This window comes from Idiomarina sp. D18, assembly GCF_057748155.1.
Genome location: NZ_CM173240.1, coordinates 1,210,162 through 1,265,905, shown reverse-complemented (window position 1 = coordinate 1,265,905; position 55,744 = coordinate 1,210,162). Strand labels below are relative to the sequence as shown.

The following is a 55,744-nucleotide window of genomic DNA, read 5'->3' as shown; positions in this document are numbered from 1 at the left end:
TATCATTAAACCGAATTAAGTGAAGTAGGATATCCATGCTAGATGCAAAATATTTCCGCGAGGAACTGCAACAAACCGCTGAGCGTTTAAAAACACGCGGCTTTGAGCTGAACATCGATGAGATTCAAGCACTCGAAGAACAGCGCAAATCGATCCAAGTAAAAACTGAGCAGTTGCAGGCTGAGCGTAACAGTCGCTCGAAAGCGATTGGTAAGGCAAAGCAGGCGGGTGAGGATATCCAGCCGTTATTAGACGCGGTGAGTGATTTAGGTTCACAGCTTGATGCAGCAAAAGAAGAGCTGCGTGAAGTACAAGACAAACTCGGCGCGTTGATTATGGGTGTGCCCAACTTGCCAGCTGAAGGCGTGCCTGAGGGTAAAGATGAATCGGAAAATCAAGAAATCAGCGTGTGGGGTGAGCCTCCGCAACTGGATTTTGAACCCAAAGATCATGTTGAATTGGCTGAAGCCTTGGCAAAAGGTATGGATTTTGAAGCCGCAGCTAAATTAACCGGCGCGCGCTTTGTCGTGATGCGTGGCAAGATTGCGCGTCTGCATCGTGCATTGACCCAGTTCATGTTGGATACGCATACAGAAGCCCATGGTTACGCTGAAACCTATGTACCTTATTTAGTAAATCATGACAGCCTTTATGGCACGGGGCAGTTACCTAAATTTGGTAAAGACCTGTTCCATATTCAGGGTGAGACAGAAGAGCAGATCCCACTGTCACTGATTCCAACCGCTGAAGTGCCACTCACTAATTTAGCGCGTGATGAGATTTTCGATGAAGCTGAATTGCCAGTAAAATTAACCGCGCATACACCATGCTTCCGCAGTGAAGCCGGTTCACACGGTCGTGATACGCGCGGTCTGATTCGTCAGCATCAGTTTGATAAAGTAGAGTTGGTTTGGCTCGCGCACCCAGAGCAGTCAATGGATGCGCTTGAGCAGCTCACCCAGCACGCTGAAACCATCTTACAAAAGCTTGGCTTAGCGTATCGTAAAGTGTTGTTGTGTACTGGTGACATGGGCTTTGGTGCAACTAAAACCTACGATCTTGAAGTTTGGTTACCGGCGCAAAATACCTATCGTGAGATTAGCTCATGCTCAAACATGGGTGATTTCCAAGCGCGTCGTATGCAAGCACGTTTCCGTCGTAAAGGCGCGAAGAAACCCGAGTTATTGCACACGTTAAATGGCTCAGGCCTGGCAGTAGGACGTACCTTGGTGGCATTACTCGAGAATTATCAACAAGCCGATGGTTCAATTGTGATTCCAGAAGTATTGCGCCCGTACATGGGTGGTATCGAGCGCATTGAGGCGTGATCGGTTAAATACACTTCGCGGGTTTGGGTAAGCCCGCAATGCGTGTTGCCTGTTTAGCAGGCCCTTTAGGAAACAGTCGGTAGAGATATCGGCTGTTTGCTTTTTCTTCGCCGAGTTTCTTCTTCATCGCTTTTACCAGCACACGCATGGCCGGGCTGGTGTCATATTCGCGATAAAAATCCTGCACAAAATGCACCACTTCCCAATGAGCAGGCGTCATCTCGATATTCTCAAGCTCAGCAAAATGCAGAGCGAGCGGCTCGCTCCAATCGTCAAGGTGAGCTAAATAGTTGTGTTTGTCGGTTTCGTACTGCTTACCGTTAAATTCAATCATACTACCAAATCCAATGTTGCGTATGCGTTATAAGCTCCACCCATTGAGCATCGCTAATCACCTCGACCCAATCGACCGGTGCTATAGCCATCTCATGCGCTGGGATGACTATTTTACACAATTGCAAAGCCTGGGGACACGTCGCGGGTAAGTCCTTTGCAGAATCAGCGGTCAGGAGGATCGCGGTATGCTCAGTGAGCAATGCGTGCTGTTGCTCAAGCCAACTAATGAGGGGGCGCGTTTGAAGCCAATGAGTGGAATTTAGTTGCATGTGATCACCTCCGCAAAATTAAGCAGTAAGGCGTTTAAATCGCGTTTGGCTGTCCACTCGAATTCAATATCATCGTTATCCAGTTGGGGCTCAAAATCGCTAGCTATCAAGATAGGCTCGGCATCGAGTAGTTCTAACATACCGTAGCGTTTATGAAGCTCAGACTGTAACGACATCCACGCATTATCCAGCATGATGAGTTGTACTGACTGATCTAAGCTGGCGAGCGATAAGACTAAATCGAGCGCTGAACGGGCGCATTCAAGTTCAGGGCTTAATTGAACAATGGCATAGTTCTTACTCATGATAAGGTCACCACTTTATCCGCCGTATTCATCCAATTTACCAACTGAGTGAGTCCCGCAGGTTCAAAGGCGGGGTTAAATTGCTCAATACCCTGACGTTCTGCAGCCGTATGACAGACCACCAAGTCGAAGTGATGCTGTCCTGCCAGCCCACACCAGCTTTGGCTGTACGGGTTGTTGGCCGCAGCGGCGCTGGCAAGGCTCACCGCATCGGCGTAGAAGAAAACGCCCGTCAGCGTATAGCCATCGTTAATTGCTTGTTCTGCAAAGCGCAGCGCCGCGCGATGTCGTGCATCGGCGTGCATACCTGCTTTGATAATGAGTGTCAGGTTCATGATGCTCAATGAGTCTATTGGTAAAAAAAAGCCCCGCAAAAGGCGGGGCTCAATTAAACACGCTATTGTGTGTGTTTAATCGTCGCCGTTAAATGCCATCAATAATGTTAGCAAGTTAACGAACAAGTTATAAAGCGAAACATACAAAGTTACCGTGGCTAAGATGTAGTTACGCTCGCCGCCGTGAATAATTTCACTGGTTTGATACATAATCAACATCGCCATCAATGGGATCATGATAGCCGACAGTGCTAATTGCAACGCAGGCATCTGGAAGAAGAAGTTAGCGAGCATCGCTACAACCACCATGATGATACCCGCAGTAATTAAACCGCCGAGCTTAGACATGTCTTTCTTAGTACTCAGTACATAACCTGATGTCGCAAAGAACGTCAATGCGGTGCCACCTAAAGCGGTTGCAACCATCTCGCCACCACCTGGCATTTGCAACGCCATATTAAGTAGTGGACCTAAGGTATAACCCAAGAACCCGGTAAGGGCGAAGGTCAAAACGATGCCCATGGCGCTGTCTTTGGTTTTATGAATACCAAACAGCAAACCAACATAAAGAATCAAGGTGATGAAAAAGCCTGGATAAGGCAAATTCATCATGGTGCTAATTGTTGCCGTCACAGCACTAAAAGCAAGTGTCATGGCAAGCAGTGCATAGGTGTTACGTAACACCTTATTCACTGAGCCGGCAACCTGCTGCTGACCGACATACATCTGACTACGATCGTTCATAGTTTTCTCCGTTGATTAACGCTAGTTTTTAAGACTCAAAATTTTTTAAAAAGTTTCTTTATAAATGATGCTTGTATACCCTTAGTATATGGGTACTGATACTACCTTTAAAGTAGTTTCTTAGGTAGGAAATTCGGTTTATTACCGCGAGTTAGCTCGAAAAGTGATCGCTTTGATTAAATCATCGCCAAACGAACCATATTTGACGACTTTATTTAAATTTTTACTTTACAAGCGCCGCGAAGGTCTTTAATATTCGCCTCGTCTTCAGGGGAAAGCCCCAAGGACAACGGAGAGGTGGCAGAGCTCGGTTGAATGCACCTGACTTGAAATCAGGCGTGGGTTCACACCCACCGGGGGTTCGAATCCCTCCCTCTCCGCCAAATTTCGAAAAGCCCGCTCATCGAGCGGGCTTTTTTCGTTTTAGCCTACTATTGTACTTCACATGCGTTGCTGAATATACTGAGGCAATAATAAGAGATGGAGTGCGCCTCATGGAAGCGAGCCAACCACCCGCGACCCACATTTTATGCAAAAACTGTGATACCCCCCTTCAAGGTGAGTATTGTCATCGTTGTGGTCAGCAGGATAAACGCTACTTACGCAGTATATTTGCCGTTGTCGGCGACTTAATGGGCGAATTGGGTCATTGGGACTCTCGGTTTTACCGAACGCTCAGCGGCTTATTTATGCGTCCAGGCTTCTTGTCACTTGAATTTGTCCGAGGACGGCATGCCTCATACGTGCCCCCGTTACGTATGTATTTCTTCATGTCGTTGATTTCGTTCATGGTAATGCGTGCGTTGGTCGACTTTACGCCACAAGTCAATCAAGACCTATCGCCTGAGCAACAAGCCGAAATTCAACAGCAGATTGATAAAGCCGACGCAGTTTTGGCGACACAGAAGGAACCCACTGCGGATATAACACCACCGGATGAAGAGCCGGCAACGCTCAATCTCGATTTAAAGGAGTTTCCGTTATTAGATGCCGAGGATGAAAAGTTGCTTGAGCAAAAGCTTAAGTTAATGCAACAGAATCCTGACGCATTTATTGAGCGGCTAGTGGGGAACGCGCCTCAAGCGATGTTGCTCATGCTCCCGTTCTGGGCACTATTGCTTAAACTGTGCTACCCCTTCAGTAAGCATTATTACATTGAGCACTTGGCTGTTGCGTTGCACACCCATGCCTTTTTGTTGTTGTCGTTTATGATGCTGACAATTACGGATTCCAGTGCGGCTTGGTTGAGTACACAATTCGACTATCCATGGATTGATGAGCTTGCCAGTTACGCCGAGAACATACTGCTGATGTGGATGGTGGCGTACCTGCTGTTTACCCAGAAACTGTTTTATCAGCAGTCATGGCCCATGACGCTCTTTAAGTTTTTCATTTGCTCTTTTATTTATGTCTTTTTAATAGCAGCCGCTTTCTTAGCACTGGTCGTGCTGGGCTTGCTGAGTAGTTAACCTAACGAGGTTTGTATGTTTTTTGAAACGTTAGCGCAGATTGTAAAAGATAAACATCAACAAAGTATTGAGTTACCTGAAGGGTGGGCGCAAGGGCGTGCATTTTTTGGTGGGTTTAGCGCCGGTATTGCCGCTGATTTTATTCTTAAGCAGTTTGATGCGGCTTATCACATGCGCGCATTTAACGTGTCTTTTGTAGCGCCAACGGCGCCCGGGAGTGCGGATTTATCGCTGACTATATTACGTCAGGGATCCTCGGTTGTGCAGGTCAGTGCGCAAATTATTCAAAATGGCGAAGTGACCTTATTTGCACTGGCAAGCTTAGGTAAAGCACGCCAGTCGCAGGTGTTTGAAGACCAAGAGCCTGCGCCTGAGTTTGCTGCCCCCGAACAAGGTATGGGGATTCCCGATTCGCCCGTAACGCCTGAATTTGCTAAACATTTCGACTATCGTATTTTACGCGGCGGTATGCCGTTTAGCGGTCAAGTCGAGCGTGAATTCGGCGGTTGGGTAAGGTTTAGAAACGAACAGCACGAAATGACTATTGCGGCTGTTCTAGGTTTAGTGGATGCGTGGCCACCGGCCGTACTGCCGCGTTTGAAAAAGCCCGCACCGGCTTCATCGCTCACTTGGACCATTGAGTTTCCTGATAAGCGGTTGTCAGAAAAGCAAACCACCGCATGGTGGCGTTACTTGGCGACGATTGAATATGCCGCCGATGGCTACGGGCATAGCCGTGCCGGATTATGGGATGAGCAGGGCGAATTGTTTGCGATTAGCCGCCAAACCTTTACGGTGTTTGCATGAGTGAAAAAGCAAGCGACGTCAAGCAACACCTGTTATCAACCCAGCCAGGTTTTGAACTGGTCCTGCTTGAGCAGGACCATGTTGAACCGTTAACCCCTTCAGACATGGCACCGATCGAGGCATTGCCTCGTATTGTGATGCGGCAAATGTTGAGCTTACAGGCATCTAAAACCATTATTTCACGCGTCGAAGCACGCGCGGCTGAGCAGGGCGTGCGAATTGCACAATTAAGTTACGATGACTTATTAGAATGTGGGTTAAGTCGTAATAAGGCGGTCGCGGTGGGGGCTATTGAAGCTTATTGGCAACAATCGCGCGAAAAAATGCAGCAGTGGCCGCTATTGGATTGTGATGATCTCTTACGGGAAGTTCAGCAGATAAAAGGCGTGGGTCCTTGGTCGGCATCGATCTTGGCGATGTTTCATTTTGCTCATGAGGATCTTTTTCCTATTCAGGATAGTTCACTACGAAAAGCTATTGCGTTGTTGAAAGAACGCGACGTCATCATTATTCCCGATCGAGCGACACCTTATAGATCCTATCTAGCCTGCTATTTGTGGCAATTACTCGATCAGAAACGGATTTAACTTCAAATCGAGACTTCACAGAAAATCGACTGAGTTTAGTTAACAAAATGTTCGATTTTCAACTTGATAAATCGCCATTTTTGCTCAAATTTATTCTCGCTTTAATCAGCAAAACCTATGTTCAATCAATTGTTGAGAGGAATTATGCAAAAATGGCGAAAATTATTTTAGCAATCAACAACCCTATTGTTAGCGCAGGGATGCGCACCGTAGTCGAACAAAACTTTTCTGATGAAGTCGAAACGGTCGAATCCATGCCGCAGTTGCGCTTAGCGGTAAATGAACACCCCAATTCAATCGTGGTGTTGGGCTGCTCCTTAGCAGGTGATGCGACAGTAGAAAATTGGCGTCGACTAAAACGCCGCCACGAAGACATCAAGCTCATTGTGTGGGGGAAATGCTATCAAGACGTGTTAGATTTTCAATGCGGCGTGCAAGAAGTCGACGGCTACTTGCTCGAGTCGGGCAGTAGCCAAGAATTGGTTACCGCGATATCGTCTTTGCGTCAGGGCTCCGTATTTGTGGCGGCACCGATTGCCGAATACTTAGCCAAAAACCCGTATGGCGATAAACGACGTAATATTGTTGAGCAACTGAGTGACCGAGAACTTCAAGTCATGCAAATGATCGGTCGTGGCGTGCGCGTAAGTGAAATCGCGGAGCATTTGTGCATCAGCAGTAAAACGATCAATACATTTAGGTATCGAATTTTTGCAAAGCTTAATATTAATAGTGATGTACAATTGTCCCATCTAGCATTACGAGCGGGACTCGTTGAACTATTAGAATTTGAAGGTGTATGAGCAACCAATTTGATGCAGAAAACTTTCTGAGACACCTGACTCATCAGCCCGGCGTTTATCGCATGTATGATGAGTCAGGCGATGTCATCTATGTCGGCAAAGCCAAAGACTTAAGAAAACGCGTATCGAGCTACTTCCGTGAGAAAGTCGATCGCGTGAAGACACAAGTCTTAGTTAAGCAAATTGCCGACATGGATGTCACGGTCACCAATACCGAAGCCGAAGCGCTTATTCTCGAGAATACCTATATCAAAAAATATCGCCCGCGTTATAACGTCTTACTACGCGACGATAAGTCCTATCCCTACATTATTATGACCGATCATACGCATCCGCGATTAGGTTTTCATCGCGGTGCGCGGCGCCAAAAGGGTGAGTATTTTGGTCCGTTTCCTAACGGAGCCGCGGTGCGCGAGAGTCTGCGACTGATGCAAAAGTTATTTCCTATTCGTCAGTGCGAGGATGCCTATTACCGAGCCCGCAGCCGTCCGTGTTTACAGTATCAGCTGAAAAGGTGCTTAGCGCCTTGCGTGAACGTCTGCACAGATGAGGAATACGATGAGCAAGTGCAACTGGCACGGCAGTTTCTCAACGGCAAGAACCAACAGGTCATTGATCAGCTTGTAACGCGCATGGAAAACGCCAGTGAGTCGCTCGACTTTGAGCGCGCGGCACGCTACCGCGATCAAATTGCCATGCTAAGACGTACCCAAGAACGTAACTCAGTGACGGGGGCGCAAGAGGAGCTCGACGTCATCGGTTTTGCGCGCGGTAACGGTGTAACCACCGTACAAATGCTGTTTATCCGTGATAATCACTTACAAGGTAGCCGCAGTTATTTTCCTAAAGTACCGGCGGATACATCGGATGAAGAAGTCCTTCAAGCCTTCTTATTGCAGTTCTACCTAAACCAAAGTTCTGGGCGCAAAACTCCCGCCGAAATTGTGCTACCCGATGAGATCAAACACGATCCTGTGCTAGGTGAGGTACTCGGCGAAGCCGTCGGTCGCAAAGTCCGTTTACTTCATAACGTGCGCGGAGAGCGCAAGCAATACCAGCAGCTCGCTAAGAAAAACGCCGTTAATGCGTTGGAAGGTAAACTGAATCAACAAAGCACCATGAATCGTCGAACATCAGCGCTTCAGCAAGTGCTTGAACTCGGGATCCCGATTCAGCGCATGGAATGTTTTGACATCAGTCATACTATGGGTCAGCAAACGGTCGCATCCTGCGTGGTGTTTGACCAAAACGGACCCAAGAAATCGGATTACAGACGCTATAATATTACCGGAATCACGCCTGGCGATGATTACGCCGCGATGGCGAAGGCACTGGCTAAGCGTTATGACAACGCCAAGGAAAACGGCAACATTCCTGATATTTTGTTTATCGACGGTGGTAAAGGACAACTGGCGCAAGCCGAGAACTACTTTGCCGATTGGGGTAAAGACGCGCCTATGCTGATAGGTGTCGCAAAAGGGGAGTCCCGTAAGCCCGGATTAGAGACATTGATCATGGCAGGAAGCCACGAAACGATTCCTTTGAATAAGGATGCCAGCGCATTGCATTTAATCCAGCATATACGCGATGAATCGCACCGATTCGCCATAACAGGGCACCGCCAGAAGCGTAATAAAGTCAAGCGAACGTCGAGTTTAGAAGAGATCGAGGGCATTGGCGCTAAGCGTCGGCAAAAGATTTTAAAAAATCTTGGTGGATTACAAGAGGTAAAAAACGCTAGTATTGACCAACTAGCCAATGTCCCGGGTATTAGTCGTGCACTGGCTGAAAAAATATATTACTCATTTCGATAGCGACAGCAGGGCGACCGTGCCACTGAGCTAAAAAAAGGATTGCGGATAATGAAGTGGAATATCCCAAATATTTTGACGAGTTTTAGGATTTTATTAATCCCGGTATTTTTGATTGTGTTTTATTTACCGTTTGAAGATGCTCGTTTTTGGTCGGCGTTTATTTTTTGGCTCGCCGCAATTACCGATGCGCTCGATGGCTGGATTGCTCGTCAATTTAATCAGTTTACTGAGTTTGGTGCATTTCTCGATCCCGTTGCCGATAAAGCAATGGTTATCGCAGCATTAGTCGTACTGGTTGAAGATTACAACGCGTGGTATATCACTGTACCGGCATTAACCATGATCTGTCGCGAGCTCATTGTGAGTGCACTACGTGAATGGATGGCGCAACGAGGCAATCGGGATAAAGTAGCGGTATCTAATTTAGGCAAATTAAAAACCATTGCACAAATGGTCGCGTTAATCGGTCTTTTGTGGGACGCAAATATCTGGACATTCTGGATTTCAATCGTTTTGTTCTTTACTGCATTTGTTCTTACATTATGGTCGATGTGGGAATATTTACGCGCTGCAGGGTCACAATTGACTAGAAATTGATAGGTTTGCGCTAAAAATAGCCAAACAGTCACAAAAATCACAAAAAGTCGTTGACGTATTTCATTTAAACAGTAGAATGCGACGGCAGATGGCGATGCGGGAATAGCTCAGTTGGTAGAGCACAACCTTGCCAAGGTTGGGGTCGCGAGTTCGAGTCTCGTTTCCCGCTCCAAACCATCGGCGGGTTGGCAGAATGGCTATGCAGCGGATTGCAAATCCGTGGATCTCGGTTCGACTCCGGGACCCGCCTCCATGACTTGGTTTACTTTTAGTGCCCGGGTGGTGGAATTGGTAGACACAAGGGATTTAAAATTCTTTGTGTGTAAGTCAAAAAATAGGTTTAAAGCCTTGATTTTATTGACTTAATTTTTTAAAATCTTTTCAGATATTGCTGTTATAGTGTGTTATATATAACAGTAAATCGGCAAGCTTTGCGGCCGTGGTGGAATTGGTAGACACAAGAGATTTAAAATCTCTCGCTTGTAAAAGCGTGACGGTTCAAGTCCGTCCGGCCGCACCATCTATTTTTTTACCTTTCTCGATATATCTATATCCTTATTGATTTTTACTTCTCTTTTAATTAAGGTTATCTAATTTTATTAAAAATCACACTAAGAAGTTAAATTTATGATCGATAAAAATAAATACCTTACAGATAGAGAAAAATACAGTTTAATTGTAGGTCGTGGTAATTTTTGGAACAAAATATTTTTCGATTTCTACATCGATACGGATTATTTAGATAAAGATATAATAAGAATTAATTATATTTCTGAAGATTATGAAACTGAAGAAGAACACGAAGAAGAATTTGAAATAGATCTTGAATCAGCGTACCAGTTCGATTTAGAAAGAGAAGTTTACGACGAAAACGAAGAGGAACATTGTCTTTTAACCTTTAAAATAAGACAATTCGAATGGGAAATTTATCTTCCATTACTTTATATGGAAGATTTTGAAAAGATGATTGAAAGACGAAATAACGATTTAAAAATGTTCGATATAGTCGAAATTGAAGAAAGAATTATAGATATGTCTATTGATGACACAATTGACGTTGTAGTTCATCTAAGTAATTTACCAGAAGATTATTTAACAATAGCAGATCGTTATATTTCATTAGAAGTTGATGAAAAGGTTAGTTCTTTGGTCGGTGAGTTTTATGTCGAAGAATATTTAGATATTCATAACAGCAAGAAATATAAAAACTTTATTGAACGTTCAAGAATGAAATATTTAATGTTTAAAGGCAGGGACGAACTGAGAGAAATTAGTACTATTATACGTGAATACAACCAGTTAAAAAAAGAAGATTTGATCGAACTTCTATTATCATATAAAAGATCTGATACAGATAGATTAATGTTTAAAGATTGGTTGATAATCAAACGTATTCATAAAATTTTAAAAAGAAGATCAGAATTGGATTATATAGATAAAAATCAGTATTCTAATTTTATAAATACGATAATCAGCAGAGCTTATAAAAAAATACCAGATAAGTATTAAAACGCCTTTTAAGGCGTTTTTTTATATCTGATAGGTAAACATACTAAAACAATAAAAAAAGCCCTTAAAGGGGCTTAAAAGGGCTTAAAATTGTTATTCTTCTTCTTTTAAACATTCTTCAATAAGATGTGAGTTAAAAATATAATCAAGTGGTGATATACAGATCTCACCTGTTATTTGATTCATTTTTAATAACATAAAAATCCACATCATTATACCTAAATATAAAGCTACCCCGCCCAAATTAAAATTATCGTTATCATTATTATTATTACTCATTATAATCCTCCTCATTTTCTGAAAAACTTGTTTGTATAGATTTTTTATTATCTTTATAAGAAATTTTGATCCAGTTATCTCTTTGTTCTCTTATATCTTCCCATTTTCCACGTCCGAAAAAGAAAGGGTTGGCAGCAAAAACACCTCGATCAACAGTTCTTATAATATCGGCCTTTTTAAGTTGAGTTAATTTATTATCTACAACTTGAATAGAACTTAATTTTAAAGTCTCTTTTAATTGTTTTTTAATAGATGAATTTAAAACTATTTGACCGTTATAATTAATATTCTTCAACAAAGCTACGATGAAATCAGTCAAAGAAACTGGTAATTCACTTAATAAAACAATATCTTTTATATATAGTTTTATATAATCTGGTTCTTTCATTACATAAGTATCTTTAAAGGTTTTATTTTCTTTTGAATTACCTTCTTCATCTGTTTTAGTTTCTGAGAATTCTTTTGATATTTTTTCTTTTTTAAATCTTTCAAACTTCCACTGATCTTCAGTATTTTTCATTTTGTTTAAGAAATTATTAATATTTCTTTTTGATTGTTTATTATTATTATTATTCATTTTAATACCTCATTTTTTGTTATATATTCATCTGTATATTAATTTTAAATAAAATCAATACCTAATTTTAAAAAATTAGGATTTTGTATTATTTAATTAAAAATATTAATTATGAAAATATATAAATACTAATCATAGAGGTTAGGATTAAAAATAAATACTAATCATAGAGATTAGGAAACCTAATCATAGAGGTTAGGAGTTCTAATCATAGAGATTAGGATTTAAAGATTAAAAAACAGTTAAAAAATATTGATTTTTAGCGGTTATATTCAAATTATAAAAAAATATTCTCTTCTTTTATTTTATAACAGTTAAATTTTAAAGAATTCTTATAGCGATCATTTTTATTAAAATGTTTTCTTGATTGTTAACGATATACTGAAAATATTGATCGCAGTTTTCTTTTTATTCTGGTTATAAAAATCAAAGATTTTTATTTTTATGGTGAAATCGAAAAATATTTATTTTGAAAAAAGAGCATTGCTATTTTTTAAAATATAAATATGAGCATCCAAATTTATTATATGAAAAATAGAAAATTAGCAGCAGCTAAATTTTATATTTTGAATGACTTAAAAATTAATTTTTTTATGCCGCTGGTCGGTATAAAAATAATTGGTTTTTAACAGCAAAGATTTTTAAGAAAGGAACTTTCTTAAACCCGCGACCTATCAGCTAAAACGTAGTTTTTGCGTTAAGATAGGTATTCGTGGGTTAACCTTTCTTAAAAGAAATGTATTTTAAAAACTTGATTTATTTTATTTCTATGTTAAAAAAAATATATAAACAAAAATAAAAAAGGAAAAAAAATGAATAATGAAATTAATGACGATAGAGCACTAGTAATTTTAGAAATGATTGTTGAAGCAGAGTTAACAAAAAATGAGATAAAAATATTTTATTTTATATTACAACATATTAAAACAATTCAAAAAAAAGATTTATTTCAAGATTATTTTATTATAAACAAGTCCGAAATGTCTAAAAAATTAGATACTAAAATGTACATTATAGAACGAACGTTAACGAAAGTTATTAAAACTGGATTTATGTATAAACTTGGTAAAAATAAATATTCCTTAATGCCTTTTTAAAAAAAATAAAAATTTAGAGAATGAATAATTTTGTTGCGATAAGAACTAAATATTATAAAAAAAATGCTTTTACTAAACTTTTAAAACATTGTAAAAGAATAGTTGATAAAACTTATAACGCTTTTGCTACTAAGTCGGTTAGAGGTGAATATACGAAAAATAATTTTTCTTTTGAATTTCGTAAACTTTCGGATTGTAGAAAAGAATATAAAGAGATAAATAAAAAAAGACCTAGGAAAGATTTTAATGAATGTTTTGAACATCTTTTAATTTTTAGCCGTGATCAATTTGAAAAAATTGAGCGATTAGCCGAAAAAAAAGGTAAATCAAAAGAATATATTGAAGAACTTTTTAAAAAATATATTGATGAATATTGTCAAGATATAAAAGAAAAATACGGCTTTGAGCCGCTTGGTTTTCATTTTCATATGGATGAAGGGTATGATGATGAAAATGGCAATTTTAAAAGAAATATTCACGCTCATGTTCACTTTTATAATTATGATTTTAAAAACAAATTATCACCTCTTAAAAAAATTCAAAAAAAAGTTTCAGACCCTGAAACAGGTAAAAAGGAGGTCAATCCTGCCTTTTCTGATTTTCAAACAATAGCCGCTAAAACATTTAAAAAATTAGGCTTTAAACGAGGTATATCAAAACAATCAACGGAAAAAGAACATTTAGATCGTGATGCATATATTGCCCAAAAACAAAAAGAGATTGAAAAAAACCAAATTTTAATTGCTAAAAAACAAGAGGAACAAAGAGAAAAACAAAAGAGAATTGAACAAGAGCAAGAAAGAAAACAAGAAGAACAAAAGCAAAAAGAACAAGATATTTTAAAAATAAATGAAAAAATAGAAAAAGAAAATAAAAAATTAAATGATCTAAAATATGATAATCATTTATTAAATCAAAAACATAAACTTTTAAAAGATGAATATAATAATTTACAAAATATTTTAAATCAACTTCATACTAAAATAAATAACTTTTTAAGTAATATGAAAGATTGGTTAAGTAAAACCTTTAAAAGTCGTATCGAGGCAGAAATTGATTATAGTAATAATGTTAAAAAATCAAAACAAGAACTAGAGGATTTAAAAAGAGAAGAAGAATATAAAGAATACCAAGAAAAAATAAATGAAGTTATAAATTTAACTAAAGAACCAAAAGAACAAAAATTAAGAATTTTAGACAAAAAGAAAAGCCCGAAAAAATAAATAAAAGTCAATGATTTATTTGATTTTTGTTGTATTTATGTTAATATGAAAATATAACAAAATGGGAGATTTATGAAAAGAAATTTTAAATTAAGAACAAAAGAAAAACCACTTGAACAAAGAAAAAAAGAACTATTAGAAAGAGTTAAAAAAAATAGTTCTAAATTAGAATTTGAACTTTATTTGAAAAGTAAAAAAGAAAATAAAGATCAATAAAAATTAAAACCTCACAATATAAAAAAGGAGGTAATAAAAAAGAAAAAATCGGAGTAAACTAATGAATACTATAATTAAAATAACATTAATAATTTTTTTATCAATAACAAATATAAATAATTTTGTTTTTGCTAATAACGATATTACAAGAACAAAAGGAAAAGGCTTAGGGGCTGATTATTACCCTATATATGTAGATAATCAACCCAGATTTATAAAAGCAGAAACCGCCCATAACTGCTATTTAGGATCTGCAGTTGATTTAGATTTACCAGGTTGCCAAGAATATACAGTTTATACACCTCCAAGTTGTAGTAATGACTTTTATTCTTGTGATAGTGGTGAGGTATTAGGTGAATTAAAAGAAAAAGATGATGTTGCAGTTTGGACTTGTCAAAATAAAAGAGGTGATAAAGAAATCTGCGACAAAATGAAAAATAATAATAATGAGCCTTTGGTTGATTTGTGTGGAAATGATTTATATTCTTGCGAAAATGGATCTAAATTAGAAAATAAAAATACTTTTAATAAGTCGTGGGTATGTAAAAAAACATATGATGAAATAAAAAGTAGAAAGTTTAATTGTCAAAATTATTATTTAGGTTATTGAAAATAAAAAAATATATGTAATATTTAAAAATAGGATATATTTTAAAACTTCCACCTTTTGTTAATTGTTAAATATATCCTAAAAAGGGCTTTTAAGCCCTTTTTTTTATTTGATAGGTGAATACATTAAAACAATAAAACCCCCCCTAAAAAAGACCTAAAAAAGCCTTTAAAATTATTATTATTATTATTAATTAAAAAAATAAAGGGCTATTAAGCCCTTATATTTTTATTCAGAAAAAAACAAAGTAAACTTTTCCGATTGCTTTTTTTAGAATTCTAAAACGTAAACTTAAAAAATTTGCAATCAATCAAATAAATTAATAGATTTCAACCGTTCTTTTTCAGTAAATACATTATCATAATTAGACGAAACGATATAATCAGAATAATGATCTTGTAGCATTTTAACACTCGTTCCGCAGTGTTGCGAAATCATAAACAATTTTTTACCTTCCTGTATTTTTCTGGTTATAAATGTATGTCTTAAATTGTAAATAACAAAATTTTCTAAATCGTGTTTTTTAAAAAAATCTGGATGTTCTTTTTTTAAGTTTCTTACTATATCTGAAAATTCTGGAAATTCTTGATCGTATTCTCTTAAAAATAAATAATCATTTTTACCTTTATTTTTTGTAAATTCTTTTATTGTATAAACTGCTAAATCTGGAATAATTATCTGTCTTGGTTTTGTTTTTGATACTGGTAAATAAATATAATTATTTTCGTTTTCTCTGTTTGATATATTTATATTACTCATTTTTAACCGTTTTAACTCTCCAACTCTTGCCCCTGTTGAATATAAAAGTTGAAACATAAAAATCAAAAGGTTTTTATTTTCTTTTCTAAGTTTGTTTTTTTCGTTGCTTTCTAACCTCATTAAAAAGGTTAAAAGTTCGTTATACTGTTTAAAAGTTAAAGGAAAACGTTTTTTTACGAATGGTTTAATTATTGGTTTTGGGTAGGTTGGTTTACCATCAATATATTCTTCATCCTCAGCATATTCGAAAATCTTGTTTAATGCTGTTCTTAAATAGGACAGTTGAGGTTTGGATCTTGGTATTTCAAAAATTTCTTTTAACTCTTTTCTTTTAAGTTTTCTAACATCATAATTTTCATAAAGATCAATTATTTCTTCAAGTCTTGTTTTTATTTTTGTCCAAGTTGTTTTTGGGTGTTTTGTTTCTTCTAAATGTTTAATAACTTGCTTAGCAATATATCCAACCGTTTTTTTATTGTCGTGTTGGATCGTTATCTGCCCAGATTTTTCAGCATTTAACAAAAAAATCTGCTCTTGAAGTTTTACCTTTGCTTCTTCTAAATCGTCCGTTTTAGTCGATTTTAAGCGTCTTTTACCGTCTGGACTATAATAGCCCATATAGATTTTTTTACTGCCTTGTTGGGTGTATAAAAAAGCTTTTTCGTTAGGGTGTTGATATAGTTTCACTGTTATAGACTCTGTTATAGTTTCAAAATGACCTTATAAGATATTGAAACAAAACAGGAAAAAATACAACCGATTAATTTAAAATCCCTCGCTGGTAACAGCGTGCCGGTTCAAGTCCGGCCCCGGGCACCAATTCCGATTGTTTCAAAGTCTATTAAATGCCGCGAGCCATTGATTATACTGGGCTTCAAGGCAAATCCTGATTACCTCTGTCTACATTAAATCGTTGCAAATCGATACTAAGTGGTGCTACTTTTGGTGCTATATCAATTCGGTTATGCGGATGTAGCACCATGGCAGACGACAAGCTAGTCATCGAAAAACATAAGCACGTCGAACACCTCAAACCCTCGGACCGTGATGAATGGTATCGGGTAGCAGGTGGCACCGGTTTAAGGCTTCTTGTAAGAAAGCAGGGCGGTAAGTATTGGCGTTTAAAGTACCGGTTTCGTAAAAAGCAGAAGACGCTGGCGCTGGGTGTATTTCCTGAAGTAACTCTCAAACAAGCAAAAGATGGAGTTATTAAAGCCAAAGCTATGTTGGCTGACGGCGTTGATCCTGGTGATACAAAATCAACGAATACGAATGATAACAGTTTACGTTTTTATGCTGCTAAATGGTTGGAATATCAATCCCAGGCAACGGCGCGGATCTGGTCTGAAGACCACAAGGCGAGAGTTTGGAAACGTCTTGAAAACGGCATCCTTAAAAAACTGGGTGACAAGCTAATTACTGACGTCCGTAAAGAGGATATCAGACGTTTAATTGAGAATGTTGAGGCGAAGGGTCACCATGAAACCGCCAAGAGAATAGCGGACGATACACAGCGTTTATTTGAATACGTCGTTGATCAATACTCACTCGAAGACGATGTCGACATTCGTTTACTGCGACCCGTCAAAGTTATTTCCAAACCGGTTGTTCACCGAGAAGCCCTGGATATTAATAACCTACCATTCTTTATGCAGGATCTTGCTCGTTATACTGAGACAGGTAGGGAGTTAACAGCACTGGCGATTGAGCTACTGATTCTGACCTTTGTTCGTTCAGGGGAGCTTAGAGGCGCTCGTTGGGATGAGTTTGACCTAGATAACAAGGTTTGGTCGATACCTGCAGAGCGGATGAAAATGAAGCGGCCACATGAGGTGCCGTTATCGACTCAGGCATTTGATGTCATTAAACGTATAAAACGTATTACTGGCCATTATGAGTTGCTATTTCCGTCTGAAACCAAGCCCGGTGAGCCAATGTCCGATAATACGATGCGACAGGCTATGTTCAAAATGGGCTACTTTCCGAAGGCGAAAGATACCAAAGACGGTAGAATCGCCAAAACCTACCTTAAGTACCAGGATAATGCTCATTACCCGGATGGACGCTTGAAAGAAAAGGCTGTGCCACATGGCTTTAGAACCACGGCATCGTCAACGCTGCATGAGAGTGACCAGAAGTTTCGTTCTGACGCTATTGAGCGTCAATTAGCACACGTTGAACCAAACAAGGTGAAGGGCGCTTATTCGCATAAAGCTGAGTATTGGGATGAACGGGTTGAAATGATGGAGTGGTGGGGGATCGTCGTGTCACAAGGTAGAAAATAAATCATCTAAGGCTGTTAGAACGTCTTTAGGGCTTTGTATTTCACCATAAAACACTGACTAAAGAGCATATTACTTCTCATGTTTGAAGAGAAAATCCAGTTGTTTACCTAGGAGCTGCAATAGTTCTGGTGAACCTTTGCCATTCAATTTAAGATTTGCACGCTTACCGATTTCCCCACTGAACTTATATCCATCTTTATCGCCGATAAACTTTAAGCTGTCTACAGTATGCCTTTTGCCATCGAGCATAATCCTATATGCTTCTGTGACATCACGGCTTCCCGATATCTCCAGTTTGGCTGACGCATAATCTGATGCTTTAATACCAGAAGAACGTATGTTGACTAATTCGAGGTTATCGACAACTTTTGTGAGTGCTCGTAACCAACTCTGGGGATCCACAGAAGGCTCGGAAACTATTAATCCAAAACCTGTAATCTCGCGCAAAGCATTGATAAATTTACGAAGAGAGCGAGGCGGAGTGACTATTCTGATGAACTTAGAATTGGCTTGAATTAAAAAGCGACACGTATAAAAATCAATCGATTCTGTCTCAATAGCAACTCCGAATGGATCTTCTACCATCTCTTTCTTAATAATTTTTTCGACGTACTTGCCAGATAGTTCGGTATTAGTCGATTTTGAAATAATGAAGCCTTCTTGTCGAGCATCAGCAAACTCGTTATCAAGCATTCTTTGAGCAAGTTCTTTAATGTCCAGAGGTAAATATGCTTGCAACCACTTGTATCTAACCATTTCACTCTCCAAATGCCAACTTCGCACTTTCAAGCGCTTGCTCCGAGGAAATCTGGAGTTGGCTTGTATACTTTCGTATTTCTAATGGTGTGGGGTGTCGTCTTGTAATATTATGTTGTCCGGTACGATCATTAAAGTTATAAACGCCTCTAATACAATACTTAAATTCATTACAAAGTGATGGGTTACCAAACTGAGCTTCAAATTCAACTTTTTTTCTCTCATTTACAGTGTCTTCCGCAGTCCAGACTATTCTGTAAATATAAAAACCGCGTTCATGTAGTTGCTGAAACTCTTTAGACTCAAGAACTCCGGCACCATCAAAAGCGGCTTTATTGATATACGAAGCTAATCTTGCATCGGTATCTTCATCTTCTCCCTCATCATCGTATTCATCTTCATCTTCATCCAAGGGGGCTTTATCGTTATTGAATATACTGACATTGGTGACTGTATCAAAGGTCAATCCATCGATATTCCTGATTAACGAGTCGAAAAAGCCGCTTCTAACCTCTACATCGTCAAGGCTTTCAAGTGATATATTAACCTCTTCTAACTCGTCACCTTGGTCATTTTTAACATTATCCTGTATTTTCGATTTCAATTTCTTGACTACTTCTTCAGCCTTTTTATCTGATGGCATTTTGAACGTGACTTCATCATCACCATGCTCGATCTCGATATCGCATGTCTTTAGCGTTCTCTGCCTCAATTCTGTCTTTGTGAAATCATAATCAATATAAGTTACTTTAAAGGTCGTTTTGCTACCCTCTTTAGTGACTTTTATCGAATCGTCCGAGTCAGATGTTAGGTCTGTCTTAAGAGTTTTGCATGCGCTATCAATCTGCTTTGCAGTTGTTTTACCACTAAGCTTTGAGTGCGTGACCTTACTTTTTCGATTTGAATTTTCGAGCAGCTGACCGATCCAAGTGAAGTCACTGTAACTTAATGTCATTGATGAAATTTTTTCTACTAGAGCATCTTTTGAAGAGTGCTCAGATACCAGTATGCCGCGACTTCGTAGTAGCTCTATGAGATGCTTTAGTGTTATCTTTTTGTGTTGCAAAGCATCATAAATATTTTTATCAGTAGGAATATAGATTGAGGGTCCGTTGAACTTAGTCATTTTCGCGCATACCTATTTCCATTGGATTAAACATCCTCGCAAACTGATCTATTTTTCTAACTTCAATTTTTGACATCTGTTTTTGCCGCCCCTCATCATCGCCCCACATCCTGAGGTATTCGTGTTTTGCTTTCTCAAAGTTCTGGGAAGCATTGTGATCCGACTCTGTAAATCTAATCCGGATACCCAAATCGCCACTGAACATTTGGTAATGAGACATAGCATCAATTAAGTAAATAAATTCCTCAACCGTATCCCCTTTGAGATTGTAATAGATCAGAAAACCTTCTGGCTGATCATTTGTTTTACGATGCTTTATTATGAGCCAGGGAGCAGTCAGCGATTGCAATGTGGCTGGTTTATCCCATTCGTCTCCACTACGTCTAGCTCTTATTAAGTCAGGATAAAAAAAAGTGTAACCTTCTTTACGGGGAAGCTCGTCTGAGGCTACTAAACTCTTGATGTCCTGAACTATATCATTGAGGCGTCTAATTAAATCAGGGCCCATTACGGTTATGAAATTATCCTCAGCAATTTTCACTGCTGAGAAATCGACCTGTTCTAAACGTGAACTAAAGTCTAAGTCATATTGATCATCGTGGTTATAAATAAAAAGTAGGCCTGACACTTGGCCAAAGGCTTCGTCGCTCATTAGAAACTTGTCTTGCCAACTTTGACTTACGTTGGCGCATTCTACTGAGAGAGCTAAACTAGTTAATGCTGTTTCTATACTTCCTTTCGTTATGCTTTTGGCTGCATAACTCTTTAAATCTGTATTGACGTATTGAGTATCGCCTGAGTAAGGATCGTCATAATAAAAAACGACATCAGAAGGATGCGTGTTCTTGGAGTGGTGATTAATTACACACTCCCAATTTTCATTGGTAGGCTTGGCTTTATGCCACTTAAACCACCCGAAAAGGTCTTTAGATACAATCTCCGCTAAGCGGCTTATGTTCTCAGTTTCACTCATACAAGCCGGTCCTCATACTAGCAATCGAAGCTATCGTTGCTGGGTTTTATTTTCAACTCAGTAAACCAAAAATATTTATATTTATGTGAGAGTTAAGTGACTTAAGTTAACAGTAATCCACACAGGTCTATAAGACAAGTGCGGTAATTTTAGCGGTAGCGAATTGGACTTCCCAGATTCTACTGAATCGGAGTCTTAGTTTGAAATTACGGTTAGAGTGCGCGGCCAAGCCAGTACTGAGGGCGTCGATTGTGATGTGCGATAGCAAGAACTTGAATACTGCCGTTGGATTGCCGATAAATTATCGATAAAGGAAAGCGACTAAGCGGGGCCTTTCGGACTCCTGGTCTTGCTTCAACTTGCCAAGCGTCAGGGTTGTCGATAATTAAGCTCACCAGACCAGAAAACTCTCTAATTAATGCCTGACCAAGTCCCTTAACCTTTGACTCATAGTAACCGACAGATTCGAGAAACTCTGATTCTGCTGCAGGGTGAAATGTATAGCTCATTTAATCAGAGCTTGAGCTTTTTTCAATACAACATCGCTTGGAACAGGATCTACTGCGCCTGAATCTAATTGTTCGGCCCGATCTGCAGCAACTGATAACCACTCAGATTTGAGTTCATCAGCCGAAGGAGAGTCGATACTTTCTACGAGCTTTTGAAGTAGATGTGCTCTATCCTCTGCAGACAGATGCATCGCTTCACTTTCAATTTTTTTAAGTTCCATTTCTGCAACTCCGTAACTTGAGCCTTCACTAATTTTGGCACGCTTTTGAACACGATACCAGCTGATAAAGCCCAAGTATAAGACGTATTTAAGGTGCACTGGCTCAAAATTTCAAACATACATCATGTTCGTGAAGCAAGGGAAGTCCTTGCTCCCAAGCTGGGTACCAAAATAACGTAACGGGAACACGCATATGCCCATATCACCATAGTTTTACTTGTTGTATTGCGCATAATTACTTAACGCCTAGGCTTTTTTGAGACTCGAGAGGTAACCTAGGACGCAAATCAAGAAAGTGTACTGTAATGTAAGTGCCTCCTCCCATAGCCTCTTCAATCCTCTTAGCCTCTTCCTTGAGCATGGTAAACAGCTCTTCCGCTCTGATCATTTTTCTATCAATAGGATGTTGCCATTGGCGATCTTTTGAAAGGGTCACAAGTAAAGCTCCTGACTTGCTGTGATCCGCAGCCATATATTTTTTAACAAGTTGATCTTTAATCGTAGCTAGCAAATCTTTTGCAGTGCGATAATCACCAAGTTTGAGTTCAATTACTGCTTCATGCTTTGAAATAACAGAACGTAACCTTATGTCGGTCTCTTTTTCGTCTGCGGTTACAGCCTCCATATCCACTGTGTAGAGTGAGTTTGATGCATTATCTAGTTCGCGAGCAATTTCGCGACGCATCTTTTTCTCATCTGATATCTCGGCCCAGTTTTCTCTCGGTGAAGCATCTCTCAGTAATAGTTCATCGAGGTCTGACAATCTATCCTTCATAATGGAAAACATGGCTTCATTTGTTGAAGCCGGCGCTTCACCTTTTCTATCGAGATCTACTGCTTGCTCCAGAGTAAAAACGTTCGCATCGACGTCTTGGGCCCAGTTCTCTTCTGCCACTGTAAGAATTCGATCCTTAAAATGAGCGCACAAGGGGTCTCTGGCCATTTCAAGTTTTGCCGCCAAGCCTTCTTCCCCTCTCGCGTTGAGTAACGCTTTAACAATATTGCCACGTGCTTGTTCGGCATAGTCTCTAGTATCTGGAGAATAGGACTCTTCATGGAATACATCGTCTTGGACACGAACATGCGTATAGGCAAGACGAAGTAGACATAGCAGTATTTGGGGAGTGAATTTTTCGCGGCTTAAATCAAGGGCGTCTTGACGTTCCCCAAATAGGCTTGCGAACCACCTAACGGCTTCGGAGCAATCGTCGGGCTCAATGTTCAGGACCTGGGCCGATAGTTTTTCTACGCCTATTTTCGGATTAACTTGCATGAGTGCCCACATCCAGACAAGACGTTCCTCAAACGTTAATTCTAGCGTTAGCCTTTGCTGTGCTATTTCTTGAATTCTCTCAAGTTCTGTAGAGTCTCCATTATGAAGCATTACGCGAATAACTTGCCGAAGTCTCTCGGTCATTTCGTGTAAACCATCAGAGCTATTCTTCCTATCGCCGTTTGAAGTCAACCACGACTCGAGCCTCGGTAAAAAAAGTTTGGCAACTCTGTTAGGTGCATAAACAATTCCATTAAGTAAATTAGAGTAGCCATGCGGCCCGGTTGGCTGGTCGAGCTCCCATGATAGTTGATGTCCAAGTACATGCTCCACTGCATCCGGATGCGCGCATACTAAAGATTCTATCCATTGCGGAAAGCCACTAAGTTCGATTGGGACGTACTTCGCGGCCAATTGGGCCTCGTCACTACTTAGCTTCGTTGCCCAATTGGGGTCCTCTGCTTCCGAATAGATTCCAGCCAGACCAAGCTGCCAAGTTATAAAGAATGTGTTGCGGTCTTTTTCTGGTCTTTCTCTTGATAAGGTAGGGCGATCGGCACGCCAAATTTTCATCAGGACACGGCGCAGTCTATCGGCTGTTTCTGAGTTAAAATACCTTTCTATGAAATAGCGATTCCAGCCGGACGATCGGCTGTCGTTTCCATCGTGACTCATAGCTCGCCACAAGTTCCAAGCTGTATTCCGGCTTTGCTTAGGAGAGAATGCGTCCTCGGGCTGACTGGCAACTTCTTGCCAAAACTGAACCCAAGTGTTGCGTTGTTGATTCTTTCGTTGTTCCTCTTGTTTCTTCAGTTCTTTCTGCTTTTCTTTCCACTGACGATATCTTCCATTGAATTTCGATGGCTTCAAACATTCATTTACTCTTTGCTCTAACTCGGATTTGTCCTCTATGAGAAGCCTAAGCTTTTGAACTTGCTCTTGGAAATTATCAAAACCCGATGATAAATGGATGGCTGCTTCTAAGAGCATCGCACGATCATTTTCATTGCGATTAGTTTCGCCAAGCGATTTTAATACCCAGCTTAGATCCCGGTCGGCGTTGAGTTGGACCGTTTGATTGTGAACTGTGATCCTCGCTAGCCGCTTCCATGGGTCTTTGACTTCGTGAATTGACTGAAGCAAAGCATCTTCTATCCAGAATAATCGACAATTGTCATCTCCACTCAATTTAGCAAGATGTTTACGAAGCAACTTGATTGGCTCTTCGTCGGTATAATCCAGGTCGTATAAACGTAACGAGAGGCAGCTAGCATGCAGCCATTTATCATTATGGCTGTAATTGAGGCCATGTACACAAGTGGCGGCTAACGCTTGACTGAGGTGTGAGCGTTCGCTCGATATTGGCAACCAGTCCTTTTGCCATTTTAGGCCTTCGGAGACCATGCGCACCAGACCATCGCGAAGTTTCTCAAAGATGGCAATATCCAAGGTCAAATCTGAGATTAAGCGGGGCAGTTGCCAACTCAATTCGCCCATAATTCGATTTTCTTTCTTCATCCATCGAAGAGATTGGCAAAGCTGTTTAACCGACATGTACCTAGGAAAAAGACATAGCAATGCACTGCGTGCTAATTGATCAGGCCAGCGATAGTTTGCATTCGCAATATCTGAAGATATTTCATAGAGCCTATCATCACCAATGTTGGAAAGAGCATCAAGAGCCATCAGTCTCTCAATATTAGGTGCTTCCGCATTTTGAGTAATACCGAACACAATATCGGCGCAGGATTTTATACTTCCAGCCTCTATTAGCTCGATTATAATTCTTCTTACATCCGGGTTTTCTACGCCGTAAAACCAAACTTGTTTGATTTCATCTGCAAGGTCTTTCGAAGCAAAACGATGGATCTGTATATCTGGAATTTGAAGGCCTTTCCATCCTCCACCGCCGTATCGAGCGACGTAAGCACGAAAAGCCTGGATTCGTTGTGTTTTCGTTAATGACTCAGGATCGCCTTCAACCATAAGCACCGCTGGCTCGTTGTCTCTCAAAAGTTCAAAGATCCCGTCTTCCTTGAGAGCTAACCATCCTGCGATTGCTCGCTTCGACGGACGGACGATAATCTTTCCTTTAGTTTCAGCGAAAATAACCCGCTTAAGAGCTTTAAGCGGAATTCTTCTTTCTTCCCGAAGATATACTAACCTAGTTGCGGCAAGATATTCTGCGACTGAACGATGATGAAAACGTACTCGACCATATGAAGCGAAACCGAATAACGGACGCTCAAGTAATGCTTTTCGCTCGTTTGGCTTCCAGTCGGATAGGATAACCGCAGGGTCTAACGCCGCTTCGCCTTCACCAGTATCAGACGCTGCACTGTGACGTATTGTTAATCGCCGCGTCATTTGAGCTGCTAATGCAATTCGGCTAGCGCCTTGAATAGCCCGATCCACCGATAATTCAGCTGGTTCACACCTACCCCCGTTTGGAAGAAGTTTTACTCTAATGTTTGAAGCTACCTGCTCACGGTGGGTTCTGATGCGCTTATGTTCCTTCCAATCCACACATAACTCAATCAGATCTTGAGGCCTCCTTGCAAATTCTTGAGCATTCCGGCGCCGTAAATCCTCAAGAAGACGCTCCGGCTCATGCACACCTTGATTTTGAGAAAACTGTACAATCTGTTTATCCGATAGTGGCATTAAAGCCACAGTTCGCCAATCCACTGGATCGTTATCACTTTTAGTGCCAGATTGCCCTTGGTGCTCTCGCATTGCGATTTTTGCAAACATTTCCTCGTGAGCTTCAGAGGATGGGATTTGAGGTACAGGAAGTGTGTTTTTTACTAGTTGTTCGTCAAATGGGACTGGCCTTGTCGTGATGATGATCCTCGTACGGTGAAGATTAGTTCCGATACATTTTCTAAGCTTTTTAAGTGCTTGCTCAAATGAGCCCAAAGTTAACTTTAGCTCATCAAACGAATCAAGAAAAAATGTTGCAAACTCAGATTGCGAAGTAAGCCAAGAATCAAGTCGCGCTTCCTCTTCCATATCTAGTAGATCGCGAACGCTTTGGGTTGCCAAACTAGCTAATTCAATAAAAAACGCAGGTTCTCCAGAAGCCCATAAACGTTTCGACTGTTCACGGCACTCATAAGTTTTTCCCGCGCCTGCCTCAGAAATTATTAATATTCGTTTTGATTGCAGCAAATCATTCCATGTTGTTCCTCGCGACCAACCTAGACTGATCAGGAAAGGCTGCTTGTCCGCTTCAGTAATACTATCTTTGGAGATATCGTTGAAAGTTCGATTTATCATTGTTTTGAATGCTACTTTGGACTTGTAAAAGCTGTATTTGTCTGCAACCTATTGTCTACTCTACTCTACCTCTGCCTTGACTACATTTGCTGCTATGAAAGCCAAAAAGTTTCAGACGTTCAAGTTTCTTACCGCTGCACGCATGTACCAGGCTAAAACTATTCAGGTATACATCATGTTACGGAAGTTAGCCTTTAAGCTAACTTTGGGCTTGTTCCCAAATTATCAAAATGGGAACAAGCAAGACCACTAAAAACGGGTTCTTTACCCCTTTATACCCCCTTGAGTACTCAAAATCACGTTTTTCAGCAAAAAAGGAACTAGATCATGGCTGAAGTACAAGCGGTTAAAGATCTGGATACCGTAAAGCTAATCAGCTACCTTCTCAAACGAACTTACGGACAGCAAATTGCTGACGTTTGGGATGTTGGCCTGAACCTGGCGTTGCGGATCTCAGATTTACTATCCATCAAGTTTGAAAATATCGAGCACGACAGGCTGTTGCTAGTTGAAGGCAAAACGTCGAAGCTAGCGACAATTAAACTCAATGAAAAGGCGAGGTCTATCATTGCCCGGATTAAAGAAGAACACCCAGACCATATTTACTTATTTCAATCCTATCGAAACCAAAGGTCTAAAGGTTTGGACGAGGCCCCAATTAGCCGCCGTTACGTGTCGCGGGCGTTCGCAGCGATAGGGGAGGAAGTTGGTATTAAACTGGGGACTCACTCAATGCGAAAGACCCGTGGTTATCATCTTTACAAGAACACTAACGACATTGCCAGGGTTATGAAGATGTTAAGGCATAGCTCTGAGGCTGTGACCTTACGTTATATCGGAATTACCCAGGAGGATGTTGACCGGGATTTTGCTGAGTTAGAGTTGTAAGCTAACTGGAGTGGTGTAAATTAGCCTACACCACTCTGGTTTTTTCCGCTCTGAATAAGTTAGATTTTTTAGCCTAATAGCTGAGTTAAAAAATCGGATAATGGTATAAAAGTGGAAATGGCGGCTCAGGTCATATTCTAGTCTAGGTTTTAGACGGATAAACAGTGTTCGCAGTAAGAGGGTCTATTCAACGCGAGGCATTATATCAAATTAACTGATATTTTGGTTTGGGGTTATAGCGTCTGTTTTAGTCGGGCAACTACATGTTTGTCCATGCCGTATTACTCCGTGATTTTTAGAAAATTTATCTTGAGGGACAAGACAATGGTAGATGTGAACTCAGTGACGGCTGCTTTGGGAAGTATAAAAGCAGCGACTGACATAGCGAAGGTGATAAAAGAAAGTGGCTCAACTCTGGAAAAGGCTGAAAAAAAGCTACAAATAGCGGAGTTAGTTAGTGCATTGGCAGATGCAAAATTAGAAATCGCAAGTATTCAGGATGACCTTATCTCGAAAGACCAGGAGCTAGCCGATTTAAAAAAAGCTCTAGAGTTGAAAGAAAGCGTTTTTTGGGGAGCTCCCTCATATTGGGTGAATGGCGTTGATGGTAAAGATGGCCCATTTTGCCAGCGATGTTACGACAAAGAAGGCCAGTTAATAAGGCTCCAAGTTCACGATAAAGGCTCATGGCGATGCTATTCCTGCAATAGTTATTTTGAGGACGGCGATTACGAGCCACCTTCCTTTGTTGAATCGTTTTAGCATTGCTATTTCAGGGTTTGCTTAAGTACTCTCTGCATATTCGTGTAGCCAAAGAGTCCAGCGTACAATAGATGGAGTCCTCGTTGAATCCTAATCTGAGCAGTTGCTGTAATATTTTACCTTTGGCAGAGTAATCGATATCGATGTAATCAATAAGGTCGTCCGTGCCGTGTTTGGCCAGATCAAAAGAATCTTCTCCATGAATAGTGAAAACGCTTTGTTGTGCGGACATACGCGCATCTAAAGGTATTGTGTCTATCGCAATTGGGTAGCCGAGCCTAAGATGGACCTCGTCTGAGACTAGGTTTGCTGGTAGATATGAATCAAATAGTAACTTAATGCTAACATCCGCTTTGTAAGGCTTAAGCTCAAGGTCTTTTGTGCAGAAATAGTTTTTGGTTTCTATATAGCGCAAGTTCGACTGAGAGGGACAGTAAACTCTCTCAAACCCAAGAACGGTATGATTTAATCGATAGGGGTTAAGTAGCCAAACTCGAGGATTGTCTTTTTTTTCGTCTGGTTGTGTTAGCGCAAAATAAAGAGCCACTAATGGAGATTTAGTCCAATCCAGCAAGCGAGTAGGTAGCCCATGATGCTGCATTAAAGAATATAAATACCAAGGGTTATCGTTCTTTGGAGAATGATATTTGAAATGATCCTTGAGAAAGTTGTAGACAAGATTATCCTCCAGATCCCTGGAAATGTCTGCCCAATGAACTTTTGGCTTTGGAGTATAACTTGTTGATGGTACGCCTCGAAACCATACGTTCTCGTATTTATCTGTCTCTGAGATGTAGTCTTCGATTGTTGAAACTGTCATTACTGAATACCTTCATTTTAGGCAAACTAAAAAGTCTGTTACTTACCCATTAAAAATTCGCCCAGCCATCTTATCCAGACGCTTCTTAACCTGCTCCCAATTTGGCATAACTTGTCCCATAAGCCGATAAAACCGCTCGCTGTGGTTGTGCTCAGCTATGTGACACAGCTCGTGCAGTATGACGTAGTCAATGCATTCGCGGGGAGCTTTAACCAGCAGTGGGTTTAGGGTAATGCGTCCGTTAGGTGAGCAGCTGCCCCATTGGGTTTGCATGGTCAGTGTTCGCAAAGGAGGGCGGCTATCAACCCATAACGCGTGCTCTAAAACGGCGTCTAAACGCTTGTGGAAGACCTCTTTAGCCCTGACCTTGTACCACGCGTCCATTGCCGCTTTTACTCGCTCTGGTGTGTACTCACGAACGTTTACTTCAAGTTGTCCTCGCAACAGCTTAACACCGGTTGCTTGGTCGGATTTCGCCAGAACTTTTAGCAGGTACTGCTTACCCAGGTAATAATGGCTTTCGCCACTGACATAACGACGTGGCGTAATGTGCGTTAGCTGCTTACGAAATTCTCGCAGTTGTTGGTAAATCCAACGTGCACGTTTTTTAGCCGCTCGTAATACTTCGTCATCGGAGCTATCAATCGGTGCGGCGATCTTTACAGAGCAATCAGGTAGCACCTTGATTTTAATTTTTCGCTGAGGGCTTTTAGCGGCGACGCGTTCAAGCTCAATCAGTTCGTCGGCGTAATAAAAGCCGAGCCTTTCTCCATACCGCTGAGACTCTTCACTCACATGATCAGCAAAACGTATCGCAACGTTCATGGCTTAATGACCCAACTGCCCAACACGAACAACCTGCACAATCGCTTCTACAATCTTCTTAGCCTGGTCTATACCCCCGCCGACCGCTTTGCATTCAGCGAATAGTTTCGGCAGTAGCTTTTTACGAATATCAGCTTCAATGTTATTCGGGTTAATCGAGTTTTCCGCAACGGACTGGCTAACGATGCTATCGACATCAAACGCAATCTCTACCCATTTCTCCTGCGATTGCTCGTCCATCACAGTAAAAGCCTCGGGCAGGTGTTTTTTAAACACACCGTAATAGGCTTGTGCATGATGGTTGCCGGTCAACCGTTCAGGGATATCATTCAAGCGACGCTCTTGTACCTGCTCTTCAAACTCACGGAACAACATGTACTGTTTCAGCGGATGGTCAAACAGCTTTTCCGCTTCTTCAATGGCTTCACGCAGGAGCTTAGAAAAGGCTTCTTGAGCGTAGGGGTCGTCCCCGAGCTCTTGTTCGATCATCTTAGTGACGCGGGTTTTGATGATGTCGGTTTCGTTGCGGGTTTTATCTTCGCTCCAGTCTTCCGGTGCTTGTTTCTGGCCCATCTTGCCGACTTCGTATACGCCTTCAGAGTCACGTACCTCGACACCAACGACGTGTTTATTCAGCAGTTTTTTCACCTCGTGAGCGTACTCGTCGTAACTGACACGCTCGCCGGAATCCTGTTGCACGGTTTGACGCAGACTGGACAGTTGTTTCACCGTCTCTTTGTATTGTCGGCGATCCTTATCGGTAAAGCTCTTATCTTCAAAGAAGGTAGCCGACTGCAGTGCAACTTTAAGGCAAGTGGCAAAGGCTGTGAGTGCTTCGTAAAAGTCTTCCCGGCGTTTTTGGTTTTTATCGACCATTTCGCCGTTTATTTCTTCCATGCGAGACAACAGGGCATGACGCAGGGCTTCGGTATCCGATTTATTCTTAACACCGTCAAATATCGCCCAGAGCTCTTTATAAAGCTGGGGTAGGCGTTTGTACTCGGTACTCATTTGCTGGTACAGGCCGTCGATATCATCGATGTCATAGCCACCCTGAGTACGAAATGCCAGGTCCTGATAGTCTTGTATGGTGGTATCCAATTCGGACAGAATGCCGCGATAATCAATCAGCAGACCAAATTTCTTGTCGGGGTGCAGACGGTTCACGCGAGCAATGGCCTGGATTAGGTTGTGACCTTTCAGCGGCTTATCAATATAGAGCACCGCGTTTTTCGGTTCATCAAAGCCTGTTAGTAGCTTATCAACCACAATCAACAGCTTCAGCTTAGGGTCTTTATCAAACCGCTCGACCAGCTCTTTGGTATAATTTTGCTCATCAGCAGAGCCGACGTGGCTTTTCCACCATTTAGTGACTTCCGGCATGGTTTTCTCGTCAACCGCCGTGTTGCCTTCACGGGTATCAGGTGAGCTCATCACTACAGCGGATTCAAAAAGACCAACCTCATCCAGGTATTTTTTGTACTTAATGGCAGAGGCTTTGCTGTCGCAGCAAAGTTGGCCTTTTAAGCCTTCATCGATGTTCTTGTCGAAGTGATGGGCAATGTCGTAGGCAATTAGCTGTATACGCTCATCGGTGCCGTAGACTTGGCCTCTGCGGCTGAACTTTTTCTTTAAGTCACCCTTTTGCTCGTCACTTAAACCGCCCGTCATGCGCTCAAACCAGGCGTCAATGGCACGCTCGTTGACATCAAGGTCGGGTATACGCTCTTCGTAGAGTAGGGGCGTCACGGTTTTATCTTCGACCGCACGTTGCATGGTGTAGGCATGCACGATAGGCCCAAACTTGTTGGTGGTTTTATCGTCTTTTAACAGCGGTGTACCGGTAAAGGCGACAAATGACGCGTTCGGCAATGCCTGATTCATGCGAATGTTATTTTCACCGCCCTGGCTGCGGTGGCCCTCGTCAATGAGCACAATAATATTCGGGCTGTCGTTATGACACTCCGGCAGTTTGGTGGCTGAGTTAAACTTTTGAATGAGCGTAAAGATAATGCGCTCGTTGCCTTTACCTATTTGCTGAGCCAGTCGCTTGCCCGACGTGGCCATGGCTGCTTCTTTATCTTTCTTACTGGATAACTCGCCGCCAGATGCAAAGGTCTTCGAGAGCTGGTTTTCTAAATCAACACGGTCGGTGACAACAATGACACGGCATTGTTTCAGCTCTTCGTGCAAAATCAGCGCTTTGGATAAAAACACCATGGTGAGGGACTTACCCGAGCCGGTGGTATGCCAAATGACGCCACCTTCACGACCGCCTTTGCTGTTGCGTTTTTGAATACGCTCAAGCAGACGTTTTATGCCAAATACTTGCTGGTAACGACCGACAATCTTGCCAATCTTTTTATCGAAAATGGTGAAATAGCGCACCATATCGAACAAACGTTCTTTAGATAGCAGGCTTATCAGCAGTTTATCCTGCCCGGTTACCATCAACTCGCCACCGGCAAGCAGGTTCTGATACCAGCTCAGGTCACGCTTATCACGGTGGGCAAATAGAAGTTGTAAGGTGGCATCATCTAGCGGTTTATTCTTGAGCGCCAGCATTTCAGCATCGCTGATATCTTCTTCTTTCCAGGCTGCCCAAAACTTTTCCGGGGTCTCGACAGTGCCATAACGCCCATCGATGCCATTAACGGATAACAACAGTTGCGAATAGGCAAACAGGTGAGGGACTTCGTCAGGACGTTGGTTACGTAGACTCTGTGAAATGCCTTCGTTTATCGTTGGGCCTTTTTGCGCGTTACCGTCCGGGCGTTTGGCTTCAATGACCACCAGCGGTAGGCCGTTCACGAAGCAAACCAGATCAGGGCGACGGCTATCAAAACCACCGGCACGCGTTACTGTGTATTCTTCGGTGAAGTGAAACTCGTTATTATCGGGATTTTGCCAGTCGATGATAGAGACGGTCGGCGTGACTTTTTTGCCGTCGATAAACTCGGTTACTGGAATGCCGTACATTAAATGGTTATAAATGGCCTCGTTGGCATGCTGGAGGCCCTCATTAAGGGCAGGGCTGCACAGATGCGAGAGAATGTTATCAATGGAGTTATCGGACAACGGATAGCTTTTACCGGCATAAGTAAAGGTACGTTTGCTTAGTACATTGCGTAATACCTCACGCAACACCACACGATCTTGCTTATCACCCCGCAGCGCCAGCGCTTCCTGTGGCGATAAAAATGACCACCCCAAACCGGCTAAGAGCGTCATGGCCGGTATTTTAGCGGCGTATTCTTCCTGAAATTTTGGGGCAAACTGTTCCATTGTTTTCTCCGCGTAACGCTGCCTGACGGCAACAGGCGCTTTTATTATTTTTAAATCAAAAAATAAGCTACCAGATTAAGTTATTCGGCGAAACCGAATAACTCAGCTCTACTCAGTAGTAAACTCAAAGTTGACTACTGCCTGTTCAGCTTTAGTTATTCCTGGATTTGAGATTCGCTGATACCGTTATCGCGCCCCACATAATCATCCAGTGTTTGACCGTGCTTGGTTTTCCATTCCTTCCAGCCATTTGTAGCACCAAGGACTAAAAGGCAGGACGCCCCACTGGGCGTTTTGAATAGGTAGTCTTTTTGGAAAACAACGTTTTCACCCTCTTTAGCGAGAACGCCTTTTTCTAGCAGCGAATCACGCTGAGCGATTAAGCGCGGCTGTGTTGTTTTTCGTTTCGGTACGTAAGGCGCTGATGAGCCTTTTAAAATGACCATACCTTCATTAGTGTAAAACGCTTTGGCATCAACGCCACCGCGCTGGCAGTAAAAGACCTCTTCTGTGGCGGCTTCATCGGCATCGACCAAGGCTTCAAAAATAGGGTAGCCCAGTGTGGCTAGAAGCAAAGAGCCTACTCGATGTATTTCATCGCAGTCCGCTTTCAATGGAATTGGTGTATGAGGCTTCTGTCCGCGATTTCCGTTAACCAACTCGTAACGGCCACATTGGCGTGCTGTTTCAATACTTAATGACTCAAGGTAAAGCACGTGGGTTTGCGTCAGGTTATTGGTGAGTGAGATTAAAACTAACGCTCGCTCCCAGTCCTTCGAGTCATCTTTTAAGTGCTGACCCAAGCGATGCCCCACATCACCTGACTGACCAATATAGACCTCATCCTGATTCTCTCTGCCCACCAGGAAGTACATACCTACCTGATGAGCTTCGGGCATTTTTAGAAACTCACCAATTTGGTTGCGAGGCACTTCTACTAAACGAACAATTGATGTGGTGACCTCAGCAACACGAATACCGGACGGATCGCCGTTGGGTAAAAAAATTTGGATAGTTCTGGGTTGTTTATCGGTCATGCCGTACCCTCATCAACCTTCACGCGACGTTTGCCGGTGAGGAGTTGTTGCATTAAGGCTTTTTTCTCGTCGTTTAGTACAATGAGTTTTTGCTCCAAATAAGCTGTTTCTTGTTCAGCTTTATTAAGAATGTTGGAAATGCTTTGTTGCTCTTCTGGAGCGGTTGGGAACCATACAGACAATGACTCCAAGTCTTTCCTTTGAATATTGGGCAAACCTGAGCCAACCCTTAATCTCATTATTCTATTTTGGTTAAACTTTAGTAGGTGGTAGGTGAATGCCAACTCAAGTTTTGAATCTCTTACGGCATAGCAGTGACCTCCACACCAAAACTTGTTGGTTTGGAAACCAATGTGACCACATGAATTTCCACCTTCACTAATTGTAATAGTATTCGCTTCAGTATTGAATTCGCATGTATACCCAGAGGGTTCTACACCACCGTTAATTACAGGGAATTCGCCTGTTTTCGATAGTGTATTTCTGTTGATTTGCTTACCCTTATTGACTTTTATTAAATCTTTGAGGCTCGAACTACCCCACTCGCCCTTAAACCGCACACCATTCTTATCCAGCAGGCGTTTTTTGCCGGTGAGCAGTTGTTGCATGAGGGCTTTTTTCTGCTGCTGGCTATTGGCGAGTAGTTGCTCTGTGGTGGTGATGGCCTTATCCCAGGTTGAGAGGATTTGGGCTATTTTCTTTTGTTCCTCAAGGGAGGGGATGGCTACAGGAGTTTTTTCAAGGGCACCTTTATTAATTTTGACCATTGTGCCACTGCTGCCAGCCGCGCAACTTTTAAAGTAAGCTCGAACTCGTGAACTTTTTAACTGTTGTTCTATAAACGTTTTGTCAACTTTGTTTTGGTCGACACGAAAACGCATCATTAAATCAGGGTACGAACAATTATTAACTTCTCCTTTAAAGCGGATTGATCTACCAACTTTGTCTGGAGTGTTTGAGCGACTGACCAAGAAGTCGTCTTTTTTGAGGAGACTTTTTAAAACTTTTTCTACTGGCACGACAGGTTTTACTTCTGATATATTAACGCCGCTTTCTCCTAAAGCTCCCAAGCCTAATACCCAATAACCTGTCTCGGAGTCGCTAGCAACAGGAGAAAACCCGTTTTTGATCGTTCCATCTAGCAAATCCTTTAAATGACGAGTTTTCCATCCCTCAGGTACCATAACCCAACTCCTCCAGATATTTTTCCATCTGGTTTTCTAACTCATCCAGTTCTACTTTTAGCTTTTGGCGTTCAGCTCGTACAGCCATCAAATCAATTTCTTCCTCTTCTTCGAAGGTATCGACGTAGCGGGGGATGTTCAGGTTGTAGTCGTTTTCCTGAATTTCTTCGCGTGTTGCCAGGTACGAATATTTGTCGACGGTTTCACGGCTACGGTAGGTATCGACGATTTTCTGAATGTTGTCGTCGCTTAGCTGATTTTGGTTTTTACCTGACTTAAATTCACGTGAGGCGTCGATGAACAGTACCTTGTCATCGGACTTTGACTTTTTGAATACTAAAATAGCGGCCGGGATACCGGTGCCGTAGAAAAGCTTCTCCGGCAGCCCGATGACTGCGTCTAACAGGTTTTCGTCAATCAGTTGCTGGCGAATTTTACCTTCTTTCGAGCCTCGGAATAATACGCCGTGTGGTACAACTACGCCCATACGTCCGCTGCCGGGCTTCAGTGTTTCTATCATGTGCAGGATAAACGCATAGTCGCCTTTGGTTTTGGGCGGTACACCACGACGGAAACGACTGAACTTGTCGTTCTCTGCGTCATCATGACCCCATTTATCCAGACTAAAAGGTGGGTTAGCGGTCACGATATCAAACAGCATCAGGTCGCCGTTTTTATCCAACAGCTTAGGATTACGAATGGTATCGCCCCATTCAATTTTATGATTGTCCTCGCCATGCAGGAACATATTCATTTTGGCTAGCGACCAGGTAGAGCCAATAGCCTCCTGACCAAATAGGGCGTATTCTTTGCTGTCATGGTTTGCGATGACCTTACGACCACACTTCATCAATAAAGAGCCGGAGCCACATGCAGGGTCACAAATACTGTCGCCGGGTTGTGGGTCAAGTAGCTCTGCTATTAAGTCGGATATTTCTGGTGGGGTATAAAACTCACCGGCTTTTTGACCTCCGCTGGCGGCAAAGTGTTTAATCAGGTATTCGTAGGCGTTACCGATAACATCCAGCGAGCCAACGCGACTGGGCTTTAAGTTAAGCTCAGGCTTGGCGAAGTCTTCCAGCAGATGACGCAGAATGTCATTTTTCTGCTTTTCTTCACCTAACTTGTCGGTATTAAAGCTGATGTCCTGGAAGACGCTTTTGCCAGCGTCTTTTAGTTTGGTGCCGTTGGCTTCTTCAATGGCGTGCAGAGCTTGGTCTATGCGTTCACCATTACCCGGCTCGTAGCGACGGTCGTAAAGTGCATAAAAGCTAGCATCACGCGGTAACACAAAGCGTTCGCTCTTCATCATCTCTTCAATCAGTTCGGGCTCATCACCATGCTGGGCTACGTATTGGTCGTAATGGTCCTGCCATACATCCGAGATGTATTTAAGGAAAAGCATGGTCAGAAGAAAGTCTTGATAGGTTCCGGCATTTATCGTACCGCGAAAGGTGTCACAAGCGTTCCAAAGTGCTTTATTGATGCTGTCCTGGCTAATCGTTGTCATTGTTATTAACGTCCCCGTACAACCGTTAGTCTTCCATAAGTGGCTTCATTATGCCACGGATAACATTGATGTCACGGGTCATAGTCTAAATATGGAATGCGACAATATAGGTCGCAAGCCACTACTGACTGGCGACCTTGTTCTCGTAGGCTATTGCTCGTCTTTTTCTTCTTCCGCATCCCGTTCAGCGATGCATTGCATAATCCAGTCGTCTATCTCGTCAGCGACCCAAGCTACGGCTCGACCACCCAACGATACCGGCTTAGGGAAAAGTCCTTTAGCCATGTATTTGTAGATAGTGGGGCGGGCCAAACTGGTGACATGCATGACTTCTTTTACTTTCATTAATTTCATTCTGCTTCTCCTCTTTTGTGTCAGAGGATGATGTAGAGCTGTAATTTTTTACATTACCCCATACCTTCGGAGACCCCCCGGGTTAAATGCCCGCATGCGTTCGCTTGCGTTCAGGTGCAAAGAAAAATTAATCAAACCTATATCACCTAATGGCAGTTACGGCTGCAGTAAATTAACTGTCAATTAGGAGAAGATTTATGTCGAACGTAACGGTCGTATATACCAAGTCAGAACTTGAGCGAGCTATAGAAAGACAAGACAAAACCATTGCTGTAAAAAGCGCATCGTTGGCTGATGACGTGAGAACGGTCAAGGCAGCATCATCGGGTGCCTTTGCTTTAGCCGTTGGCTCTGCTGGGGTTTTTGCTACTAACTTCTGGAACCCGTTGGGGTGGGGCTCAGGTATTATTGGGACCTTATCTACTGGCTCACTGATCACAGCAATTATAGCGATTGGTCTCAGCACAACATTGCTATTCGCTATTTACAACGACTACTCGATAAAGGGGCGAACATCGATACGAATGGCTGGTGGTAACAGCATTGATGCAGATCTGGTTATGGAGAGGGACTAGGTATGGGGAGCATGAGACGAAACATTATCGCCGTTAAAACGCGCCCTGGTGAGGTCCGTTTCGTTGCTGTTGCATCAATTGAACGAGTGGAGGCGTTTGGTAATTACGTGAAGATTTACTTTGGTAACGAGCGAGTTCTGCATCGAGCAACGCTTTCGGATATGGAAGACATACTGGACGATCGATTTATTCGAATTCACCGAAGCCACATCGTAAAGCGTGACCACCTGCGAAAGCTTTTATCAGAGCTAGGTCGATACCAGGAGGTCGAGTTGGCTGACGAAACAGTACTTCCGCTTGGCGGCAACTATAAGCGCCAGCTAATGCTCGAGCTAGGTTTGTAGCGAGTAAGCTCAGGGTGAAGTCACTCTGGGCTTATTTTTTGTCTGAGATGTCGGCTCGCTAATATCAGTTGAATTAAACGTCGGCTTAACTTTGGCTTTTCTATCTCACATGCTCTTGATTTGATTACCTTTTAACTAAAGCTACGAATATGGTAAGAGTAATAGGGCAATTAGGATGGACTACAAATTTAGAAGTAAGTCAGAAAGAAACGTCCTCAAAACTCTATTAATCGATGATAAGGAGAGTCGTGTGAAAGACGAGATCTTGAAGAGCTTTTTAGCTACATTTATAGAGCAAAATGACCTATCAGAAGTGGGTGAAGACGAAGCATTCGAAAATTTCGTTAACTATAATATTGTTTCGCGGTTGTACCCAAGAGACGTGGATTTTGAAGTCCTCTCTACTGGAGGTAGTGATGATCTTGCTATTGATGGTGCTGCGATAATAGTAAATGGAAATATCGTCACATCAGTTGACGAGATTGACTATTTACTCGAAAGAAATGGAACTTTGGATGTAACTTTTGCGCTGATTCAATCTAAGAATTCGCCAAAATTCAAAGGGGAGCAAGTTGGTAACTTCATCTTTGGAGTTAAAAGCTTCTTTGATGACGAACCATCGCTCCCTGAAAACGACAGAATCTCTAAACTGCGTGTACTTAAAGAGGAAATATATAAAAAGTCAATTCATTTTGAAGAATCTCCTGAATTAAAACTGTTTTTTGTCACAACTGGCAGTTGGAAAGAGCCTGATCAAATCAAAGGTAAAGCAAGAAGAGAGTTGAGAGAGATTGATGAGCGAAGCTTGTTTAACAACGAAGCTGCTATTGAATTTTATGATGCTGAGCGCCTGAAAAGTACATATCGAGAGCTGAGCCGTAAATCTGTAAAGGAGATACCATTTAACAACCATGTAGCTCTTCCAGACATGCCTGAAGCGTTGAATGTAAGGCAGTCGTTTCTTGGGAGTATTTCTGTCGAGTCTTACCTTGACTTGATTACTAACTCGGATGGCAACCTATCAAAAGAGCTTTTTTATGACAATGTTCGGGATTACCAAGGTAGTAATAAGGTAAATAGAGAAATAGCTGAGACGTTAAATTCATCTACGCGGCAAGCTTTGCTTCCTTTGCTCAATAATGGAATAACAGTGATTGCAAAGAAAGTCGATAAAATTGGCTCGAAGCTCAAGCTAACAGACTTTCAGGTCATAAATGGGTGTCAATCCAGTCATGTTCTTTTTGAACACAGAGATCTGATATCACCTAACTCACAGATAATCCTCAAAATTATAGATACAAATGATCAGGATGTAATTAATGACATTATACGAGCTGCTAACCGTCAAACAGAAGTAAAAGATGAAGCCTTTGAGTCACTGAAGCCATTTCATAAAGACTTAGAGGAATTTTATAAAGCAAAAGCTTCACGAGTCTCACCCCCCATTTATTACGAACGTCGCTCAAAACAATACCTTGGACATCCAAAAGTTAAACCCTATCAGGTGGTAACTTTGGCGTCTCAGGTGAAGTCATATGTTGCCACTGTACTAGAACAGCCTCAGAGTACGCATCGTTACTTCGGTGAGTTACTTGATAGCAACAAGGGCAAGCTATTCAATAAAAAGGCAAACTTCGAAAAATATTATCTATCATCGTTAATTATGAATCGCCTCGATAATGCTACAAAAAATCACAAAATCCCTAAAAAATCAAAAAAGTTTAAGTTTCATATTGCTTTCTTGACATATAAGCTTTTATTGAAGCAGTCGTCAAAGGGCAACAGTTTAGAAGAAGCATTAGATACCGCAAGTAACCGAAATGACATACAGCCGCTCTTCGAAAAGTCGGTCGGAATAATCGAGCAAGCATTGCACTCAAGTAAAAAGCATAGAAGAGATGCAGAGCGTAGTAGGGACTTTACCAGCATATTACGCGATCTTGTCGAGACTGTGTAATGGAGAGTGTAAAAATATCTGTGTAAATGGCATTCTTAGCAATATCGAAGAAGGATATCAGAATGCCAATATCAGACAAACTCATCGATCAGCTGCTTGATGGCTGTGACTCACCCGACGACATTTTAGGTGAAGCTGGGCTGCTCAAGCAGCTTACCAAAAAAGTCGCTGAACGCGCTTTAGAAGCCGAGATGCAAGCCCATTTAGGCTACGCCCCAAATGATGCGGCCGGCAATAACAGCGGTAACTCCCGCAACGGTAAAACCAAGAAGGCTGTTCGTAGCACCAACGGTGACGTCGAGCTGGATATTCCCCGTGATCGCAACGGTAGCTTTGAGCCTAAACTGGTTCGCAAAGGTGAACGCCAGCTTAACGGATTCGATGAGCGCATCGTCGCGCTCTATGCCAGAGGCATGACTACCCGGGATATCCAGGCTTACCTTGAAGAAGCCTACGGTGTTGAAGTATCTCCCACATTCATATCTCAGGTTACAAACGAGGTGATGGACGAAGTAAAGGCCTGGCAACATCGACCACTGGCAAAGCTTTACCCGGTCGTTTACCTTGATTGCCTGGTGGTTCGCAGCCGTGACTCTGGCGTTGTTCAAAATAAGTCAGTCTACCTGGCGCTTGGTATTAACACCGACGGTGAAAAAGAGCTCCTTGGCCTGTGGATGGCGCAAACCGAAGGCGCTAAATTCTGGTTATCTGTGATGAACGAGCTTAAAAATCGCGGCGTCGATGATATCTTTATCGCCTGCTGCGATGGCTTGAAGGGCTTCCCCGAAGCCATTGAAGCGGTTTACCCGAAGACTCAGGTACAGCTGTGCATCGTGCATCAAATTCGCCACTCTATGCGTTACGTAAACTGGAAGCAACGCAAGATCATCGCAGCTGACTTAAAGCTAATTTATGGTGCTGCCACCCGCGCTGCAGCAGAGCAGGCGCTGGAAGAGTTCGCTGAAAAGTGGGATGAAGAGCATCCGACCATAAGCCGCTCATGGCGGGCAAACTGGGAACGCTTAAGCGTATTCTTCGAATACCCGGCGGAGATACGTAAGGCTATCTACACCACTAACGCCATCGAATCGCTGAACGCGTCATTGCGTAAAATTACCAAGACTCGCCGGTCGTTCCCGAATGATGAGGCCATCATGAAGGTATTGTACTTAGCCTTGCATCAGGCATCGAAAAAGTGGACGATGCCCATACGCAACTGGAAACCGGCCATGGCGCAATTCGAGATCATGTATCAGGATCGGATTTAACAGTGCAAACAGCCATTTACACAAAATTTTTTACAGTCTCGTGTAATGGGGCAGTCTATTTAACATCAACGCCGTTCGATTAGTTAGTATGCACGTAGAGCAAACTCTGCGTGTATACAATCTTTAGGAAAGAGCCTTCTCGGTAGCTTGAGCGCCAAATATTTAAAAGTTCGCACTGAATGTAAAAGTGCTATATTCGTCTGATATAAAAAACTTAAAGGGACTGCAATGCCTAAATATTTACTGTTACTTCTTTTAGTGATGATTCCAGCAGCGAATGCCGATGACTTCGATATTGTAACCCAGTTTATTCAGTTGAGTGATAAAACCAAGGTTGTTGGTGCATCGCGTGAAGATATTTTAGCGGTTGCAGAGCTGCTATCGGAAGACATGCGTTATCAGCACCCGAGCTACAATCAAGACTTGACGAAGTCTCAATTTGTCGAGGGATTAACGCGTTATATGGGAACCGCTGAATCGCTCTCAACGGAAGTGAAAAGCCGAATAACGGGTAAAGGCGCTATAGCTATTTCATACGTGTCCACCTTGATCAGAAACGGCAATGAAGAAGTTGACTCAACTCCTTTAATGCGACTGTTTGAACTGGAAAACGATAAAATAACTTTAATCAGAGAGTATTGGTGATGGATCGGTGACATAGTAAAAGTTGTTAAATAGGAGACTTGCCGAGGGCTCTGCAATGGCTTCTAACAGATCATACTTGGGGCTTGCTAAAGTTTTCACCTACAGTCGCCTGCTCATTATTAAACAGGACTGTACCGCGTTTACCTGGCATCTCAGGAAAGGACGTTGCTGGAAACTGTTTAAACTTAACGGTTAAGTAATCTTTTGTGTCAACGCTCATGTGTCGATCCCGTATAAGCTTAGGGAGATGTAGTTTTATATCCTCTTCTCGCCAAACAATCATGAAAGCTAAAGGGAAAAACTTGATCAACTCGTATGACACACAGCATTTTGTTATATCAAAACATGTCGTCATAGCTTTGAGAACTTTTACTTCTTTGGATGGATAAAACCAATAGTAAATTTCAAACTCTTCTGGCAGAGAAGCATTACTGTCGAAAAAGTAGTCATGCATAAGTTTGTATATATGAGCGTGAGGCCGTGGACTCTCGACTAAATCAATGGCATTTCCGGCCATAATACAACCTATGACCGCTCTAGCGATCTTCTGTGGCTCAGCGACAAAGTCACGTTCTAAAGGGAGCGCTAAATTGTGCTCGACTAATGAGTTGGCATATTTCGTGACAGTTGAGATGAATTCAGTAAGAGACGGTCCATATTTTTGACCTAGCCAGAAATTGTTGCAGTCAGAGCAGGTGCTTCGATAATTGAGTCCGCCCTGAACAATAGAGGACCCCAATTTGGCTTCACTAGAGCCAAGTAATGCTCTAAGTTTTACCGCACTGATGTTTCCGCAGCTTTTTGGAGGGATATGCTCTCTAGTAAGAGAACCAAAGCGTCGACAGATAGCGCAGTAGCCCTGTTTAGGTCCATGAGTACGGATTCTTTGATGTATTTTCGACTCTCTCATTTTTTGCTCTTAAGCGGCTAATACGACCTACATAGTTGCAGAATGCGAGTGTTGGAGCAAACCTTGATGGAGAAAGACGAGCAAGTTATAAAATATCGAGATAAGTAAGTCTAAAAAGGCGACTATAGAGTCGCCTTTGATTCTAGATATCAATCACACTCCGACCATTCAGTCTCGCCAATGTCCTTACACTCGACCTCAGACGTCCCATCAGGTAATGTTGTCTTACGTCGCCAGCTTGGTCCTTCTGGTGATGTATACATACGCTGGGTATCGACTAAGTTCTCGCCATCCATCACGCGAGTGCGTGTTTCGACGGACGCAAACGTTTCCAGAAGCGTGGCGGCATCATAGTCTTCTGACATGCTGAACTCATAAGAGGTTGCATCCGAAAGAATTGAGTCAATGTTCAATTCAGTTTTACGCTCTTGGAAGTCCTTCATGTAGTCAAATTGCGTAAATGCGCCAGCATCGCTGTCGTACCGTAAGGTATAGGTGTAGCTTTCGCCCAGGTTTTGGTCTAAGTCAGTGAGCTGACTGACTGTGATACGCTTCGAGCGAACATCGATACAGCTGTCATCGTTATTGGTAATTTCCACTTTTTCGGTTTCAGTCGCATCGGTGTTGGCGATGTATTCAAAAATATCAGCCGTGTTGCAGGTTTCATTGAAGTACGCGACTTCGACGGATGCGTCACCGATGGTTTTGAAGGATGAACGTCGATTGTACGTATAAATGACGTCAAAGCGTTGTTCAAAGTCATCGCTTACAATCTGTGTCTTAGCGCTGACACGGGCATTGTCTGACCATTCACCGTCAGCGGTGTCGGACGCCGGGGTAAAGATGTACTCTTCACGCACCCAATCCTCACCGTCTTTCAGGTAGCTAATCAGCGGCACTGCGTTGGGGCTTTCATCGGTAATGGCTTTCGTCTCTGCCAGAGACATCTTGAGGCCTTTAACGATTTTCTGAGCTAGGTTATGGGCATCCGTATCACCGGAATCGACGAAGTCACTATAAATGGTCTCTTGCGAGATGTTGTAGCAAGTCCGGCAGCACGCGTTGCGATTGATAATTGCGACCGGGCATCAATAAATTATCGAACTTCTCAAGTGACAGCTCCTCAGAAAGCGGCCACTCCAGCTGTAAGCTTCGGAATCGGGTCAGGATATTGTTGACGGTTGAACGACCGATGTTCAGTGTTAGTGCTATTTGCCGGTCAGTCATCCGCCGCTCAAACTTCAAACGAAAAATGTCCAGATAAGTCCGCATATCTGTCCTCGCTCTTTTCTTTGCTTTAGTCATGATTGCCTCGGCTCACAGATAAAACTCTGTTATGCCGAAACACGAAAAGCGAGGGAAGAAAAACTTGTCCGAATGATACCGAAACGGCTGTCCGGACGACGCCGAAATCAGTGTCCGGATGATACCGAAATGCTTGTCCGGCTCAGACCGGAATCACTGTCCGGATGACCCCGAAATACGCAGGCAATATGAATGACTTTGTATTCCGTAAATTTAGACATACTTTCTTCCTTGTTTTTAGTTAGGTTCAGATAACTTACGTAAAAAGCCGAAGAGCGTCAATTAAGTTGATTCCGGTCTTGCTGACATTCATTCCTGCGTGGACTTCACATAATTATGAATCGCACCGAGAGAGCGGTAACCCAGTGAATGATAAAGAGGCTCTCCCATTGCCGATGCCTGCAACTGCAATGTGTTGATACCGGCTGACAAAGCTTGTTGCTCAAGCAGGAGCATGGCCTCTCTGGCCAGCCCTTTGCCTCGAAACCCATCAAGAACACCGACCTGGTGAATGCCCATTTGCTGGTTATGCGTAAAGGTCATAGCGGTACCGGCTATATCACCCTTATGCACAATAAAATAAAGCTGGGCATTTCCGTGCAAGAGGTTGGTTACCGACGACGCGGCTACCGTATAACCAAAGCAACTGCCGGTGGTGTCAGCCCATTGCTGCGCCTGTTGCGGGCCTACAGGCTCCAACGTTAACTGCGGCGAAGTAGAGTCGAGTGCCGAGGTGTCCAGAGTTTTGACCATCATTTGTTGACTAAAACTGAGCGTTAACGCGTTAAGCCCTGGTTCACTTTTAGGTAACAGAGCTTCCGGCATCGATAGGGTATGAGAGTCTGACATCTGTGCGCTCAGCTCCGCAACTAGCTGCGTTTTCTCTGCTTCTGAGTAATTACCAGGCTTGCACCAGACTCGCGATGGCCATTGCCCCAGCTTATAAAAGGGAACGCCATGACGAGTGGTTAACTCCTGGTATGGCTGAAGCCGCCAGAGTTGATGTAAATTCTGCAGGTTTTGCTGTTGTTTCGTGGTCATGGTTTTGCTCCTAAGTTAATCAAAAAGACACCGGAGATAAGTAACCCTGCGCCTAATAAACGGTAACTGTTCAGTGCAATGGCCGGGCTGCCTAACACACCAAAATGGTTGATTATCATGGCGCCAATTAATTGCCCGGTGAGCGCGTAAGCCATGACTTGCCCAATTCCTAGTTTCGGGATCAGGAAATACATGGTGCCCACCCCAAAACAGGTGAAAACGCCTGCAATGAGCCAGAAGTACCAGGGTAAGTTCGAAAAAGTCAGCGTACTGCGTTCGGTAAAGCCCCAGAGAGCCATGGCCGAGAACAGCGCGCTAATAGTAAAAGCAACGGTCAGCGACAGAAAGGTATTATGTGCTAACTGCCCCATCATCGCATTAATACTGGCCTGAACGGCTATCGACATACCCGCCGCAATAGCCATGATCACAAGTATGGTTTGTGTCATAAGGCGACCCTGAATTGAGAAAGTGGCAGACGTACTTTTTTCTGCAATTGAGTAACATCCTCTTCGCTTCTGTAACCTACAGGGCAAGCAAAGGCCGTAGTCAGTCCGCGTTCAGGGAGAGACAGGATGTCGTCGTAGCGTGCTTTCTCAATGCCCTCCATAGGGCAGCTGTCCACTTGCAGCTCGGCTGCTGCCAGCAGAAAAGTGCCTAAGCCAATGTAAGCCTGACGGGTAGCCCACTCTTTAAGCTCTGCAGCGGACATAGCCTGCAGGCGCTGCGTTAAATACTGATAGGTGCTTTGCGCCTGTTCTTCCGTGAGTTCGCGCTGCCGGGCTAATTCATTGATATAGGGCGTTACAATATCTTCAATCTTTGCAGCTTTTGTCGCAAAGACGACCAAAGCTGAGCTGTCCGCAACTTTTTGCTGGCCAAAAGAGCAGTGAGCCAGCTCTTGCTGTAAGGCTTTATCACGAATAACCAGCGTGCGATAAGGTTGTAACCCGTAGGACGATGCCGTTAACCGGGTAGCATTTAACAATTGAGTTAATACCTCATCGGACACCTCGGTGTTGGAAAAGGTGTCGGTTGCATAACGCCATTGCTGTAGTTTTTCTAAATACATTTAGAGCTCCTGTGTCGCTATATGTTTAGCAAGTGAGCTCTATTATTCAGATACCTCAGAGGAGCCGCATTAACATAGTTTAATAACGGTAAAAATTATTCGGTGTTGCGCTGTTGTTTGCGTAATCGTGACAGTTGCACCGGAGTTATTCCTAAGTGTGAGGCAATATGATACTGAGGAACCCGGCTGGCAAGGTGGGGAAGTTGTTCTATAAAGGTTTGATAGCGCTGTAATGCCGTGGCTTGACCAAAGGCATTGTCGCGTTCGTCTTTTTCCAGCAGCCAGTTTTTTTCTAAATAACGGATATGATAAAGCATTAAGTCGGGGCTTTGCTCTAACAGCTGCCGATAGCCGTGAAAATCAATGTGTATTACCGCAGAGTTTTCTAAGCACTCGACACTTAATTCTGATGCCGTGTTGGTAAGTAGGGCGGTCATACAGGCTGGGAATTCACCTTCACTAAAAAAGCGCTTGTTATATTCCTGACCGTTTTCATCCAAATGAAACACCCGGGCTAAACCACTATGAATAAAGCTGAAGCTGTCGGGGTGTTCCCCTACGCCATAGATTAAGTCGCCACGAGCGTATTCGCGAAAGGTTAATAATTTCTGAAATTTTTGCCAGCAACCCTCGGTAATTTCGTGATAACGGTTCATGCAGGTACGTAGGTGCTCCAGGGCGTCCTGCGGTATCGCATAGGTTTTATCGTTGGCTATGGTGTTCTGGGTGGTCATGCTTTTAGTCTTTTGGTTTGGCGGCCTTTTGGGAACTTAAGTTTAAAGTAACTTTTGCCGCTGTAGGTGTAAAGATAGATGTAGCCGGGCAATTTCGTTCGAGAGTTGAATAGTGGAAAGTTGATTCATTTTCAATTATTCTAAATTACTAACATTACCTCTGAAGGAGTCTACGCCAAAATGAACAACTAATACCTGTCATCCATCTTCATTTCTTTAATTTGGATCCGCAGGGTTAGTAGGCGTAGTGCGATTGGCTCATTTAAGCCTCATATCAGTTTTGTAAAAACACCAGCCGTTTATCGGATTCACTGCGTTTAATGCCCCTGCTTTCAGGAGGCAACAAATGCCAGTTTTACAAGCAACTAGTCTGCATTATCAATTTGAAAATGGCGAAACGCTGTTCAGAAACCTTTCTGTGTCAATGACGCAAAAGCGAGTTGGGCTTGTCGGGCGCAATGGTGTGGGTAAATCTATTTTAGCCTCATTACTTACAAAGGAATTAGAACCTACGGGTGGAAGCGTGCAATTAAATACTTCTGTAGCCATGTACCAGCAAGTCAACCAAGAGCATATGTTGCAGCAAACCGTAGCAGACTTTCTGGACGTGAAGAAGACGCTTTATGCTATTGAGCAAATAGAGCAGGGTGATTGCAACCCTAAATGGTTTGAGTGCGTTGGTGACCGCTGGAGTTTGAGAGCCGAACTATCCTGCCTTTTGCAGCAGTTACAGTTGCCTGACTCTATCATTCTGGAGTGTAAACAATTAAGTGGCGGTCAGCTTTCGATACTTCAATTGTGGAAATTGTTTAACAGCGGTGCTGGTTTACTCGTGCTGGACGAGCCCTCCAACCATTTGGATAGCAACGGTAAACAATGGCTTATAGAGCAGATTCAGAGCTTTTCAGATCATATTTTGCTTATTAGTCATGACCGCTTATTGCTGCGGGAGGTTGAGCAAATATGGGAGTTGAGTAGTTTAGGTTTGACGCTGTACGGAGGAAACTACGATTTTTACACAGAAGAAAAGCGGAAAGAGTCCGATGCAGTGGCACGCCAATTAAGTAGTGTAAGGCAACAGCAGAAGCATTTGGAAAAGCAAGCGCAGAAAAACAAAGAACGAGCTGAGCAGCGAGCGGCGGCGGGCAAAAAGCTGCGTAAAGAAGGAAGCCAGGCAAAAATCTTAATGGATGCCATGAGTAACCGTGCTTCCGCTTCAGCCTCGGGAAGAGCGAAAAATGAAACGCATCGGCAGCAACAATTACAACAAAAGTCGCGGCGACTAGAGTCAAAGCAGGAGCAGTTAAAAGCACAAAAGTTAAAAATAAGTTCTGAAACTAAGGGTAACCGGACTCTGGTTTCTTTAACTAATGCGGAAATTCCTTATGGTTCAATGAAGCCCTTTAACTTAACCGTAAAGGGGAATAGCAAGCTGCATTTAGTCGGACCGAATGGCAGTGGTAAGTCTACGCTACTGAAAGTGCTTTGCGGCGACCTGGCACTTAAAGCCGGTGAGGTTCGTATTAACACTGCCGTGTTTTATTTAGACCAGCACTTTAATGTGCTGCAGGCTCACTTTTCGGTACTCGATAATATACTGAATTTATGTCGGGGAATGAGTGAAAATAAAGCCAGAATGCTATTGGCAGGTATAGGCCTTAGGAAAGATAAAGTACACCAACTGGTAAACCGGCTAAGTGGGGGAGAGAAAATGAAGTTAGCGATGCTGATTGCGAGTAACCAGCCGCAACAGCCGCTATTACTTTTGGATGAACCCGACAACCATCTTGATATTGATTCCAAAGACATGCTTTCCGATGCTCTGCTCAATTACGATGGCGCACTTATTCTGGTGAGCCATGATAAGAGCTTCGTAAAAAAATGCGGACTAACTACTTTGATCATACCGCATACATACTCCCGCCAGAGCGACTAAACTGAAACGGCGGTCGCCGGGAAGTCGAATGTCGGCTATTATTTACACACGTTTATTTTTATGGGGGTCTACATGTCATACGAGAAATTTGACATTATACCTGCTGCCAGCTTCTCCGATATAGGCTTAAAAATGATTTCGCCCTCTTTAGGCCTATCGAGTTGGATCCAGTGTTTGTGGTCAACTAGTGGTTCGAAGAACAATTCAGAGCGTGTTGAAGAAAAACTGTATCCCGATGCCGGTTCCAGTCTAACTTTTGAAATAGGCAATACTCGTATTAATGCACGCTATTTTCATCATAGCCGAGTTTCTACTCACCATTGGAATGCTTCGACGAAATATATTAGTGTTCGGTTTCGGCCTGGGGGCGCAAGAGAGCTACTAGGTCTGAATATTGACGATTTTCAGAATATAGAAATAGATTTACTCGACACGGACTTTCCTCAACACTCAAGTTTACAGCAATTAATGGATACACTCCCGAGGCTATCAACAAGCCGACAAATTCAGGCTGTGCAGGACTGGTTACTGACGCTTAGTTGTTGCGCTCAAGAACCTCATTATAAATGGTCGATGTTATTAGCTCATGCGTCCGCAAACTTAATCCCCCCTCAGCAACTGGCCTTACAAAGCGGGTTTAGTCGACGGACACTGGAAAGGCAATTACGTAAATACTTAGGCTTTACTCCAAATCAGTTGCACAGCTTTGCTCAAATTCGAAAAGCCCGACAATATTTGATCATGACACCAGACAGCCTCAGTGATATTGCCCTTGCTTGTGGCTACTTCGATCAAGCGCATTTTACCAATGTATTCCGTGAACAAGCTCTGGAAACCCCGCTTGAATATCGCCAACGAAAAATGTCGCAAATTTCCAATTCGTAACTAGTGAATGTCCCTAAAGTATAGAAAGTTATTCTTTGGAGGACATTATGGAACACCGAATTTCACAATCTTCACTTTACGAACAATGCCCGCGTCTGGTGACTCACTTAACCGCATTAGGTGAGGTGCCGGAAGCCGCAAACTTATCCCCACGACTTCTGCATCTGGTCAAACTTCGCGCATCTCAACTCAATCATTGTGGCTTTTGTCAGAAAATGCACGCTGATGAAGCTCGAACCGATGGTGAGGTACAATCAAGGTTAGATGTGCTTCCGGCCTGGAAAGAGTTATTTTGCTTTACTACCAAGGAGCGCGCTGCATTGGCATGGACGGAAGCGCTAACGCTTATCAACAGTGTAGAAGTAACTGACAATACCTTTCAGGCTGCACTGGACGCTTTTGGAGAAAGCGGGTTAATTGAGTTGACCGCGGTCATCGTACAGATAAATAGCTGGAATCGTATTGCCGTGAGTTTCCGTTTCCAACCCGAAATAGAACAATAGGGCATGGTATGAAAGCAACTTTATTGCAGCGTATTCAGAAAAACACATTAGGGATACTGGCTAGCTTGTCGTTCCTCTTTGGCAGTATGTTGTTTCTACCCACTTTTGCGAGCTACGCGACATTAGGTGTGTGGCTCTTCATGACAGGGTCGGCGTTGATGTTTATCGATATTATTCGTCCGTAATCACTCTTGCAACTGCTCGACATCTACACCCAGTGCATTGGCTACGCCGCCCTGTGGCATCCAATTAGCAAAGAGTTAATTTCCGCTCCTGTGACAGCAGTAGCAAACAGTGATAGCAGAAACTACGATTCCTATTATCGTTTGATTTGGTCGTCAGTATAACCACGTTTACGTAACATGCTTCTTGCCACCATCTGGTCTTTACCCTCGTGCTTCCAGGCTGATTTATTAGCGATATCGAGTAGCTCTTTATCACTTTTACCTTTCAGTCGTTTATGAGCCTGTGTGACCTCTGACGTTTGATCTACAGCTTCGGAAAGGATTTTTTTCCCTGCCGTATATATCGTATCCCAAATACTCATTTCTAATTCCTTTGAAGAGTAGGCGGGCACTGATTCCCGCCTATAATCAACCAGAGCAGACTAATCAGTCCTCAACCTTGCCGTCACCATCACAGTAAGGGCATTCAATACGTACACGAGAATCGCCACCACAAGTAGGGCAACTTTCAGGGTGAGGGCCACCACCGTAATCTAAGGGGCAAGGAATTTCACCGCGACCACGGCACTCAGGACAGTTGACTTGTGACATATTAATCTCCTTTTAAAATCAGTTGCCTAAGTAGATTCTCAGCATTTAACTAATACAGTCAACAGGCCTTGTGTGGCTTGGCTTTGAGGATGTTGGGTTGATGGTGTTTTATGTGTTTCGAGTCATCGTAATTGAGTTATTTATCCCTAAAATTTTTTTCGAATCTTATTGTTCACGTTGGTAGCTAAAGCCAGGCTTGGTATTTTGTGCTATCAACATGGAACAAAAGGAAAATAAATTGGTTACGAATTAAGCAGTCAGAGCCCGAGCAAAATTTACGATATCGTTATTAATGAAGTTGGTGTTTCAGAACGAAACATTTCAGAGCAGGAAATAGAGAGCATACTCGATAAGCTTTCATCAGTTGAGCAAGAGCAGCTTATTGCGATGTGCTATTTTGGTGAGCGCCATTTAAGTGCATCTGAGCCTTATCTCGACTATCCTCTTACTCTTGCGCCCGCAGCGGTCGTGCCAGCCTACAAATACAAAGAAGTTTTGCTTAAAGCAGCAACAAACAGCTTAATAACTAAACTTCATCAAGCCAAGCGTTTCGCAGGACCTGCATGGAAATCGCCGTTAGAGTAAATTGTCATGTGAGGGAACCATGTTTCCTCTGTTAGCTCTGTGAATGCCGACATGGAAAGAGCTCGTTGTATTTTTGGTATGCAATTTTTTGTTGTTCTTCGACTTCCCTCCTGTAGTTATCCCAAACGTACCCTGGGGCTGTAAGGCAACAACGCTCGTAGCTCTCGTCGACAGCGCCCCTTAATATTGCCATCCATCGATGATTGTCTAATCCTAGCTCCGTTCTCGGCAGTCTCTCGTAAGCAGAGCGTTTACAAGAAAATGCGTTCAAAAGGATGTTTTGCCGAGTGAAGGCTAGGAAAAATACATACTCAAGCCTCTCGTTATTATAGGTACTTTCAAAGTAGCTCCATAGTGCCGGGTCATCCGAGTCAATGGGATACTTGCTTAGACGAAGGTAAGTCAATGCCGTTACGAAAGCGGTATCGACTAATTGTTCGTGGTCCTCTACCCAGCGACATTTTCGTAGGGTGATTGCATAATCGACCGCCACCTGAATGGCGTCGGCTTCGAATAGTCCGTGGCTAATGCACCGACTTCTTTGGTTTACCTCTTCGCATACTGCTGAAAGCTTATCCATGTCTACCGGCAGTGCGTGGTGTCTGTGTAGCCGGTGGTGAATTTCCTGCAATTGGGCAGGGGTGAACGTATGGATCCACATAATTGTCTCCAGAATATTTTGACGATTGTTCAATGCTGAATAGAAAACTGTTCAGTAATGAATACGGGCTTAGTCGTTGATGTAGTTGTCCCATTGAACGCCTTTGCATCCAGATACAGTGAAGCTTTCTCTCAAGCTCTTTAAACCCGTTATAAGGGGGCCAAAACGAATCGGTGAGTGTATTGACCGCTTTGTCATTTCAAGGGCGTCACCCGCTGTTAAGGGCGCGCTCGAATTGCTTATGACGGTTTTCGCGTGCTCTAACATGAGTCGCGGTGCAAACTTATCTACCGTAGTCCATTCGTCCCGCATGACGTTGAACAATATCTGGTCATTGCCTTTCATGGGGATACCATACTGGTTCAAAAATAGCAGGCACACGGCAAATGCAGTTTCTGCGGCACGGTTGGTATCCTCTGTCCACGCGGTGTGTGCTAAGCGAATAGCGTACTCAGCGGCAATTGAGAATATCGAGTCTAAGTTAACGGTGCAATCAAAATACTCACGGTCAATGGTACTGTATATATCGACAAGCTGAGCAAAGTTAGTAGGATGGTGGTTCGCCTCTAGGTGCATTCCTATATCTATTTTGACAATATCTACAGGTTTAACTAGACGTAAAATCATTGCTTGGTCCTATATTGAAGTATGGCGACAAAATGCCGCCTAGCGAAAATGAAGGGAAGTCAACTGAGTACGGTAATCAACGCTTAACTTTTTAGGTAAGTTGATACCGCATTAATGACAAACAGCAGGGATGACATCATCCCAATCAATACTGTAGTCGTAGTGAAGAGGATAAAATTCGCTCCTAATCCTAGTTATGATGTCTTTTAATGAAGAATATGGCTTTATTCTTTGTTGACCATATCCGCAGGTTATATCTTTAGAAGAGTTGGTCTGACTGGCTATTTTATTTTCTTCTAGGCGTTCCCCGCGGAATTGCTCGAACAGTACCTTTCCAAGCTTTGTGCTATTCATGCAAGGCGATTCGATTAATGATAGCAACGAGGGATTATTAGCATTGACGTGAAAGCCGTTTAAATCTAAGAACGTTATCGCGGTCACTAAGCCTGTAATTACGGCTCGTTTGCGGTCGGTTGTCCAATCACCATTTCCAATGAGAGCTGCGTAAATACCAGCAGTCCAGAATATTTTTGACACACCAAGGTCCTTTACTGGACAAACTTCATTCATCAGTGAGCGTACAGACTTTTCTATTGACCTTTTTAATACTGAACGCGTGTAGTCTTGGTGAAATTCGTAATGGATTTGAATAATTAGTTCCGGAGTAAGAAATTTGTCACACACTTGTTTTTCCCTCTTGTTTCGGCGATTAATCAGTTAGCATTTCATTTCTGGAATGGCGTCGCCGCGCTCATCGGCGATGCGTTGCATAATCCACTCGTCCACCTCTGAATCTATCCAGGCTACCTTCTTACCCAACACGCGAACCGGCTTTGGAAATGTGCCTTCGTTAACCATTTTGTAAATGGAGGTGCGACCTAAGCCAATGCGTTCTCGTACTTCGTTGATTCTTAGAAATCTCATTATTATTCCTCTGTTTTGTTTGTCTCAGAGGATTCACAGGGGCTGTAACGAATAACCATAAACAGCGAATCCACGGGATTTCAGACCTATATCACGCACGTGCATTCAAGAATCGAAAACATGGAGACACAAAATGCACGAGCAAAATGCTGAGTATGTAACGAATGGGCCGATGACTGAGGTTGATGTGCTGAATAAAGCGTCTGAGATCCTGGAGACGAAGTTTTTGAAGGGGGAGGGCTTTACCAGTCCATCTGCTGCAAAAGACTTCCTGAGATACAAGCTGGCGCATCAAAAGCGTGAAGTGTTCGCTATCTTGTTGATGGACTCACAGCATCGCCTGATCGAGTACAAGGAGTTGTTCTTCGGGACCATTAACGCCGCTCCGGTATATCCCCGTGAGGTGATGAAGGAGGTGCTTCAGCAAAACGCCGCAGCCATCATCTTGGCGCACAATCATCCATCGGGTGTGACTGAGCCATCGGAGGCTGACAAGCGTGTAACGACGCGTATCAAGGACGCACTCAATCACATAGACGTCCCCATGCTTGACCACATCGTAGTAGGCCAAGACACGGTTTCGTTTGCTGAAAGGGGATTGTTGTAGGTGTATTGTTGCTAAGCGCGTAGAGAAGGTTTTCCCTGGGCCTTTTCTACGTTGCTTGGTGCTTTAAGCTGGCGCTTTATTTTTTGTGGTAATACTGACCTTGACGGTGCATCTAGGCATCTTTTAACGTTAACCAGTCAAAAATAACTATTACAACCGATTAACAAGGACGATTTGTAAATGTACTTTATAAACATAAAAGCGCTTAAGGAACAGCATAGAGCGGGTCAATACCAAAGCAACGATAGTCTTATGTACTTATCGGCGACTGTAATACTTACCTATCTAGCAACACTGCTTGTTCGCTTTCCTGAAAACGGTTGGTCTGTGGGAGTAGATGCAGTAGATGGTATTATGGTCCTGCTGTCTATTTTTGTCGCTTACGTTGCCAACGGCGGCAATGGCGGAAGCTACTTTTTGGATAAGTTTGTCTCTATTGGGTGGGTCGTTTTGATCCGTTTGCTACCCGTAATTGTGCTTTTGGCTTTGGTAATTAATATTGGAGAGGCCGCATTCTTCGGCCAAGCTAGCGAGTATGATGGGCCCGAAGATATTATCGGGTTAGCCGTGGTTTATGGTCTTTATACATGGCGGTTAGGCGTCCACATAAAGGATACACGTTAAGTGTTGCGTTAAGCGCGTGTCAGTCTGTTGCACGCACTCGTATTAATTAGCTTGTCCTACCCTTAAAGCGCCTCAGACAGGCGCTTTATTTTTTGCATTGCTGCTGTAAAACGATTGCCGTTTGCCCTGGTATTTAGTCGTCTTCTCTTTACACAGGTAACTAAAGTGCAGAAATGCGTCTCTGTGCACTGGGTCATCTGTTCTGAGTGGTCCTTGCAGAACCCTAAACACTGGCGTTGATGTGTGAAGGAGCGCTACCCGCGAATCAGCCGATAACCCATGCGTCTTTAACCACGCCTGTCGGATAATTTGACCTAACCTGGTGGGGTCCTCATGGCTTAAGTTGCCGACTGGGTATAGCGTGTCCTTGTTGGTGAATATTACGACATGGTAATGCTCTAATTCGCTGTCCTGCGTCTGTTCAATTTTAGCAACGTATTCGACTTCCGTTTGGTAAACCCTTTGATTGCGTCGTGCTACCGCGTTTTGATAGCTAGCGATACCTGCTTTAACTCGCTCAATAAACTCCGTAATTGCGTTACGTTGCAGGTACGGATTCGTATGAGCTGGTAGATGCAAGTCAAACTTCACTGCTAATACTCGCTTGTGGTTCTGGAGCACTCTATCCATGACCGTATGCAGGCGGTCTACGTATGGCAGAATGTATGGTGCATTTGCTGTATGTAAAGCAAAGCCCTTGTATTCAGCATCATAATGTAGCGTGTGGTTATGGTTATTCGCATTACGTTTTCTCATTTCAGACCTCGTGATCGTTATTGATTCATAAGAGATCTGATCCTGTAATTTTTAACCATGAGTCAGACGGTAAGCTTAGGGGCTTACCTGTCACTGGCTAAGCATTGGTTACTAGACGTACCAATGAATGATGTACTGATTGATAGTAGTGAAGGTTGTATATATTACTATTACCAACATTTCCTAATCATAAACTGCTCCCAAATCTATATGGAAAAGTGCGTTTAGACTGCATTCAAAACCTTGCTCTTATTCTGA

The 55,744-nt window shown here is 42.7% G+C and carries 62 protein-coding genes and 4 tRNA genes (1 of these 66 cut by a window edge); 32 read left to right on the top strand and 34 right to left on the bottom strand.

What is annotated here, in order from left to right; translation table 11 throughout:
- Both crcB and serS read left to right on the top strand, forming a co-directional pair.
- On the top strand, nt 1-19 hold the 3' portion of the coding sequence (gene crcB / locus AC3AP5_RS06080) for a fluoride efflux transporter CrcB (RefSeq protein ID WP_006955946.1). Its footprint begins 374 nt before the window's first position; 19 of the gene's 393 nt are visible here — the last part of the coding sequence; its start codon lies beyond the left edge, outside the window; the stop codon is at nt 17-19.
- A gap of 16 nt (nt 20-35) precedes the next feature.
- On the top strand, nt 36-1,328 hold the full coding sequence (gene serS / locus AC3AP5_RS06075; protein WP_006955945.1) for a serine--tRNA ligase: 1,293 nt from the start codon (nt 36-38) through the stop codon (nt 1,326-1,328).
- A gap of 4 nt (nt 1,329-1,332) precedes the next feature.
- Here the strand turns inward: serS and AC3AP5_RS06070 are convergent, their stop codons facing one another.
- The 5 genes from AC3AP5_RS06070 to AC3AP5_RS06050 form a co-directional block, all read right to left on the bottom strand.
- The gene (locus AC3AP5_RS06070) at nt 1,333-1,662 is read right to left on the bottom strand and encodes a TusE/DsrC/DsvC family sulfur relay protein (protein WP_006955944.1); all 330 of its coding nucleotides are present in this window, start codon (nt 1,660-1,662) and stop codon (nt 1,333-1,335) included.
- A gap of 1 nt (nt 1,663) precedes the next feature.
- Complete coding sequence (locus AC3AP5_RS06065; protein ID WP_487327245.1) at nt 1,664-1,933, bottom strand: hypothetical protein; 270 nt, start codon at nt 1,931-1,933, stop codon at nt 1,664-1,666.
- Nucleotides 1,924-2,238: a hypothetical protein gene (locus AC3AP5_RS06060; protein WP_286681857.1), complete on the bottom strand. Its 315-nt coding sequence runs from the start codon at nt 2,236-2,238 to the stop codon at nt 1,924-1,926. The genes AC3AP5_RS06065 and AC3AP5_RS06060 overlap by 10 nt, the downstream gene beginning before the upstream one ends.
- Nucleotides 2,235-2,573, bottom strand: coding sequence for a DsrE/DsrF/TusD sulfur relay family protein (locus AC3AP5_RS06055; protein ID WP_487327244.1), 339 nt, complete (start codon nt 2,571-2,573; stop codon nt 2,235-2,237). Before AC3AP5_RS06055 ends, AC3AP5_RS06060 begins: the two co-directional genes overlap by 4 nt.
- A gap of 75 nt (nt 2,574-2,648) precedes the next feature.
- Nucleotides 2,649-3,317: a Bax inhibitor-1/YccA family protein gene (locus AC3AP5_RS06050; RefSeq protein ID WP_006955940.1), complete on the bottom strand. Its 669-nt coding sequence runs from the start codon at nt 3,315-3,317 to the stop codon at nt 2,649-2,651.
- 291 nt (nt 3,318-3,608) lie between these two features.
- Here AC3AP5_RS06050 and AC3AP5_RS06045 point away from each other — a divergent pair.
- The 11 genes from AC3AP5_RS06045 to AC3AP5_RS05995 all read left to right on the top strand — a co-directional run bounded on the left by AC3AP5_RS06045 (nt 3,609) and on the right by AC3AP5_RS05995 (nt 10,903).
- Nucleotides 3,609-3,700, top strand: a tRNA-Ser gene (locus tag AC3AP5_RS06045).
- A gap of 111 nt (nt 3,701-3,811) precedes the next feature.
- A complete protein-coding gene (locus AC3AP5_RS06040) occupies nt 3,812-4,786 on the top strand; it encodes a DUF3667 domain-containing protein (RefSeq protein ID WP_006955939.1) in 975 nt (324 codons plus the stop codon).
- 15 nt (nt 4,787-4,801) lie between these two features.
- Nucleotides 4,802-5,593 (top strand): acyl-CoA thioesterase, encoded by a 792-nt coding sequence (locus AC3AP5_RS06035; protein WP_487327243.1) that lies wholly within the window; start codon nt 4,802-4,804, stop codon nt 5,591-5,593.
- On the top strand, nt 5,590-6,180 hold the full coding sequence (locus AC3AP5_RS06030; protein ID WP_286681860.1) for a DNA glycosylase family protein: 591 nt from the start codon (nt 5,590-5,592) through the stop codon (nt 6,178-6,180). Before AC3AP5_RS06035 ends, AC3AP5_RS06030 begins: the two co-directional genes overlap by 4 nt.
- A gap of 152 nt (nt 6,181-6,332) precedes the next feature.
- Nucleotides 6,333-6,983: a LuxR C-terminal-related transcriptional regulator gene (locus AC3AP5_RS06025; protein ID WP_006955936.1), complete on the top strand. Its 651-nt coding sequence runs from the start codon at nt 6,333-6,335 to the stop codon at nt 6,981-6,983.
- Entirely contained in the window at nt 6,980-8,797 is a 1,818-nt protein-coding gene (gene uvrC / locus AC3AP5_RS06020) for an excinuclease ABC subunit UvrC (protein WP_286681861.1), read from the top strand. Before AC3AP5_RS06025 ends, uvrC begins: the two co-directional genes overlap by 4 nt.
- A gap of 48 nt (nt 8,798-8,845) precedes the next feature.
- Entirely contained in the window at nt 8,846-9,394 is a 549-nt protein-coding gene (pgsA, locus tag AC3AP5_RS06015; protein WP_006955934.1) for a CDP-diacylglycerol--glycerol-3-phosphate 3-phosphatidyltransferase, read from the top strand.
- Nucleotides 9,395-9,490: 96 nt separating this feature from the next.
- Nucleotides 9,491-9,566: transfer RNA gene (locus tag AC3AP5_RS06010), tRNA-Gly, on the top strand.
- A gap of 7 nt (nt 9,567-9,573) precedes the next feature.
- Nucleotides 9,574-9,647: transfer RNA gene (locus AC3AP5_RS06005), tRNA-Cys, on the top strand.
- A gap of 180 nt (nt 9,648-9,827) precedes the next feature.
- A tRNA-Leu gene (locus AC3AP5_RS06000) sits at nt 9,828-9,914 on the top strand.
- A 107-nt stretch (nt 9,915-10,021) separates the two neighbouring features.
- The gene (locus AC3AP5_RS05995) at nt 10,022-10,903 is read left to right on the top strand and encodes a hypothetical protein (protein ID WP_487327242.1); all 882 of its coding nucleotides are present in this window, start codon (nt 10,022-10,024) and stop codon (nt 10,901-10,903) included.
- Between the two features lie 93 nt (nt 10,904-10,996).
- On the opposite strand, the gene AC3AP5_RS05990 is transcribed toward AC3AP5_RS05995, so the two are convergent.
- Together AC3AP5_RS05990 and AC3AP5_RS05985 are read right to left on the bottom strand one after the other, a co-directional pair.
- Nucleotides 10,997-11,182, bottom strand: coding sequence for a hypothetical protein (locus AC3AP5_RS05990; RefSeq protein WP_487327241.1), 186 nt, complete (start codon nt 11,180-11,182; stop codon nt 10,997-10,999).
- Entirely contained in the window at nt 11,175-11,759 is a 585-nt protein-coding gene (locus tag AC3AP5_RS05985) for a hypothetical protein (protein WP_487327240.1), read from the bottom strand. The genes AC3AP5_RS05990 and AC3AP5_RS05985 overlap by 8 nt, the downstream gene beginning before the upstream one ends.
- A gap of 812 nt (nt 11,760-12,571) precedes the next feature.
- Here AC3AP5_RS05985 and AC3AP5_RS05980 point away from each other — a divergent pair.
- The 4 genes from AC3AP5_RS05980 to AC3AP5_RS05965 all read left to right on the top strand — a co-directional run bounded on the left by AC3AP5_RS05980 (nt 12,572) and on the right by AC3AP5_RS05965 (nt 14,905).
- Entirely contained in the window at nt 12,572-12,856 is a 285-nt protein-coding gene (locus AC3AP5_RS05980; protein ID WP_487327239.1) for a hypothetical protein, read from the top strand.
- Between the two features lie 20 nt (nt 12,857-12,876).
- The gene (locus AC3AP5_RS05975; RefSeq protein WP_487327238.1) at nt 12,877-14,079 is read left to right on the top strand and encodes a hypothetical protein; all 1,203 of its coding nucleotides are present in this window, start codon (nt 12,877-12,879) and stop codon (nt 14,077-14,079) included.
- Between the two features lie 72 nt (nt 14,080-14,151).
- Nucleotides 14,152-14,295, top strand: coding sequence for a hypothetical protein (locus tag AC3AP5_RS05970; RefSeq protein WP_487327237.1), 144 nt, complete (start codon nt 14,152-14,154; stop codon nt 14,293-14,295).
- A gap of 61 nt (nt 14,296-14,356) precedes the next feature.
- Nucleotides 14,357-14,905 carry a hypothetical protein gene (locus AC3AP5_RS05965; protein ID WP_487327236.1) on the top strand — a complete coding sequence of 183 codons (549 nt, stop codon included), beginning with the start codon at nt 14,357-14,359 and terminating at the stop codon, nt 14,903-14,905.
- Between the two features lie 306 nt (nt 14,906-15,211).
- On the opposite strand, the gene AC3AP5_RS05960 is transcribed toward AC3AP5_RS05965, so the two are convergent.
- The gene (locus AC3AP5_RS05960; protein ID WP_487327235.1) at nt 15,212-16,351 is read right to left on the bottom strand and encodes a tyrosine-type recombinase/integrase; all 1,140 of its coding nucleotides are present in this window, start codon (nt 16,349-16,351) and stop codon (nt 15,212-15,214) included.
- Between the two features lie 293 nt (nt 16,352-16,644).
- Here AC3AP5_RS05960 and AC3AP5_RS05955 point away from each other — a divergent pair, with 293 nt between their 5' ends.
- A complete protein-coding gene (locus AC3AP5_RS05955; protein ID WP_487327234.1) occupies nt 16,645-17,949 on the top strand; it encodes a tyrosine-type recombinase/integrase in 1,305 nt (434 codons plus the stop codon).
- Between the two features lie 69 nt (nt 17,950-18,018).
- On the opposite strand, the gene AC3AP5_RS05950 is transcribed toward AC3AP5_RS05955, so the two are convergent.
- The 6 genes from AC3AP5_RS05950 to hyoA form a co-directional block, all read right to left on the bottom strand.
- Nucleotides 18,019-18,705 (bottom strand): hypothetical protein, encoded by a 687-nt coding sequence (locus tag AC3AP5_RS05950; RefSeq protein ID WP_487327233.1) that lies wholly within the window; start codon nt 18,703-18,705, stop codon nt 18,019-18,021.
- A gap of 1 nt (nt 18,706) precedes the next feature.
- Complete coding sequence (locus AC3AP5_RS05945; protein ID WP_487327232.1) at nt 18,707-19,831, bottom strand: hypothetical protein; 1,125 nt, start codon at nt 19,829-19,831, stop codon at nt 18,707-18,709.
- Nucleotides 19,824-20,804: a PD-(D/E)XK nuclease domain-containing protein gene (locus tag AC3AP5_RS05940; protein ID WP_487327231.1), complete on the bottom strand. Its 981-nt coding sequence runs from the start codon at nt 20,802-20,804 to the stop codon at nt 19,824-19,826. The genes AC3AP5_RS05945 and AC3AP5_RS05940 overlap by 8 nt, the downstream gene beginning before the upstream one ends.
- Nucleotides 20,805-21,016: 212 nt before the next feature.
- On the bottom strand, nt 21,017-21,313 hold the full coding sequence (locus AC3AP5_RS05935; protein WP_487327230.1) for a type II toxin-antitoxin system RelE/ParE family toxin: 297 nt from the start codon (nt 21,311-21,313) through the stop codon (nt 21,017-21,019).
- Nucleotides 21,310-21,534 carry an addiction module protein gene (locus AC3AP5_RS05930; RefSeq protein WP_487327229.1) on the bottom strand — a complete coding sequence of 75 codons (225 nt, stop codon included), beginning with the start codon at nt 21,532-21,534 and terminating at the stop codon, nt 21,310-21,312. Before AC3AP5_RS05930 ends, AC3AP5_RS05935 begins: the two co-directional genes overlap by 4 nt.
- A 235-nt stretch (nt 21,535-21,769) precedes the next feature.
- On the bottom strand, nt 21,770-26,086 hold the full coding sequence (gene hyoA / locus AC3AP5_RS05925; protein ID WP_487327228.1) for an NACHT domain-containing antiphage protein HyoA: 4,317 nt from the start codon (nt 26,084-26,086) through the stop codon (nt 21,770-21,772).
- Nucleotides 26,087-26,413: 327 nt separating this feature from the next.
- Here hyoA and AC3AP5_RS05920 point away from each other — a divergent pair, with 327 nt between their 5' ends.
- Both AC3AP5_RS05920 and AC3AP5_RS05915 read left to right on the top strand, forming a co-directional pair.
- The gene (locus tag AC3AP5_RS05920) at nt 26,414-26,974 is read left to right on the top strand and encodes a tyrosine-type recombinase/integrase (RefSeq protein WP_487327227.1); all 561 of its coding nucleotides are present in this window, start codon (nt 26,414-26,416) and stop codon (nt 26,972-26,974) included.
- 324 nt (nt 26,975-27,298) lie between these two features.
- Nucleotides 27,299-27,736 (top strand): hypothetical protein, encoded by a 438-nt coding sequence (locus tag AC3AP5_RS05915; RefSeq protein WP_487327226.1) that lies wholly within the window; start codon nt 27,299-27,301, stop codon nt 27,734-27,736.
- A 10-nt stretch (nt 27,737-27,746) separates the two neighbouring features.
- Here AC3AP5_RS05915 and AC3AP5_RS05910 read toward each other — a convergent pair whose 3' ends face one another.
- From AC3AP5_RS05910 to AC3AP5_RS05880, 7 genes are all read right to left on the bottom strand, one after another.
- Entirely contained in the window at nt 27,747-28,556 is an 810-nt protein-coding gene (locus AC3AP5_RS05910; RefSeq protein ID WP_487327225.1) for an FRG domain-containing protein, read from the bottom strand.
- A 42-nt stretch (nt 28,557-28,598) separates the two neighbouring features.
- Nucleotides 28,599-29,381, bottom strand: a complete 783-nt coding sequence (locus AC3AP5_RS05905; RefSeq protein WP_487327224.1) for a M48 family metallopeptidase — start codon at nt 29,379-29,381, stop codon at nt 28,599-28,601.
- 3 nt (nt 29,382-29,384) lie between these two features.
- Nucleotides 29,385-32,666, bottom strand: a complete 3,282-nt coding sequence (locus AC3AP5_RS05900) for a type I restriction endonuclease subunit R (protein ID WP_487327223.1) — start codon at nt 32,664-32,666, stop codon at nt 29,385-29,387.
- A 155-nt stretch (nt 32,667-32,821) separates the two neighbouring features.
- Nucleotides 32,822-33,703: a GIY-YIG nuclease family protein gene (locus tag AC3AP5_RS05895; RefSeq protein ID WP_487327222.1), complete on the bottom strand. Its 882-nt coding sequence runs from the start codon at nt 33,701-33,703 to the stop codon at nt 32,822-32,824.
- Nucleotides 33,700-34,887 (bottom strand): restriction endonuclease subunit S, encoded by a 1,188-nt coding sequence (locus AC3AP5_RS05890; RefSeq protein WP_487327221.1) that lies wholly within the window; start codon nt 34,885-34,887, stop codon nt 33,700-33,702. The genes AC3AP5_RS05895 and AC3AP5_RS05890 overlap by 4 nt, the downstream gene beginning before the upstream one ends.
- Nucleotides 34,877-36,397 (bottom strand): type I restriction-modification system subunit M, encoded by a 1,521-nt coding sequence (locus tag AC3AP5_RS05885; protein WP_487327220.1) that lies wholly within the window; start codon nt 36,395-36,397, stop codon nt 34,877-34,879. Before AC3AP5_RS05885 ends, AC3AP5_RS05890 begins: the two co-directional genes overlap by 11 nt.
- A gap of 150 nt (nt 36,398-36,547) precedes the next feature.
- Nucleotides 36,548-36,751, bottom strand: a complete 204-nt coding sequence (locus AC3AP5_RS05880) for a helix-turn-helix transcriptional regulator (RefSeq protein WP_487327219.1) — start codon at nt 36,749-36,751, stop codon at nt 36,548-36,550.
- Nucleotides 36,752-36,948: 197 nt separating this feature from the next.
- Between AC3AP5_RS05880 and AC3AP5_RS05875 the strand changes: the two genes are divergently transcribed.
- The 5 genes from AC3AP5_RS05875 to AC3AP5_RS05855 all read left to right on the top strand — a co-directional run bounded on the left by AC3AP5_RS05875 (nt 36,949) and on the right by AC3AP5_RS05855 (nt 41,540).
- A complete protein-coding gene (locus tag AC3AP5_RS05875; RefSeq protein ID WP_487327218.1) occupies nt 36,949-37,326 on the top strand; it encodes a hypothetical protein in 378 nt (125 codons plus the stop codon).
- A gap of 11 nt (nt 37,327-37,337) precedes the next feature.
- Nucleotides 37,338-37,670 (top strand): LytR/AlgR family response regulator transcription factor, encoded by a 333-nt coding sequence (locus AC3AP5_RS05870; protein WP_487327217.1) that lies wholly within the window; start codon nt 37,338-37,340, stop codon nt 37,668-37,670.
- 250 nt (nt 37,671-37,920) lie between these two features.
- On the top strand, nt 37,921-39,627 hold the full coding sequence (locus tag AC3AP5_RS05865) for an AIPR family protein (RefSeq protein WP_487327216.1): 1,707 nt from the start codon (nt 37,921-37,923) through the stop codon (nt 39,625-39,627).
- Between the two features lie 62 nt (nt 39,628-39,689).
- Nucleotides 39,690-40,895, top strand: a complete 1,206-nt coding sequence (locus AC3AP5_RS05860; RefSeq protein WP_487326572.1) for an IS256 family transposase — start codon at nt 39,690-39,692, stop codon at nt 40,893-40,895.
- Nucleotides 40,896-41,123: 228 nt separating this feature from the next.
- On the top strand, nt 41,124-41,540 hold the full coding sequence (locus AC3AP5_RS05855; RefSeq protein WP_487327215.1) for a nuclear transport factor 2-like protein: 417 nt from the start codon (nt 41,124-41,126) through the stop codon (nt 41,538-41,540).
- A 70-nt stretch (nt 41,541-41,610) separates the two neighbouring features.
- On the opposite strand, the gene AC3AP5_RS05850 is transcribed toward AC3AP5_RS05855, so the two are convergent.
- From AC3AP5_RS05850 to AC3AP5_RS05820, 7 genes are all read right to left on the bottom strand, one after another.
- The gene (locus tag AC3AP5_RS05850) at nt 41,611-42,450 is read right to left on the bottom strand and encodes a hypothetical protein (protein ID WP_487327214.1); all 840 of its coding nucleotides are present in this window, start codon (nt 42,448-42,450) and stop codon (nt 41,611-41,613) included.
- Between the two features lie 149 nt (nt 42,451-42,599).
- Nucleotides 42,600-43,397 (bottom strand): hypothetical protein, encoded by a 798-nt coding sequence (locus AC3AP5_RS05845; RefSeq protein ID WP_487327213.1) that lies wholly within the window; start codon nt 43,395-43,397, stop codon nt 42,600-42,602.
- Nucleotides 43,398-43,464: 67 nt separating this feature from the next.
- A complete protein-coding gene (locus AC3AP5_RS05840) occupies nt 43,465-43,677 on the bottom strand; it encodes a hypothetical protein (protein WP_487327212.1) in 213 nt (70 codons plus the stop codon).
- A gap of 387 nt (nt 43,678-44,064) precedes the next feature.
- On the bottom strand, nt 44,065-44,796 hold the full coding sequence (locus AC3AP5_RS05835) for a GNAT family N-acetyltransferase (RefSeq protein WP_487327211.1): 732 nt from the start codon (nt 44,794-44,796) through the stop codon (nt 44,065-44,067).
- Nucleotides 44,793-45,245, bottom strand: a complete 453-nt coding sequence (locus AC3AP5_RS05830; protein WP_487327210.1) for a DMT family transporter — start codon at nt 45,243-45,245, stop codon at nt 44,793-44,795. Before AC3AP5_RS05830 ends, AC3AP5_RS05835 begins: the two co-directional genes overlap by 4 nt.
- The gene (locus AC3AP5_RS05825) at nt 45,242-45,868 is read right to left on the bottom strand and encodes an NAD(P)H-dependent oxidoreductase (RefSeq protein ID WP_487327209.1); all 627 of its coding nucleotides are present in this window, start codon (nt 45,866-45,868) and stop codon (nt 45,242-45,244) included. Before AC3AP5_RS05825 ends, AC3AP5_RS05830 begins: the two co-directional genes overlap by 4 nt.
- A gap of 95 nt (nt 45,869-45,963) precedes the next feature.
- A complete protein-coding gene (locus tag AC3AP5_RS05820; RefSeq protein ID WP_487327208.1) occupies nt 45,964-46,602 on the bottom strand; it encodes a Crp/Fnr family transcriptional regulator in 639 nt (212 codons plus the stop codon).
- Between the two features lie 346 nt (nt 46,603-46,948).
- Between AC3AP5_RS05820 and AC3AP5_RS05815 the strand changes: the two genes are divergently transcribed.
- From AC3AP5_RS05815 to AC3AP5_RS05800, 4 genes are all read left to right on the top strand, one after another.
- Nucleotides 46,949-48,538: an ATP-binding cassette domain-containing protein gene (locus AC3AP5_RS05815; protein ID WP_487327207.1), complete on the top strand. Its 1,590-nt coding sequence runs from the start codon at nt 46,949-46,951 to the stop codon at nt 48,536-48,538.
- A 72-nt stretch (nt 48,539-48,610) separates the two neighbouring features.
- The gene (locus AC3AP5_RS05810) at nt 48,611-49,423 is read left to right on the top strand and encodes a helix-turn-helix transcriptional regulator (protein ID WP_487327206.1); all 813 of its coding nucleotides are present in this window, start codon (nt 48,611-48,613) and stop codon (nt 49,421-49,423) included.
- 47 nt (nt 49,424-49,470) lie between these two features.
- Nucleotides 49,471-49,926: a carboxymuconolactone decarboxylase family protein gene (locus AC3AP5_RS05805; protein WP_487327205.1), complete on the top strand. Its 456-nt coding sequence runs from the start codon at nt 49,471-49,473 to the stop codon at nt 49,924-49,926.
- 8 nt (nt 49,927-49,934) lie between these two features.
- Entirely contained in the window at nt 49,935-50,111 is a 177-nt protein-coding gene (locus AC3AP5_RS05800; RefSeq protein WP_487327204.1) for a YrhK family protein, read from the top strand.
- 134 nt (nt 50,112-50,245) lie between these two features.
- Here AC3AP5_RS05800 and AC3AP5_RS05795 read toward each other — a convergent pair whose 3' ends face one another.
- A complete protein-coding gene (locus AC3AP5_RS05795; protein ID WP_487327203.1) occupies nt 50,246-50,473 on the bottom strand; it encodes a hypothetical protein in 228 nt (75 codons plus the stop codon).
- A gap of 64 nt (nt 50,474-50,537) precedes the next feature.
- On the bottom strand, nt 50,538-50,702 hold the full coding sequence (locus AC3AP5_RS05790) for a hypothetical protein (RefSeq protein WP_290573399.1): 165 nt from the start codon (nt 50,700-50,702) through the stop codon (nt 50,538-50,540).
- 387 nt (nt 50,703-51,089) lie between these two features.
- Between AC3AP5_RS05790 and AC3AP5_RS05785 the strand changes: the two genes are divergently transcribed.
- Entirely contained in the window at nt 51,090-51,287 is a 198-nt protein-coding gene (locus AC3AP5_RS05785) for a hypothetical protein (RefSeq protein WP_487327202.1), read from the top strand.
- 730 nt (nt 51,288-52,017) lie between these two features.
- Here AC3AP5_RS05785 and AC3AP5_RS05780 read toward each other — a convergent pair.
- The 3 genes from AC3AP5_RS05780 to AC3AP5_RS05770 form a co-directional block, all read right to left on the bottom strand.
- Complete coding sequence (locus AC3AP5_RS05780; RefSeq protein WP_487327201.1) at nt 52,018-52,575, bottom strand: hypothetical protein; 558 nt, start codon at nt 52,573-52,575, stop codon at nt 52,018-52,020.
- A gap of 111 nt (nt 52,576-52,686) precedes the next feature.
- Nucleotides 52,687-53,259, bottom strand: coding sequence for a hypothetical protein (locus AC3AP5_RS05775; protein WP_487327200.1), 573 nt, complete (start codon nt 53,257-53,259; stop codon nt 52,687-52,689).
- A 33-nt stretch (nt 53,260-53,292) separates the two neighbouring features.
- Nucleotides 53,293-53,499 carry a helix-turn-helix transcriptional regulator gene (locus AC3AP5_RS05770; protein WP_290609534.1) on the bottom strand — a complete coding sequence of 69 codons (207 nt, stop codon included), beginning with the start codon at nt 53,497-53,499 and terminating at the stop codon, nt 53,293-53,295.
- A gap of 133 nt (nt 53,500-53,632) precedes the next feature.
- Between AC3AP5_RS05770 and radC the strand changes: the two genes are divergently transcribed.
- Both radC and AC3AP5_RS05760 read left to right on the top strand, forming a co-directional pair.
- The gene (radC, locus tag AC3AP5_RS05765; RefSeq protein ID WP_487327199.1) at nt 53,633-54,106 is read left to right on the top strand and encodes a RadC family protein; all 474 of its coding nucleotides are present in this window, start codon (nt 53,633-53,635) and stop codon (nt 54,104-54,106) included.
- 180 nt (nt 54,107-54,286) lie between these two features.
- Nucleotides 54,287-54,730 (top strand): hypothetical protein, encoded by a 444-nt coding sequence (locus AC3AP5_RS05760; RefSeq protein ID WP_487327198.1) that lies wholly within the window; start codon nt 54,287-54,289, stop codon nt 54,728-54,730.
- A gap of 72 nt (nt 54,731-54,802) precedes the next feature.
- Here AC3AP5_RS05760 and AC3AP5_RS05755 read toward each other — a convergent pair whose 3' ends face one another.
- Nucleotides 54,803-55,486, bottom strand: coding sequence for a YagK/YfjJ domain-containing protein (locus AC3AP5_RS05755; protein ID WP_487327197.1), 684 nt, complete (start codon nt 55,484-55,486; stop codon nt 54,803-54,805).
- Between the last annotated feature and the right edge of the window lie 258 nt (nt 55,487-55,744).

Coding starts and splice junctions, on each gene's coding strand:
- AC3AP5_RS05760 (WP_487327198.1), top strand. CDS start 54,287: ATGTACTTTATAAACATAAAAGCGCTTAAGGAACAGCATAGAGCGGGT.
- AC3AP5_RS06030 (WP_286681860.1), top strand. CDS start 5,590: ATGAGTGAAAAAGCAAGCGACGTCAAGCAACACCTGTTATCAACCCAG.
- AC3AP5_RS05970 (WP_487327237.1), top strand. CDS start 14,152: ATGAAAAGAAATTTTAAATTAAGAACAAAAGAAAAACCACTTGAACAA.
- radC (WP_487327199.1), top strand. CDS start 53,633: ATGCACGAGCAAAATGCTGAGTATGTAACGAATGGGCCGATGACTGAG.
- AC3AP5_RS05895 (WP_487327222.1), bottom strand. CDS start 33,703: ATGACCGATAAACAACCCAGAACTATCCAAATTTTTTTACCCAACGGC.
- AC3AP5_RS06040 (WP_006955939.1), top strand. CDS start 3,812: ATGGAAGCGAGCCAACCACCCGCGACCCACATTTTATGCAAAAACTGT.
- AC3AP5_RS05915 (WP_487327226.1), top strand. CDS start 27,299: ATGGTAGATGTGAACTCAGTGACGGCTGCTTTGGGAAGTATAAAAGCA.
- AC3AP5_RS05945 (WP_487327232.1), bottom strand. CDS start 19,831: ATGACTAAGTTCAACGGACCCTCAATCTATATTCCTACTGATAAAAAT.
- AC3AP5_RS06035 (WP_487327243.1), top strand. CDS start 4,802: ATGTTTTTTGAAACGTTAGCGCAGATTGTAAAAGATAAACATCAACAA.
- AC3AP5_RS05930 (WP_487327229.1), bottom strand. CDS start 21,534: ATGGAACTTAAAAAAATTGAAAGTGAAGCGATGCATCTGTCTGCAGAG.
- AC3AP5_RS05950 (WP_487327233.1), bottom strand. CDS start 18,705: ATGGTTAGATACAAGTGGTTGCAAGCATATTTACCTCTGGACATTAAA.
- AC3AP5_RS05965 (WP_487327236.1), top strand. CDS start 14,357: ATGAATACTATAATTAAAATAACATTAATAATTTTTTTATCAATAACA.
- AC3AP5_RS05935 (WP_487327230.1), bottom strand. CDS start 21,313: ATGAGCTATACATTTCACCCTGCAGCAGAATCAGAGTTTCTCGAATCT.
- AC3AP5_RS05910 (WP_487327225.1), bottom strand. CDS start 28,556: ATGACAGTTTCAACAATCGAAGACTACATCTCAGAGACAGATAAATAC.
- AC3AP5_RS05835 (WP_487327211.1), bottom strand. CDS start 44,796: ATGACCACGAAACAACAGCAAAACCTGCAGAATTTACATCAACTCTGG.
- AC3AP5_RS06055 (WP_487327244.1), bottom strand. CDS start 2,573: ATGAACCTGACACTCATTATCAAAGCAGGTATGCACGCCGATGCACGA.
- AC3AP5_RS05870 (WP_487327217.1), top strand. CDS start 37,338: ATGAGACGAAACATTATCGCCGTTAAAACGCGCCCTGGTGAGGTCCGT.
- AC3AP5_RS05810 (WP_487327206.1), top strand. CDS start 48,611: ATGTCATACGAGAAATTTGACATTATACCTGCTGCCAGCTTCTCCGAT.
- AC3AP5_RS06050 (WP_006955940.1), bottom strand. CDS start 3,317: ATGAACGATCGTAGTCAGATGTATGTCGGTCAGCAGCAGGTTGCCGGC.
- AC3AP5_RS05770 (WP_290609534.1), bottom strand. CDS start 53,499: ATGAGATTTCTAAGAATCAACGAAGTACGAGAACGCATTGGCTTAGGT.
- AC3AP5_RS05890 (WP_487327221.1), bottom strand. CDS start 34,887: ATGGTACCTGAGGGATGGAAAACTCGTCATTTAAAGGATTTGCTAGAT.
- AC3AP5_RS05805 (WP_487327205.1), top strand. CDS start 49,471: ATGGAACACCGAATTTCACAATCTTCACTTTACGAACAATGCCCGCGT.
- AC3AP5_RS05995 (WP_487327242.1), top strand. CDS start 10,022: ATGATCGATAAAAATAAATACCTTACAGATAGAGAAAAATACAGTTTA.
- AC3AP5_RS05905 (WP_487327224.1), bottom strand. CDS start 29,381: ATGAACGTTGCGATACGTTTTGCTGATCATGTGAGTGAAGAGTCTCAG.
- AC3AP5_RS05855 (WP_487327215.1), top strand. CDS start 41,124: ATGCCTAAATATTTACTGTTACTTCTTTTAGTGATGATTCCAGCAGCG.
- AC3AP5_RS05980 (WP_487327239.1), top strand. CDS start 12,572: ATGAATAATGAAATTAATGACGATAGAGCACTAGTAATTTTAGAAATG.
- AC3AP5_RS06070 (WP_006955944.1), bottom strand. CDS start 1,662: ATGATTGAATTTAACGGTAAGCAGTACGAAACCGACAAACACAACTAT.
- pgsA (WP_006955934.1), top strand. CDS start 8,846: ATGAAGTGGAATATCCCAAATATTTTGACGAGTTTTAGGATTTTATTA.
- AC3AP5_RS05975 (WP_487327238.1), top strand. CDS start 12,877: ATGAATAATTTTGTTGCGATAAGAACTAAATATTATAAAAAAAATGCT.
- AC3AP5_RS05840 (WP_487327212.1), bottom strand. CDS start 43,677: ATGACTGACCGGCAAATAGCACTAACACTGAACATCGGTCGTTCAACC.
- AC3AP5_RS06025 (WP_006955936.1), top strand. CDS start 6,333: ATGGCGAAAATTATTTTAGCAATCAACAACCCTATTGTTAGCGCAGGG.
- AC3AP5_RS05830 (WP_487327210.1), bottom strand. CDS start 45,245: ATGACACAAACCATACTTGTGATCATGGCTATTGCGGCGGGTATGTCG.
- AC3AP5_RS05800 (WP_487327204.1), top strand. CDS start 49,935: ATGAAAGCAACTTTATTGCAGCGTATTCAGAAAAACACATTAGGGATA.
- AC3AP5_RS05955 (WP_487327234.1), top strand. CDS start 16,645: ATGGCAGACGACAAGCTAGTCATCGAAAAACATAAGCACGTCGAACAC.
- AC3AP5_RS05845 (WP_487327213.1), bottom strand. CDS start 43,397: ATGTCTCTGGCAGAGACGAAAGCCATTACCGATGAAAGCCCCAACGCA.
- hyoA (WP_487327228.1), bottom strand. CDS start 26,086: ATGATAAATCGAACTTTCAACGATATCTCCAAAGATAGTATTACTGAA.
- AC3AP5_RS05755 (WP_487327197.1), bottom strand. CDS start 55,486: ATGAGAAAACGTAATGCGAATAACCATAACCACACGCTACATTATGAT.
- AC3AP5_RS05885 (WP_487327220.1), bottom strand. CDS start 36,397: ATGACAACGATTAGCCAGGACAGCATCAATAAAGCACTTTGGAACGCT.
- uvrC (WP_286681861.1), top strand. CDS start 6,980: ATGAGCAACCAATTTGATGCAGAAAACTTTCTGAGACACCTGACTCAT.
- AC3AP5_RS06065 (WP_487327245.1), bottom strand. CDS start 1,933: ATGCAACTAAATTCCACTCATTGGCTTCAAACGCGCCCCCTCATTAGT.
- AC3AP5_RS05985 (WP_487327240.1), bottom strand. CDS start 11,759: ATGAATAATAATAATAATAAACAATCAAAAAGAAATATTAATAATTTC.
- AC3AP5_RS05815 (WP_487327207.1), top strand. CDS start 46,949: ATGCCAGTTTTACAAGCAACTAGTCTGCATTATCAATTTGAAAATGGC.
- AC3AP5_RS05780 (WP_487327201.1), bottom strand. CDS start 52,575: ATGATTTTACGTCTAGTTAAACCTGTAGATATTGTCAAAATAGATATA.
- AC3AP5_RS05850 (WP_487327214.1), bottom strand. CDS start 42,450: ATGAGAGAGTCGAAAATACATCAAAGAATCCGTACTCATGGACCTAAA.
- AC3AP5_RS05785 (WP_487327202.1), top strand. CDS start 51,090: ATGTGCTATTTTGGTGAGCGCCATTTAAGTGCATCTGAGCCTTATCTC.
- AC3AP5_RS05795 (WP_487327203.1), bottom strand. CDS start 50,473: ATGAGTATTTGGGATACGATATATACGGCAGGGAAAAAAATCCTTTCC.
- AC3AP5_RS06060 (WP_286681857.1), bottom strand. CDS start 2,238: ATGAGTAAGAACTATGCCATTGTTCAATTAAGCCCTGAACTTGAATGC.
- AC3AP5_RS05825 (WP_487327209.1), bottom strand. CDS start 45,868: ATGTATTTAGAAAAACTACAGCAATGGCGTTATGCAACCGACACCTTT.
- AC3AP5_RS05880 (WP_487327219.1), bottom strand. CDS start 36,751: ATGAAATTAATGAAAGTAAAAGAAGTCATGCATGTCACCAGTTTGGCC.
- AC3AP5_RS05790 (WP_290573399.1), bottom strand. CDS start 50,702: ATGTCACAAGTCAACTGTCCTGAGTGCCGTGGTCGCGGTGAAATTCCT.
- AC3AP5_RS05990 (WP_487327241.1), bottom strand. CDS start 11,182: ATGAGTAATAATAATAATGATAACGATAATTTTAATTTGGGCGGGGTA.
- AC3AP5_RS05820 (WP_487327208.1), bottom strand. CDS start 46,602: ATGACCACCCAGAACACCATAGCCAACGATAAAACCTATGCGATACCG.
- AC3AP5_RS05875 (WP_487327218.1), top strand. CDS start 36,949: ATGTCGAACGTAACGGTCGTATATACCAAGTCAGAACTTGAGCGAGCT.
- AC3AP5_RS05940 (WP_487327231.1), bottom strand. CDS start 20,804: ATGAGTGAAACTGAGAACATAAGCCGCTTAGCGGAGATTGTATCTAAA.
- AC3AP5_RS05900 (WP_487327223.1), bottom strand. CDS start 32,666: ATGGAACAGTTTGCCCCAAAATTTCAGGAAGAATACGCCGCTAAAATA.
- AC3AP5_RS05920 (WP_487327227.1), top strand. CDS start 26,414: ATGGCTGAAGTACAAGCGGTTAAAGATCTGGATACCGTAAAGCTAATC.
- AC3AP5_RS05860 (WP_487326572.1), top strand. CDS start 39,690: ATGCCAATATCAGACAAACTCATCGATCAGCTGCTTGATGGCTGTGAC.
- serS (WP_006955945.1), top strand. CDS start 36: ATGCTAGATGCAAAATATTTCCGCGAGGAACTGCAACAAACCGCTGAG.